Here is a 56181-nt window from a genome sequence, read left to right as displayed (position 1 = left end):
GGCCCCGGACGCGCACTACCTGCCCGCCGACAACGCGAGCACGGTGTGGTCGCTGGTGCGCAACGACGTCGCCATGGACGCCAACGGCAAGGCCAAGGCGCCCGGCACCGCGAGCGCGAGCCCGAAGCCGAGCGCCCCGTCGGGACCGCCCGCGGCGGCGCCGGCGGCCGTCCCGGTGTCGGTGGTCAACGGCACGGCGGGCACCGCGGGCAAGCCGGCGGTCGACCACCGCGCGACGGACATCGCGACGGCGCTCAAGACCGCGGGCTTCACCCAGGCCCGGCCGAGCCAGAACGCGGTCCCGAGCCCCGGCACCTCGGTCGTCTACCCGGCGGCCGACGGCGACCAGGGCAAGTCGGACGCGACGTCGGTCGCCAAGGCGCTGAAGATCCCGGTCAGCAACGTCAAGCCGTCCACCACCGCGCAGACGATCACCGTCACGGTGGGCGCGGACTGGACCAAGGGCACGGACTACAGCGCGACGCTGCCGAAGGCGGGCGGTGTGCCCGACAACGCCGACGCGGTGAACGGCGCCGACGACAGCAAGTGCATGCCGATCCAGCCCATCTACCGCTGGGCGGGCTGAGCCGGGGTGACGCGCACCATGTGCGGGGGCCCGCCGGAAGCTTCCGGCGGGCCCCCCGCACATGTGCGTACGGTGTCACGCGTCCGCGGGCGCGGCCTCCTGCGCGTCGGCCCGGACGGCGGGGCGGCGGCTCGCGATGACCCGGCGGGCCAGCGAGCGCGGGCTGGTCAGGAAGCCGTAGCCCCAGCACATGTGCATGGTGGCCAGCGCGAGCGGGATGCGCAGCCGGGCTGCCGCGGACAGGCCCTTCCCGGCCGGCAGCGAGCCGACGGTGATCGCGGCGAGGTAGCCGGCGGGCACCACGAACGCCCACGGGGTGAGCGCGGCGCCGACGACGATCCCGGCGGCGTTGGCCAGCAGCGCGGCGGGCGCGGCCAGGTAGCGCAGGTTGACCGAGCCGCGGTGGTAGCGGGTGACGACCCGGCGCCACCGCCCGTAGTCCTTGTACTGCTTGGCCAGGGTGCGCACGCTGGGCCGCGGGCGGTAGGAGACGCGCAGCTCGGGCGAGAACCAGATGAGGTGGCCGGCCTCGCGGATGCGGTAGTTCAGCTCCCAGTCCTGGGCGCGGATGAATTCCACGTTGTAGCCGTCCTGCTGCTCCAGCACCTCGCGCCGGAAGACGCCGAGGTAGACGGTGTCCGCGGGGGCGGCGGCGCCGCCGGTGTGGAAGGCGGCGTTGCCGACGCCGATCTTCGCCGTCATGGCCGCGGCGACGGCCTCCTCCCAGGCGTTCTCGCCCTCGGCGTGCATGACGCCGCCGACGTTGGCCGCGCCGGTCTCGTCGAGCAGCCGGACGGCGGTGGCGATGTAGTCGGGCGAGAGCATGCCGTGCCCGTCGACGCGCACCACCACCGGATGGCGGGAGGCCTTGATCGCGGCGTTCAGCGCGGCGGGGGTGCGCCCGGTGGGGTTGGGCACGGTGTGGACCCGCAGGTCCTCGGCGACCAGCTCCGCGGCGATGGCGTCGGTCCGGTCGGCCGACGGGCCCAGCGCGATGACGACCTCCAGCTCCCCCGGATAGTCCTGCTCCAGGATGTGCCGGACGGAGTTCCGCAGATGCCGCTCCTCGTTGAGGACCGGCATGATCACGGAGACGGCCGGGAGCGCGGGGTCGGGGGGCGTGTTCACGGCGTTCATGGCGGCAAACGTTACCGCCAACGGGGGACCCCAGCGCGTGGGGGCAAGGCTTACTGTCCTATTTATCCCTAGCCTGAACGGGTCCTGCCGTCCGTAACGCTGGGGAGGGATTCCCGTGCCGCCGACCAGCCGACACCCCACCACCGCCGTCCGGCCGCAGCCAGGGCGGGGGCACGGGCGGCGGGCGGCGCCCGGGGCACCCCGCAGGCCCGCGCCGCCGGGCGGAAGAGCCGCGCCGCGCGGGCGCCCGGCCCGGCGGCCGCCGATCCGGCTCAGCACCCGGATCGTGGGCGGCCTGGCGGTGCTGGTCATCACCGTGAGCGGAGTGGGCCATACGGTCGCCGCCTCGGTGAGCGGCGCGATCGGCCGGGTGGACGCGTTCGGCGGTATGCAGGACCGGCCGGACGGCAGCAAGGGCACGAACTTCCTGCTCGTCGGCACCGACGGGCGGGACGGCCTCGCACCGGGCCAGAAGCAGGCCTACCACCTGGGCGGGGCGCCCTGCCACTGCACGGACACGATCATGCTCGTGCACCTGTCGCAGGACCGCTCGCGGGTCGGCGTGGTGAGCATCCCGCGCGACACGTACGTCCTGCTCCCCGCCCCCGCCACCGACGCCGGGAACCGCCCGCCGCGCGACCCGGCCCGTGCGGCACGGGCCGGTACCGCCCGCGACCCCCGCCCGCCCGCCGCCCCCGCCGCGACGCACCCCGCCAAGCTCAACCAGGCCTACGCGCAGGGCGGCCCCCGCCTCACCGTGCAGACCGTGGAGCAGCTCACCGGTGTGCACGTCGACCACTACCTGGAGGTCGACTTCACGAGCTTCATGAAGACCGTGGACGTCCTCGGCGGTGTCCCGGTGTGCACCAGCAAGCCGCTCAAGGACGCCTACTCGGGGCTGAACCTGCCGGCGGGCACCACCGTCCTGAACGGCGGGCAGGCGCTCCAGTACGTGCGCTCGCGGCACACCGACCCGGCCGCCGACCTCGGGCGGATGCAGCGCCAGCAGCGTTTCGTCGCCCAGGTGGTGGGCAAGATCACCAGCGAGGGCATGCTCACCGACCCACTGAAGCTGAGCAAGGTCGTCTCCACGGTGCTCGGCTCGGTACGCGCCGACCAGGGCCTGGACACCGGCGACATGATCGGCCTCGCCCGCGCGATGAAGGGCTTCTCACCGCGCTCGTCGGAATTCGCCACCGTTCCGCTGAGCAGCAGCAGCGTCGAGGTCCCCGGCCTCGGCTCGACGGTGCGCTGGGACGCCGCGAAGGCCGGGAGGCTGTGGGCCGACATCCGCGCGGACCGGCCGCTCACCGCGCCCGGCCCGGCGCATCCCGCGACGCCCGCCGGGATTCCCGTCGCGGTGGATCCGGCGACGGTGCGGGTCGCGGTGGAGAACGGCACCGACGTACCGGGCCTCGCCGGGGACACGCAGCGGGCGCTGCACGCCACCGGCTTCGCCACCACCGGCACGCCGACGACGGCGCACACCCACGTACCGCACACGGTCATCCGCTTCGACCCGCGGTGGGGCGACCCGGCGAAGGCGCTCGCCGCGGCGCTGCCCGGCGCGCAGCTGGTGCCCGCGCCGAAGCTGGGCCCGGTGCTGCGGGTGACGCTGGGGCCGGACTTCGCGCTGGCCCGGGTGCGGCCGGTCGTCGCCCCGCCGCCGGACCCGGGGACGCGCCCGCAGGACGGCGCGCTGACCGGTGACCGGGTGGGCTGCGCGTGACGGGGCGGGACCGGGGTGGCCAGGCGGGGCCCGCCCGGCTCAGTCGTCCGGCGTGTCCGCCGCGGCGCGCTCGCGGCGCAGCTCCAGGATGGCCTCGCGGCGGGCCAGCCGGTGGGCGCGCCGGATCTGGGCCTCCTGGCAGCGGCGCCGGTCGTCCGCCGTCTCCGGCAGCACGGGCGGTACGGGGCGCGGGCGGCCCTCGACGTCCACCGCCACGAAGACCAGATACGCGCTCGCGACCTGCTTGGCGGGCCGCCCCGCCTCGTTCCAGCGCTCGGCGACGACCCGGACGCCGACCTCCATGGAGGTCTTGCCCGTCCAGTTGACCTGGGCCTTCACCTGGAGCAGGTCGCCGACCCTGACGGGTTCGAGGAAGGCCATCTCGTCCATCGCACCGGTGACGGCGGGCCCCTCGGAATGCCGCCCGGCGACCGCGCCCGCCGCGTCGTCGACGAGCTTCATCACGACACCGCCGTGCACGGTGCCCAGCAGGTTGGTGTCGTGCGCGCTCATGATGTGCGACAGCGTGATGCGGGCGGCGGACGTGGGCTTGCCGGGCAGGACCGGGAGCGGCGGTATGCCTGCGGTCTCCCCGGCACCCCGCACGGCCTGCGGCGGGGTGGGCGGCTCAGGGGTTCCGGAGCCCTCGGATGCATGGATCATGACCTCCACTGTATGTCCGTGACAAAACGGCTGCGGCTCGTGGCCGAATGCATCGGGTCTGCTACAGAACCGCCCTGGATTCAGGGTCCCGCGCCGCTGCCGGGCACACTGGCCGACATGAGTGGGATGAACGGTTGGAGCGATGACACCGAGCAGCGCCGGCGCAACGAGCCGCCGCTGCCGCCCGAACTGTCGCCGCGCCGGGCCGCCGCCGCAGGCGGGGTCCCGCCGCAGCCGACCCGCACCCCGCAGCGCGGCGACCGGCTGCCGCCGGGCGCGATCCCGCGGCCGTCGGGACCGCCCGACGGCGGCGGCTACGGCCCGCCGTCCACCGGCTCCGGCGGCCCGGGAGGCGGGCCGCGCGGCCGGCTGAGCTGGATAACCAGGCGCCGGGTCGGCTACACCGCACTCGGCCTGGTCGTGGTGCTGATCGTGGTCTCGGTGTCCACCTACTTCTGGGCCGACGGCAAGGTGCGGCGCGAGGTCGATCTGAGCAAGGTCGAGGACCGCCCGGCCGCGGGCAAGGGCACCAACTACCTGATCGTCGGTTCGGACAGCCGGGAGGGGCTGACCAAGCAGGACGAGAAGGACCTGCACACCGGCGCCGCCGAGGGCCAGCGCACCGACTCGATGATGATCCTGCACACCGGCAGCAACGGCACCACGATGCTCAGCCTGCCGCGCGACTCCTACGTGACCATCCCGGCCTTCACCGGCGAGCGCACCCACAAGCGCTACCCCGCCTCGCAGCACAAGCTCAACAAGGCCTACGCCGACGGCGGCCCCGAGCTGCTGACCCGGACGGTCGAGTACAACACCGGCATCCACATCGACCACTACGCCGAGATCGGCTTCGCGGGCTTCGTCAACCTGGTCGACGCGCTCGGCGGTGTGACGATCCACCTGGACAAGCCGCTGGTCGACAAGGCGTCGGGCGCCGACTTCCCGAAGGCCGGCGATGTGACGATGAACGGCAAGCAGGCGCTGACCTTCGTCCGCGAGCGGCACCAGGAGGCCGACCAGGACCTCGGCCGGATGCGGCACCAGCAGCAGTTCCTGTCGGCGATCGCCCACCAGGCGGCCTCGCCGTGGACGATCCTCAACCCGTTCAAGCTCTACCCGGTGATCGGCTCCGGCCTGGACACCCTCGTCGTCGACAAGGACATGAGCCTGCGGAACCTCGCGTCGATGTTCTTCGCGATGAAGGGCGTCAGCGGCGGCGACGGCCAGTCCCTGACCGTGCCGATATCCAACGCCAACTACCAGACCGCGAGCGACGGCGACGCCGTGAAGTGGGACATGACGAAGGCCAAGACCCTCTTCGGCGAGCTGAAGAACGACGACAAGGTGACCGTCACCAAGTAGCGCCCTGCAGGAAAGCCGTGACGCCGCCGTCGTGTGCACGACGGCGGCGTCACGGGGTGCCGCTGTCAGCGGCACGCACGTCCCCGGGGGGCGGGCGTCAGCTGTGCGCGGCGGGCTTGCGGCGGCGCATGAAGAAGACGGTGCCACCGCCGGCCACGACGAGCGCGGCGGCGATGCCGGCGATCATGCCGGTGTTGCTGCCGCCACCGGTCTCGGCCAGGTTGGACGTACCGCCCGCGGCCGGCTTCGGCGCGTTGGTGTCGTCGACCGCGGCGGCCGGCGCGGTGGTGGTCGCGGTCGGCGTGGCGGAGGCGCTCTCGCTCGGCGCGGGGGCGCTGGTGGACGGCGACGGGTTGCCGCCGGTGCCGCCGTTGTCGCCGGTCCCGCCGTTGTCGCCGCCGCCCTGCTCGGGCGGGGTGCAGGCCTCGGCCGGGGCCGTCACGCCGCCCTTGACGTCCTCGTCGAGGACGAGGTGCTTGCCGCTGCCGGCCTTCACGTGCACCGTGTAGGTCGTGCCCGCCTTCCAGTCGAACTGGACGTTGACGGTGTTCTCGGTGTGCCTGGCCTCGAACGTCGTGGTGGCGACCACGGTGCCGTTGTCCAGGATGGTGACCGTCGCAGGCTGCGAGTGGTCGGTGTCGGTGATGTCGAAGGAGGCCGTGCCGGTCTCCTTGTCACAGCTCGCCTTGGCGCTGAATTCGCCGATGCTGCACGCAAACGCGCTGCCTGCAACGCCCAGCGCCAGAGCGGCTGCGGCGGAGGCGACGCCAATGGATCGCACCGCTATGGCGGTGCGGCGGTTTATGGACACGTCTTCCCTTCACGGGATCGGATCACAAGCGCGGTGGAGGCCGGTCAGCTGCTGCGACGGCCCCCCGTCCGGCTGATGGCTTCCACAGCTCTACAAGTCCTCGCACGGGCTTGTCAATTGATCGCAAACCGACCATAACTCGACCCCAGACACACAAAGAGCACCCGGGTGGGGTGCTCTTCGCGCCTCTCGCGCAACGGCTGTTACAGAGTTGCTACGCGGGCAGGTTCCGCGCCATGACGATCCGCTGGACCTGGTTGGTGCCTTCGTAGATCTGCGTGATCTTCGCGTCGCGCATCATCCGCTCGACCGGGTAGTCGCGCGTGTAGCCGTATCCGCCGAGGAGCTGGACCGCGTCGGTGGTGATCGACATGGCCACGTCGGAGGCGTAGCACTTGGCGGCGGCGCCGAAGAAGGTGAGGTCCTCGTCCTTGCTGCCGGCCGAGGCGCGCTCGGAGCGGGCGGCGGCGGAGTAGGTGAGCTGGCGGGCGGCCTCCAGCTTCATCGCCATGTCGGCGAGCATGAACTGGATGCCCTGGAATTCGGCGATCGCCTTGCCGAACTGCTTGCGCTCGGCCACGTAGCCCTTGGCGTAGTCCAGGGCGCCCTGGGCGATGCCGAGGGCCTGGGCGGCGATGGTGATGCGGGTGTGGTCGAGGGTGCGCATCGCGGTCGCGAAGCCGGTGCCCTCGGCGCCGATCATGCGGTCGGCGGGGATGCGGACGTTGTCGAGGTAGACCTCGCGGGTCGGGGAGCCCTTGATGCCGAGCTTCTTCTCCGGGGCGCCGAAGGAGACGCCCTCGTCGCCCTTCTCCACCACGAAGGCGGAGATGCCCTTGGAGCGCTTGTCGGGGTCGGTCACGGCCATGACCGTGTAGAAGTCGGAGACCCCGGCGTTGGTGATCCAGCGCTTGACGCCGTTGAGGACGTAGGCGTCGCCGTCGCGCACCGCGCGGGTCTTCATGCCCGCCGCGTCCGAGCCCGCCTCGGGCTCCGACAGGGCGTAGGAGAACATGCCCTCCTTGCGGGCGAGCGCGCCGAGGTAGCGCGCCTTCAGCTCCTCGGAGCCGGACAGCTGCACGGGCAGCGAGCCGAGCTTGTTGACCGCCGGGATGAGGGACGACGACGCGCAGACCCGCGCCACCTCCTCGATCACGATGACGGTCGACAGCGCGTCGGCGCCCGCCCCGTCGTACGCCTCGGGCACATGGATCGCGTGCAGGTCGTTGGCCTCCAGGGCCTCCCTGGCCTCCTGCGGGAAGCGGCCCTGCTCGTCCACCTCGGCGGCGAAGGGCGCGATCTTCGCCTCGGCCAGCGAGCGCACGGCGTCCCGCAGCATGTCGTGCTCTTCGGAGGTCCGGAAAAGGTCGAAGTCGGAGGATCCGGCCACAGAGTCTCACTCCCCGAGTGCTAATTACCGTTAAGTAACCTGATTGATCCTACGATCCTAGGGCCGGGCTCGCAGCCCGGCGTACGTGACCTTCACGACAGCACAAGGCCACCACCGCGCCACCTACCCGTTCCCGGCTCGCGCCACTCGGGACGCGGGAGTGAGGTGCGGGCAGGAAGGCCGGTCACACCCCTCTTTCGGCCGGGGCGGTGCCGACTATGCTCGGCCCATGCCTCTCAAGCTGACCGTGATCGGCACCGGGTACCTCGGCGCCACGCACGCCGCGGCCATGGCCGAACTCGGTTTCGACGTGCTCGCGCTCGACATCGACCCGCGCAAGATCGAGCTGCTCGCGCAGGGCCGGGTGCCGATGTACGAGCCGGGTCTGGAGGACATGCTGGCCCGGCACGTGGCCGGTATCGAGGGATCCAGCGGGCGGCTGCGCTTCACCATGTCGTGGGAGGAGGTCGCCGACTTCGGCGACGTGCACTTCGTGTGCGTCAACACCCCGCAGAAGCAGGGCGAGTACGCGTGCGACATGAGCTACGTGGAGAGCGCCTTCGAGCTGCTGGCACCGCTGCTGCGGCGGCCCGCGCTGGTCGTGGGCAAGTCCACCGTGCCGGTCGGCAGCGCGGCGCGGCTCGCGGAGACGCTCACCGCGCTGGCACCGGCCGGCGAGGACGTCGAGCTGGCCTGGAACCCGGAATTCCTCCGCGAGGGCTTCGCGGTGCAGGACACCCTGCACCCGGACCGGATCGTGGTCGGGGTGCGCAGCGAGCGCGCGGAAAGCCTGCTGCGGGAGGTTTACGCGAAGCCCGTGGCAGAAGGCACGCCGTTCGTGGTCGCGGACTATCCCACCGCGGAACTGGTCAAGACCGCGGCCAACGCCTTCCTCGCCACCAAGATCTCCTTCATCAACGCGATGGCCGAGGTCAGCGAGGCGGCCGGCGGTGACGTGGCCGTACTCGCCGAGGCGATCGGCTACGACGACCGGATCGGCGCCAAGTTCCTGCGGGCCGGCATCGGCTTCGGCGGCGGCTGCCTGCCCAAGGACATCCGCGCCTTCATGGCCCGGGCCGGCGAGCTGGGCGCCGACCAGGCGCTGACCTTCCTGCGCGAGGTCGACTCGACCAACATGCGGCGCCGCACCCAGATGGTGGACATGGCCCGCGAGGCACTGGGCGGCGGCTTCCTGGGCCGCCGCGTCGCGGTGCTCGGCGCCACCTTCAAGCCGGACTCCGACGACGTACGCGATTCGCCCGCGCTCAACGTCGCCGGCCAGATCCAGCTCCAGGGCGGCCAGGTCACCGTCTACGACCCCAGGGGCATGGACAACGCCCGGCTGCACTTCCCCACCCTCGGCTACGCCCCCAGCGCGCAGGACGCGGTCCGCGGCGCGGACGCGGTGCTGCACCTGACCGAGTGGCGGGAATTCCGCGAGCTGGACCCGGCCGCGCTCGCCGAGCTGGCGCGGGGCCTCGTCGTGCTGGACGGCCGCAACACCCTGGACGCCGCGCTGTGGCGCAAGGCCGGCTGGACCTACCGGGCGATGGGCCGCCCGAACGCGTAGCTCCGCGCGGCCTTCGCGGGCTGTCGGTGGGTGCCGTCATGATGGTGCGGGTCAGTGCCGCCCGGACCCGGGCGGCAGCAACCGGTGAAAGGACCCGCCATGATCGGCCGGCTGATCTCCGTCGTCCTCGACTGCCCCGACCCCGCCGCGCTCGCCGCCTTCTACGCCGAGGTGCTCGGCGGCGAGGTGGAGGCCGAGGACGAGACGTGGATCGACCTCAAGCGCGCGGACGGCGACGACCTGTCCTTCCAGCGCGCGACGGACTTCCGGCCGCCGGCCTGGCCCGACCCGGAGCGCCCGCAGCAGTTCCACCTGGACATCCGGGTGCCGCGGGCCGAGATGGACGAGGCCGAGCGGAAGGTCCTCGCGCTCGGCGCCACCCTGCTGGAGGGCGACCTCGGCGGCTCCCGCAACTGGCGGGTCTACGCGGATCCCGCCGGGCACCCCTTCTGCCTCTGCGCGGGCTGAGCGCCGCGGGAGGGGGCGCGGGCGGCCGCCCCGTACCGCCCGCGACCGCCGGTCAGCCGTCGAGCCGGGCCAGGGTCGCCGCGGAGGGGCCGCGCAGGGCCTGGATCGCGGTCGCGGCGGATTCCGCGTCGCGCAGCACCCGCACCGCGTTGCCCCAGGTCAGCTTGGCGAGGTCGGCGTCGGACCAGCCGCGCCGCAGCAGCTCGGCGACGAGCTGCGGGTAGCCGCTGACGTCGGCCATGTCCTGCGGGGTGAAGGCGGTGCCGTCGTAGTCGCCGCCGAGGCCGATGTGGTCGACGCCGGCGACCTCGCGCATGTGGTCCAGGTGGTCGGCGACGGTCGCCGCGGTGGCCACCGGGCGCGGGTGCGCGGCCTCGAAGGCGCGCTGCACGGCCATCCCCGCGGGCGTGGTGTCCAGGTGGTGCAGGCCGTGCTCGCGCATGTTGGCGTCGGCCGCGAGCGTCCACTCGATGGCCGCGGGCAGCACGAACTTCGGCACGAACGTGGCCATGGCCACGCCGCCGTTGCCGGGCAGGGCCGCGAGGACGTCGTCGGGGATGTTGCGGACGTGGTCGCACACCGCGCGGGCCGAGGAGTGCGAGAAGAGCACCGGCGCCTCGGTGACGCGCAGCGCGGCGCGCATGGTGTCGGCGGAGACGTGGCTGAGGTCCACCAGCATGCCCAGCCGGTTCATCTCCCGGACGACCTCCTCGCCGAAGGCGGTCAGGCCCCCTGCGGCGGGCTCGTCGGTCGCCGAGTCCGCCCACGCGGTGTTGGTGTTGTGGGTGAGCGTCATGTAGCGGACCCCGAGCGCGTGGAAGGCCCGCAGGACGCCCAGCGAGTTGTCGATGCTGTGCCCGCCCTCGGCGCCCATCAGCGACGCGATACGGCCCTGCGCGCGGGCCTTCTCCAGGTCGTCGGCGGTCAGCGCGAGCGCCAGGTCCTGCGGGTACCGCTCGGCCAGCCGCCGGACGACGTCGATCTGCTCCAGCGTCGCGGTGACGGCGTCGGCGCCGGTCAGCTCGACCGACACGTACACCGACCAGAACTGCCCGCCCACGCCCCCGGCCCGCAGCCGCGGCACGTCGGTGTGCAGCAGGCCGCTCTGGTCGGCCGAGACATCCAGCCGGTCCAGGTCGTACGCGACGTGCTCGCGCAGCGCCCACGGCAGGTCGTTGTGCCCGTCGACGACGGGGTGGGCGGCGAGCAGGTCACGGGCGCGGGCGAGGTGGTCCATACCGGCACCCTATGCGGGGCGGCTGCCGGGCGGCGCGACCTGCGGCTACTGCCCGAAGCCGAAGCCGCCCGCGCCCTGCACCTTGCCGCGCAGCCGCTTGCCCTTCTCGGTGGCCTGGTCGTTCAGCGACTGCTGGAAGTCGCGCATCCGGTCCTGCAGCCCCGTGTCGTGCGCGGCCAGGATGCGGACGGCGAGCAGCCCGGCGTTGCGGGCGCCGGCCACCGAGACGGTCGCGACGGGCACACCGGCCGGCATCTGCACGATCGACATCAGCGAGTCCATGCCGTCCAGGTACTTCAGCGGCACCGGCACGCCGATGACCGGCAGCGGGGTGACGGACGCGAGCATGCCCGGCAGGTGGGCGGCGCCGCCCGCGCCCGCGATGATCGCCTTGAGCCCGCGCCCGGCGGCCTGCTCGCCGTACGCGATCATCTCGCGCGGCATGCGGTGCGCCGAGACGACGTCGACCTCGAAGGGGACGCCGAATTCGCCGAGCGCCTCGGCGGCGGCCTCCATGACCGGCCAGTCGGAGTCCGAGCCCATGACGATGCCGACCGCGGGTCCCCCGGTGCTCCGGCCGGGCGTGGCGGGCGCTTCACTCATCGATCGTCCCTCGCAGGTAGTCGGCCGCGTGCCGCGCGCGCTCGCGCACCGCGGGCAGGTCGGCGCCGTAAGCGGTGACGTGGCCCACCTTGCGGCCGGGCTTCACGTCCTTGCCGTACATGTGGATCTTCAGGCCCGGGTCGCGGGCCATGCAGTGCAGGTAGCCCGCGTACATGTCGGGGTAGTCGCCGCCCAGGACGTTGGCCATGACCGTCCAGCGGGCGCGCGGGCGCGGGTCGCCCAGCGGCAGGTCCAGCACCGCGCGCAGGTGGTTGGCGAACTGCGAGGTGGCGGCGCCGTCGATGGTCCAGTGGCCGCTGTTGTGCGGGCGCATCGCGAGCTCGTTGACGAGGATCGCCGGCTTCCCGTCCGGGCCGCGGGTCTCGAACAGCTCGACCGCGAGGTGCCCGACGACACCCAGCTCGCGCGCCACCGTCAGGGCGAGCTGCTGCGCCTGCGCCGACAGCTCCTCCGGCAGGTCGGGCGCGGGCGCGACCACGGTGTCGCACACGCCGTCCACCTGCACCGACTCCACGACCGGATAGGCCACGGCCTGCCCGTGCGGGGAGCGCACGACGTTCGCGGCCAGCTCGCGCACGAAGTCGACGCGCTCCTCGGCGAGCACCGCGACGCCCGCCTTGAAGGCGTCCGCCGCGTCGGCCTCGGAGCGCACGAACCACACGCCCTTGCCGTCGTAGCCGCCGACCACGGTCTTCAGTACCACCGGGTAGCCGCTGCCCTCGGCGGCGAAGCGCGTGACGTCCGCCGGGTCGGCGACGATGCGGTTGCGCGGGCAGGGGATGCCGATCTCGGCGAGCCGGGCGCGCATCACGCCCTTGTCGTGCGCGTGCAGCAGCGCGTCGGGGCCGGGCCGGACGACGACGCCCTCCGCCTCCAGCACCCGCAGGTGCTCGCCGGGCACGTGCTCGTGGTCGAAGGTGATCACGTCGCAGCCGCGGGCGAACGCGCGCAGGGTGTCGAGGTCGCGGTAGTCGCCCACCGTGACGTCGGAGACGACCTGCGCCGCGGAGTCCTGCGGGGTGTCGCTGAGGATCCGGAACCTGATGCCGAGCGGGATGCCCGCCTCGTGCGTCATACGGGCGAGCTGGCCGCCGCCGACCATGCCGACTACGGGGAATGTCACGATGCGTCCTGCCGTGGTGCGCGGGGGCGGATCCCCCGGGGTGGGCTCTACCAGGGTATCCGCCGTGCGACGGGCGCCCGAACGCCGGACGGCCCCCCGGTGGCCCGGGGCCGCCCGTTAGCATGAGGACACACACCCGTCACCACGACCCCCACAGACAGGGCCGAGCGATCACCATGACCGGAATCACCGCCCTGCGCGCCCAGCTGGCGCTGATGTACCGCGAGATCGTCAAGTTCGGCGCGGTGGGCGGGGCCGGCCTGCTCGTGAACTTCGGCGTGTACAACCTGCTGCGCCACCTCACCGGCCTGCAGACCGTACGCGCGAGCGTCCTCGCGACCCTGGTGTCGATCGTCTTCAACTACGTGGGGTTCCGCTACTTCACCTACCGCGACCGGGACCGCGAGGGCCGCGCCCGCGAGATGGCGCTCTTCCTCGCCTTCAGCTGCGTGGGCCTGGTGATCGAGAACGGCATCCTGTACGTGGCGACGTACGGCTTCCACTGGGACAGCACGCTGCAGAGCAACATCTTCAAGTTCCTCGGCGTGGGCCTCGCCACACTCTTCCGCTTCTGGTCCTACCGCACCTGGGTCTTCCGGGTGGCGCCCGCGAAGCGGGCGATGGCCGAGACGGTGGAGGAGGCCGAGTCGCTGCTGGCCGAGGGCACCGAGGGCGGGGCGCGCTCGGCGCGCTGACCGCGGCGGCCCCGGGCCTCGGCGGGCCTCAGCTCACGATGTCCTCGCGCGGCGGCGGGGGCTGCATCTCGCGGGCCAGGAAGAGCGCGAAGACCGGCGGGCGCTGCTGGAGCAGTTCGAGCCGCCCGCCGTCCGCCTCGGCGAGGTCGCGGGCCAGGGCGAGGCCGAGTCCGGTGGAGTTGCGGCCGCTGACCGTGCGCTCGAAGACCCGGGCGCCCAGGTCCGGCGGCACCCCGCGGCCCTCGTCGGTGACCTCGACGACGGCCTGGTTGCCGGTCACCCGGGTGCGCAGGGCGACGGTGCCGGCGCCGTGCATGAGGGAGTTCTCGATGAGGGTGGCCAGCACCTGCGCCACCGCGCCGGGCGTGCCGACCGCGCGCAGCGCCAGGGTGCCGGAGCGGACGATGGTGCGCCCCTCGCTGCGGTAGGCCGGGCGCCACTCCTCCAGCTGCTGCTTGATGACCTCGTCGAGGTCGAAGTAGACCGCCGAGCCGGTACGGGGGTCGCGGGCGTTGGTGAGCAGCCGCTGCACCACGTCGGTCAGCCGCTCGACCTGCCCGAGCGCGATCGACGCCTCCTCCTTGACCGTCTCCTGGTCGTCGGTGGCGACGATCTCCTCCAGCCGCATCGACAGCGCCGTCAGCGGTGTGCGCAGCTGGTGGGAGGCGTCGGAGGCGAGCCGCCGCTCGGCGGTGAGCATCCGCCCGATGCGCTCGGCGCTGGCGTCCAGCACGTCGGCGATACGGTCCAGCTCCGGCACCCCGTAGCGGCGGTGGCGGGGGCGCGGGTCGCCCGAGCCGAGGCGCTCGGCGGTCGCGGCCAGGTCGCTGAGCGGGCTCGCGAGCCGCCGCGCCTGCCAGCCGGCGAGCCCGACCGCGGCCAGTACGGCGAGCAGCGCGACGGCCAGTATCACCAGCACATTGCGCCAGATCTCGCGGGTCACCGTGGTGCGGGACTGCTCCACGGTGACGGACTCGCCGTGGTCGCCGCGCTGGGTGGACGCGATGGCGTCGCCGCGCGGGCGCTTGCCGAGGGTGACCGGCGGGCGGCCCGGCACCCGTACGACGGCGTAGCGGTCCGCGGCGATCTGCCGGTCCAGGCCCTTGGCGTCGATGCTCTCGCCGGCCAGGATGCGGTTCTCCACGATCCCGACCAGCCGCACCGCCTCGGACTCGACGCCGTCCCGCGCGCTGCTCTCGATGGTGCGCGTCTCCACCAGGACCAGGGACAGCCCGAAGACGGCGATGACGGCCAGCACCACGGCGAGCGTGGAGGAGATGAGACGACGGCGCACGGGTGCCGCGCGTCAGTTCTTCTCGAACCGGAAACCGACCCCGCGCACCGTGGAGATGTACCGCGGGTTCGCCGCGTCGTCGCCGAGCTTCTTGCGCAGCCAGGAGATGTGCATGTCCAGCGTCTTGGTGGACGACCACCACGTGGTGTCCCACACCTCGCGCATCAGCTGCTCGCGGGTCACCACCCGGCCGGCGTCCCGCACCAGCACCCGCAGCAGGTCGAATTCCTTCGCGGTGAGCTGGAGTTCGTCGTCGCCCATCCAGGCGCGGTGCGACTCGACGTCGATCCGCACGCCGTGCGTCGGCGCCTGCGCGGGCTCGGTCGTGCCGCGCCGCAGCAGCGCCCGGACGCGGGCCAGCAGCTCGGCGAGCCGGAAGGGCTTGGTCACGTAGTCGTCCGCGCCGGCGTCGAGCCCGACGACGGTGTCGACCTCGTCGGCGCGCGCGGTCAGGACCAGCACCGGGAAGGTGTGGCCCTCGGTACGCAGCCGCCGGCACACCTCCAGGCCGTCCATCCCGGGCAGGCCCAGGTCGAGCACCACCAGGTCGACGGCGCCGAGCAGCGCCGTCTCCAGCGCGCCGGGTCCGTCCTCGCGCACCTCGACCTCGTAGCCCTCGCGGCGCAGGGCGCGCGCGAGGGGTTCCGAGATGGATGCGTCGTCCTCGGCCAGAAGTACGCGGGTCATGGGCTTGATGGTAGTCCGCACCCCGGGGGCGCGAGGTGGTGGTACACCGGCCGCTCCGCCCGCCCCGCGCACGGCCCCCGTACCGTCCGCGCGCGGGGCGTGGCAGCGGCCCCGGAGGTGGCGAGGTCAGGCACCCAGCGGCCAGGGGCGGGCGGTGGCGCCGAGCCTGTTCCAGGCGTTGATGACGGTGATGGCCCAGATCAGTTCGGCGAGCTGGGTCTCCTCGAACTCGGCGGCGGCGCGCGCGAAGACCTCGTCGGAGACATGGCCGTCGGCGAGCCGGGTGACCGCCTCGGTCAGTTCCAGCGCGGCCCGCTCGCGCGCGGTGAAGAAGGGCGTCTCGCGCCACACCGGCAGCGCGTACAGCCGCCGCTCGCTCTCGCCGCCCTCCAGGGCGTCCTTCGTGTGCGTGTCGACGCAGTAGGCGCAGCCGTTGAGCTGCGAGGCGCGGGCCCGCACCAGCTCCAGCAGCGGGGCCTCCAGGCTGACCTTGCGGGCGGCGGCGTCCAGCGCGTTCATGGCGCGGTTGACGTGCGGGACGAGGCTGTCGACGGCGAGCCGGACGGCGGGGACGACAAGGGCGGACTCGGGGGCGGCGGCTTCGGCCGTGACGGTCTCAGTGGTCATGACCTCGACACTAGGTACCCGGGAAGGCGGGGATAAGGTCCACTTCCATGGACGAATCCTGGCCCACTCCGAGGTTTGCGCCGGTGGACGCCGCAAAGGCGCAGCCGGGCGCGGATTCCGGTACGGGCCGCGGTACGGGTGCGCCGTCCGCGGCGGGTGCGCTGTCCGTGGCGGGGGCGCCGTCCGCGGCGGGGGCGGGGGACGACCGCCCGGACCGGGACGCCGGAGAGGCCTGGGCCGCCGGGGTCGATCTGCACCTGGACCTGGCGGCGGGCGGCGGGGCGTACGGGCGGCGCGCCGCGCTGGAGCGGGCCCTGCGCGAGGCGGTGCGCGCGGGGCGGCTCGGGCCCGGGAGCCGGCTGCCGTCGAGCCGACGGCTGGCCGCGGAGACGGGGCTGTCGCGCGGCACGGTGAAGGCCGCGTACGACCAGCTCACCGCCGAGGGCTACCTGACCGCCCGGCAGGGCTCGGGCACGGTGGTGGCGTCCCGCCCGCAGGACGCGCCGGACACGCCGTCCGGGCCCTTCGCGGCGGCGCCCCGCCCGCGCCACGATCTGCGGCCGGGCAGCCCCGACGTGACCGCCTTCCCGACCGCGGGCTGGCTGCGCGCCACCCGCCGCGCCCTGGCCGCCGCGCCGTCCGCGGGCTACGACTACGGCGACCCGCGCGGGGCCGCGGAGCTGCGCACCGCGCTCGCCGGCTACCTCGGGCGGACCCGCGGGGTGGCCGCGGCCCCGGAGCGGATCGTGGTCGTCTCCGGCTATGTGCAGGGGCTCGCGCTGCTGACCCGGGTGCTGGGCGCGGTCGGCGGGCGGGCCGGCGGGCCGGTGATCGGCATGGAGGACCCGGGGCTGCCCTTCCACCGCGAGGTGGTGCGGCGCTCCGGCGGGCGGGTGGTGCCGCTGCCGGTCGACGCGTCGGGCGCGCGGCTGCCGGACGGCGCGGACGCGGACGCGCTCGACGCGGTGGTGGTCACGCCCGCGCACCAGTACCCGACGGGCGTCCCGCTGCACCCGGACCGGCGGCAGGCGCTGGCCGCGTGGGCGCGGCGGACCGGCGGCCTGGTCGTGGAGGACGACTACGACGGCGAATTCCGCTTCGACCGGCAGCCCGTGGGCGCCGTGCAGGGCACCGCGCCCGAGCAGGTGGTCTACCTGGGCACGGCGTCCAAGACGCTCGGGCCCGCCCTGCGGCTCGGCTGGATGGTGCTGCCCGCGCGTCTGGTGGAGCCGGTGGCGGAGGCCAAGCTCTACAGCGACTACCACACCGGCACGGTCGGCCAGTTGGCGCTCGCGGACATGGTCACCGGTCATTCCTACGACCGGCACGTGCGCGCCGCCCGGCTGCGCTACCGGCGCCGCCGGGATCTGCTGGTGGCCCGGCTCACGGGCGGCGGCACAGGCAGCACGGACGGCACGGCGGGCGGGGTGCGGCGGGGCGTCGAGGTACGCGGGGTCGCGGCGGGCCTGCACGCGCTGGTGAGCCTGCCGCCGGAGGGCCCCGGCGAGGCGGAGGTGCTGCGCGCGGCGGCCGCGCTGGGGCTCGCGGTCGGCGCGCTGGGCGAGCACTGGCACGCCCCGGAGGTCCCGGGCCGCCCGCAGGGCCTGGTCGTCGGCTACGGCACGCCGGGCGAGGGCGGTTACCCCGCGGCCCTGGACGCTTTGGCCCGCGCGCTGCGGGTGTGACGGCGCGGCACATTGCCACGCCGTGGCAGACGGCCGGTTCGGGGGCCGCGGCCCGGGGGACGTGGCGGCGGTGCGGACCGCGGCGCGGCGGACGGGCGCGGACCGGGAACGTAAAAAGCCCCGGGTCGTGCGGGAGGCCAGGGAGGCTGAAGGGGGCTGGGAAGCCCGGGTATTGCCGCGTCGAGGGTCAGGAGGGGGCGGCGAGTTCGGCCCAGACGGTCTTGCCGGGGCGGTCGGCGTTGCGGACGACGCCCCAGTCGAGGCACAGGCGCTGGACGATGAACATGCCGTGGCCGCCGGGGCGGCCGGCGCGGTGCGGGGTGCGCGGGGCGGGTTCGCCGGGGCCGCTGTCGACGACCTCCAGGCGCAGAGACTTGGGGCTCCGGCGCAGCAGCAGCTCCTCGGGGCCGCCGGCGTGCAGGCAGGCGTTGGTGACCAGTTCGGACACCACGAGGAGCACGTCCTCGGCGGCCGCCCTGCGGTCGCCGGTGGCGGCGGGCAGCCAGCCCCAGTCGTGCAGTGCCTGCCGGGTGAAATCCCTGGCCCGGGGGACGATCCCGCTCTCCCCGGTAAGCGGCAACCGCCGCGCGTTGTCGGGGTCCACGGTGTCCGTACCCCCGTCCCGGCCGTCTGCGCCCGTCTCCGGACCGTTGTCTTCCGCGGCGTAGGGCCGGGTCGTGCTCATCAAGGCCTCACCTCACGGATGTACGTCTGGGTCCGTCCTGTCTTCTGCCCGAAGGATCTCCCGGAACACGTCCGGGGTCCAGGAAAGCTCAGGCACCGTACGGCACCTGTCGCGCCCATCGCCCTGCGGCAGTCCCGCGCTACTCGCGGAGTGCCTGGTCCAGCGTCTCGTGCAATGTGAACACCACGTCGGCGCCGGTGATCTCCAGCACCCGGGCGACGGTCGGCCGCATCGCGGCCAGGTGCACCGCGCCGCCCTGCGCCTCGGCCCGCAGCCGCGCGCTCAGCAGCACGTTGAGCCCGGTCGAGTCGCAGAACTCCAGCTGCGAGCAGTCGACCACCAGGCGCCGGGCACCGGCGTCGATGGCCGCGTCGAGCGGCTCGCTCAGCAGGTCCGCGGTGTGGTGGTCCAGCTCGCCCGCGGGCGTGAACACCGCCGTGCGGTCGTGCTGCACGACCTCGACCCGCAATCGGCCGAGGCCTGCGGTGCCGACCGCTTCGCGGTCCATGTGTGCTCCTTCGCCCTACGTGGTGACGCGGTTGACGACCCTACGCGCTTCCCCGGTGGCACGGTAGTCGGCCGCCCGCGCGGGCGCACCACCTCCCGGCCCGGCAAGGGAAGGGTTTACGCACGATCACGTGGTATATGCGCAGAGTGCGCGGGCAGATCCGGGCAAAACGCCTGAGACGGACGTAGAACTTGCGACGCCCCGGACAACAGGCGTAGGGGTGGAGGTACGGCAGTGGCACAGCCGACCGCCGCACGCAAGGAGGAGCAGATGGCACCCCGGCTCGGCCTGGATCAGGAGAACCAAGCGCTGGAGCAAAGCGAGGGGCTTGAGGGGCTCCCGGAGATTCCCCCGTACGACGAGATCGGACCGGTCGACGCGCGCGCCCTGTCCAAGACTCTTTTCGCCCGCCTGCACGGCCTGGAAGAAGGCACGCAGGAATACGCGTACGTCCGCAACACCCTGGTCGAGCTCAACCTCGCTCTGGTCAAGTTCGCCGCGGCGCGCTTCCGCACCCGCAGCGAGCCGATGGAGGACATCATCCAGGTGGGCACGATCGGCCTGATCAAGGCGATCGACCGCTTCGAGCTGAGCCGCGGGGTGGAATTCCCGACCTTCGCCATGCCGACGATCGTCGGCGAGATCAAGCGTTTCTTCCGCGACACCAGCTGGTCGGTGCGCGTACCGCGGCGCCTCCAGGAGCTGCGGCTCGACCTCGCCAAGGCGGGCGACGAGCTGGCCCAGCGGCTCGACCGCACGCCCACCGTGCGCGAGCTGGCCGAGCGGCTGGACCTCCCGGAGGAGGAGGTCATCGAGGGCATGGCGGCGAGCAACGCCTACACGGCCAGCTCGCTGGACGCCCAGCCCGCCGAGGACGACCCGGAGGGCGCTCTCGCCGACCGGATCGGCTACGAGGACCACGATCTGGAAGGCGTCGAGTACGTCGAGTCGCTCAAGCCGCTGATCGCCGGGCTGCCGCAGCGCGACCGGGCCATCCTGGCGCTGCGCTTCGTCGGCAACCTCACGCAGGCCGAGATCGGCGACGAGCTGGGCATCTCGCAGATGCACGTGTCCCGCCTACTCACGCGCACGCTGTCACGGCTGCGCCGCGGGCTGCTCGTCGAGGAGTAGGCGGCAGGCCGCGGGAGGCGGCCGCGCAACCGGCCGGGCCGGCTGCGCGGCCGTGTCGCGTCGTGTCACGTCCTGTCGCGAGCTGAAACGTTCTGTCGCGACTCGGAACGCTCTGTCATGTCCCGTCCGCGTCCCGACGCCTCACGCGCGGAATCCCGCGCCGCCGAGCGCGGGCGAGACGTGGCGCAGCACGCCCGCCTTCCACACCGCCGCCGCCAGTGGTACCCCGGGGCGGTAGGCGAGGTGCACATGGCTGGGCGCGTCGAGCAGCAGCAGGTCGGCGCGCGCGCCGACGGCGATCCGGCCGACGTCCGTACGCCGCAGGGCGCGCGCGCCGCCGTACGTGGCCGCGTGCACCGCCTCGTCCGGCGTCATGCCCATGTCCCGCACCGCGACCGCGACGCAGAAGGGCATGGACGTGGTGAAGGACGAGCCCGGGTTGCAGTCCGTGGACAGCGCCACGGTCGCGCCCGCGTCCAGCAGCCGCCGCGCGTCCGGGTAGCGGGCGCGGGTGGAGAACTCGGCGCCCGGCAGCAGCGTGGCCACGGTGGTGTCCGCGGCGCTCGCGAGCGCGTCCACGTCGGCGTCCGTCAGGTGCGTGCAGTGGTCGGCCGAGGCCGCGCCCAGCTCCACCGCCAGCCGCACGCCGGGGCCGGGGCCCAGCTGGCCCGCGTGCACACGCGGGACCAGGCCGCGCGCGGCGCCCGCGGTGAGCACGGCGCGGGCCTGGTCGCCGTCGAAGGCGCCGCGCTCGCAGAAGACGTCGATCCAGCGGGCGTGCGGCGCGCACGCGTCCAGCATCTCGCCCGTGACCAGGGCGACGTAGCCGTCCGGGTCGGCGGCGAACTCCGGCGGGACGACGTGCGCGCCCAGATACGTCACCTCGTCGGTGTGCCGGGCGGCGACCGCGAGCGCACGGGCCTCGTCACGGGTCGTCAGGCCGTAGCCGGACTTGGTCTCCTGGGTCGTCGTGCCCTGCCGCAGCGCCTCGCCGAGGAAGCGCTCCAGGGTCGCGGCGAGTTCGGCGTCGTCGGCCGCGCGGGTCGCGGCGACGGTCGTGCGGATGCCGCCCGCGGTGTAGGGGCGACCGGCCATCCGGGCCGCGAACTCCGGGGCCCGGTCGCCCGCGAAGAGCAGGTGGGAGTGGGAGTCGACGAAGCCCGGGAGCAGGGCCCGACCGCCCGCGTCGAGGCGGTTGTCGGTGGGGGGTGCTTTGCTGGAGGGACCGAGCCAGGCGACGCGGCCGCCGTCGATCACGACCGCCGCCGGGCCGGGGAGGAGTCCGAGGGCGGCGAGCGAGCCGTCGCCCGTGGCCGCGGCGAGGGAGGGATCGTTGGTGAGCAGGCTGCCGATGCCGGTGACGAGCATGCTGGGCGCGGGGGCAGGAGCCGCCTGGTGGGCGCTGTCCGCGGGGGTGGTCGCGTGCGCCGTGCCCGCTCCCGCCGGGGTCGCCGGGCCGTCCGCGGTGCCGCTGCTCGTCATCGTGGGTGCTCTCGCCGTCGTCGGGGGCCTGCGGGGGACCCGCGCCGCGGAGGGCCGGGCCGCGGGGGCCGGGGTCAGTGGCGCAGGGCGCCGATTGCCGAGGCCAGGGCGCCGGGCACGTCCTGGACGAGCTGGTGCCGCCCGTCGCGTACGACGTGCCGGCCGCCCACCACGGTGTGCCGTACGTCGGCGGCCGTGGCCGCGAATACGGCCGTCTCGCCGGCCAGCCGGGGCGGCGGGCCCGCGGTCCGCACGGTGTCCAGCGCGACCGTCGTGAAGTCGGCGAGCGCGCCCGGCTCCAGGCGGCCCGCGTCGGGCCACCCGAGGCTCGCGTGGCCGTCGTCGGTCGCCGCGCGCAGCAGCTGGGCGGCGGTCCAGTGGCCGCGGGTGCGGGCCTGGAGGCGCTCGTTCAGCTCGACCGCGCGCGCCTCCTCGAAGAGGTCGATCACGGCGTGGCTGTCGCTGCCCAGGCTCATCCGGCAGCCGGCGCGGCGCAGTTGCGGCGCCGGGCCGATGCCGTCGGCGAGGTCCCGCTCGGTGGTGGGGCACATGCACACGGTGCCGCCGCCGGTGCCCAGCAGCGCGATGTCGCCCGCGGTCAGGTGCGTGGCGTGGACGGCGGTGGTGTTGGGGCGCCAGAAGCCGTTGTCGGCGAGCAGCCTGGCCGGGGTGCGGCCGTGCAGCGCGGTGCAGGCCTGGTTCTCCGCGGTCTGCTCGGACAGGTGGATGTGCACGGGCACGTCCGCGGTGCGCTCGGCGAAGAGCCGGTAGCCGTCGCGGTCGGAGAAGGCGCGCACGGAGTGGACCGCGGCGCCGACCTTGGCGTGGCCCTCGCCCTTGAGCCGCGACCAGCGGTCGTACCAGCGGTCGGCGGTGCCGTCGCCGAAGCGCAGTTGCACGCCCTCCAGCGGGCGGTAGCCGGTGCGGGTGAAGCCGCCGTGCAGGTAGGCGGTGTCGAGCAGGGTGATCCGGATGCCCGCCTCGCCCGCGGCAGCGATCAGCGCCTCGCCCATGGCGTTGGGGTCGGCGTACGGGGTGCCGTCCGGCTGGTGGTGCAGATAGTGGAATTCGCCGACGCAGGTGATGCCGGCGAGCGCCATCTCGGCGTAGACGGCGCGGGCGAGGGCGAAGTAGCTGTCGGGGTCGAGCGCGCCCGCGACGTCATACATGACGTCGCGCCAACTCCAGAAGGAGGTGGGCGCCGAGCGCGCTCCCGTACCGGCCGGGCCGCCAGGTGGGGTGCCGGGGCCGGGTGCCGTGCCGGGGTCCGGGCGGGCGCCGATCTGGGCGACGCCGCGCAGGGCGCGGTGGAAGGCGTGGCTGTGGGCGTTGGCCAGGCCCGGGAGGGTCAGGCCGCGCAGCGCCGTCGCGCCGGCCGGCGGGTGGTCGACCCGGTCGCGTACCTCGGCGATCCGGTCGTCGGCCACGGTCAGGAGGATGCCGGGCGCGGCGTGTGTGCCGAGCCAGGCGTTTTCCAGCCAGTACGTCACCTGCACGCGAGACCTTCCCATACGTCGGCGAGCGCGGACACTCCGGCGGCGCAGTCGTCCTCGGCGGCGTGTTCCGCCGGGGAGTGCGAGACGCCCGTGGGGTTGCGTACGAACAGCATGGCGGTCGGAAGGGCCACGGAGAGGATTCCGGCGTCGTGTCCCGCTCCGGTGGGCAGAACGGGTACCGGCGCACCCGCTCCGAGCAGGGCGGCAAGCCGGTCGCGCAGCTCGTGTGCGAAATCCACCACGGGGGTGAACGATTCACGGGTGACGCTCACCCGCACCCCGTCGCGTGCCCCGCGCTCCGCCGCCGCCTGCTCGATCGCGGCGACGACAGCGGCGAGGGTGTCCTCGTCGGGGGCGCGCGAGTCGAGCCAGCCGCGGACGAGCGAGGCGATGGCGTTGACGCCGTTCGGCTCGACGGCGACCTTGCCGAAGGTCGCGAGCGCGCCCGCCAGCCGGGCCTTCTTGCGCGCGGCGAGCACGGTCGTGGCGTACGTCAGCATCGGGTCGCGGCGGTCCTCCAGACGGGTGGTGCCCGCGTGGTTGGCCTCGCCGTGGAAGTCGAAGCGCCAGCGGCCGTGCGGCCAGATCGCCGAGGCCACCCCGACCGGCTCCCCCACCAGGTCCAGTGCCCGGCCCTGCTCGATGTGCAGCTCGACGAAGGCGCCGATGCGGGCGAGGCGTTCGGGGTCGGGCCCGATCGCGTCCGGGTCCTGCCCGGCGCGCTCCATCGCCTGCGCGAGCGTCACACCGTCCGCGCCGGTGAGCGCGCGGGCGTCGGCCGGGGCCAGTTGACCGGCCGTCAGCCGGGAGCCGACGCAGGCCAGTCCGAAGCGGGCGCCCTCCTCGTCGGTGAAGTTGACGATCCCCAGCGGGCGCCGCGGCCGGGCGCCCCGGGCGTGCAGCGCGTCGAGGGCGGCGAAGGCGGAGACCACGCCGAGCGGCCCGTCGAAGGCGCCGCCGTCCGGCACGGAGTCCAGGTGCGAGCCGGTGACGACGGCGTCGCCCGCGGCCGGGTCGCCGAGCCAGGCCCACTGGTTGCCGTTGCGGTCGGTCTCGTACGCGAGCCCGCGCGCGGCGGCCTGCGCGCGGAACCAGGCGCGGCAGTCGGTGTCGGCGGGCGTCCAGGCGTGCCGGCGGTAGCCGCCGGAGGGAGCGTGCCGGCCGATCCCGGCGAGGTCGCGCCACATGGCCTGGAAGCCGTCGCCGGTACGCGGGGCGGCTCCCGTGCCCGCGTCCGGCGCCGTGCCCCGCTCCCCCGGTCCGCCGGTCACGCGGACGCCTCGCGCATCGGGACGCGCACCCCGCGCTGCCCGGCGACGTCCTCGGCCTGCTCGTACCCGGCGTCGACATGGCGGATGACGCCCATGCCGGGGTCGTTGGTGAGCACCCGGCGGATCTTCTCGGCGGCGAGCGCCGTGCCGTCGGCCACGGTGACCTGTCCGGCGTGGATGCTGCGGCCGATGCCGACGCCGCCGCCGTGGTGGATCGACACCCAGGACGCGCCCGAGGCGACGTTGACCATGGCGTTGAGCAGCGGCCAGTCGGCGATGGCGTCGGAGCCGTCGCGCATCGCCTCGGTCTCCCGGTAGGGGGAGGCGACCGAGCCGCAGTCCAGGTGGTCGCGGCCGATCACGACCGGGGCCTTGAGGGTGCCGTCGGCGACCATCTCGTTGAAGCGCTCCCCGGCCTTGTCGCGCTCGCCGTAGCCGAGCCAGCAGATGCGGGCGGGCAGGCCCTGGAAGTGGACGCGCTCGCCGGCCAGCCGGATCCAGCGGGCCAGCGACTCGTTCTCCGGGAAGAGGTCGAGGATCGCGCGGTCGGTGGCGTGGATGTCGGCGGGGTCGCCGGACAGCGCCGCCCAGCGGAAGGGGCCCTTGCCCTCGCAGAAGAGCGGGCGGATGTAGGCGGGGACGAAGCCGGGGAAGGCGAAGGCCCGCTCGTACCCGGCGAGTTTCGCCTCGCCGCGGATCGAGTTGCCGTAGTCGAAGACCTCGGCGCCCGCGTCCTGGAAGCCGACCATGGCCTCGACGTGCCGGGCCATCGACGTACGGGCCCGCTCGGTGAATTCGGCGGGCTTCTCGGCCGCGTAGTCCGCCATGTCGGCGAGGTCCACGCCGAGCGGCAGGTACGCCAGCGGGTCGTGGGCGGAGGTCTGGTCGGTGACGATGTCCACGGGGGCGTCCATGGCCAGCAGCCGCGGCAGCACGTCGGCGGCGTTGCCGAGCAGGCCGATCGACAGCGGGCGGCGGGCGTCGCGGGCCTCGGTGGCGAGCCGCAGCGCGTGGTCGAGGTCGTCGGCGCGGACGTCGAGGTAGCGGTGGGCGATACGGCGCTCGATGGCGCGCGGGTCGCAGTCGACGCACAGGGCGACGCCGCCGTTCATGGTGACGGCGAGCGGCTGCGCGCCGCCCATGCCGCCGAGCCCCGCGGTGAGGGTGATCGTGCCGGCCAGGCTGCCGCCGAAGCGCTTGGCGGCGACCGCGGCGAACGTCTCGTAGGTGCCCTGGAGGATGCCCTGGGTGCCGATGTAGATCCACGAACCGGCCGTCATCTGCCCGTACATGGTCAGGCCGAGGGCTTCGAGGCGGCGGAACTCCTCCCAGGTGGCCCAGTCGCCGACCAGGTTGGAGTTGGCGATCAGCACGCGCGGCGCCCACTCGTGGGTCTGCATGACACCGACCGGGCGGCCGGACTGCACGAGCATCGTCTCGTCCTGCTTCAGGCCGCGCAGGGTGCGGACCATCGCGTCGAAGGACGCCCAGTCGCGCGCGGCCTTGCCGCTGCCGCCGTAGACGACCAGCCGGTCGGGGTGCTCGGCCACCTCGGGGTCGAGGTTGTTCTGCAGCATGCGCAGCGCGGCTTCCTGCTGCCAGCCCAGCGCGCTCATCTCCGTACCGCGCGGTGCGCGTACCGGCCTCGGTCCCGTCATCGGTGCGGCCTCCTCGTCGACACTGCCCACGTCACTGAATATTCACATCCTCGGGGGCTGAATAGCTCTAGTCAACAAGTCGGCGGGGCGGTGGCGGGAGCGGGCCCGGGGGTGGTGGGATGGCGCCCATGACGGACGAGGCGAAGCAGGCCGCCGAGCAGGCGGCACAGCGGCGGGGCGCAGCGCTGCGGGCGGCGGTGGCGCGCGCCCTGGTGAGCGAGGAGCAGCCGGTGGTCGGGCTGCTGGACACCGCGGGCGTCCGGCGGTCGGCGACCGCGCTGCACGCGGCCTTCGCCACCCCCGGGGTGGCCGTGCAGCACACCTTCGCGGTCAAGGCGGCGTCCCTGGTGCCGGTCCTGGGCCTGCTGCGGGAGTACGGGCTCGGCGCGGAGGTGGCCAGCCCCGGCGAGCTCGCCCTCGCCCGGGCCGCGGGCATCCCGCCGGAGATGACCGTGCTGGACTCCCCCGCCAAGAGCGCCGCCGAACTGCGCGAGGCGCTGGCCCTCGGCATCGCCGTCAACGCCGACAATCCCGAGGAACTCGCCCGCATCGACGCCCTGCTGGCCGCCGCCCCCTCCGCCTCGCCGCTGGGCCTTCGGGTCAACCCGCAGATCGGCGGCGGCAGCATCGACGCGATGAGCACGGCGACCGCCACCTCCAAGTTCGGCGTGGCGCTGCGCGACCCGGGCGCCGAGGAGTGGGTCCTGCGCAGCTACGCCGAGCGGCCCTGGCTGACCCGGCTGCACACCCACACCGGCTCCCAGGGCGTGCCGCTGCCGCTCATGGCGGCGGGCGTACGGGCCGCGTACGACCTCGCCGAGCGCATCAACGCGGCCGCCGGACGGCAGCAGGTCACGACCCTCGACATCGGCGGCGGGCTGCCCGTCGACTTCACCTCGGACGCGACCGACCCCACCTTCGGCGCCTACGCCGACCTGCTGCGCGCCGAGGTGCCCGGCCTCTTCGACGGGCGGTACGGCATCGTCACCGAGTTCGGCCGCTCGCTGCTGGCCAAGCACGGCACGGTGCTGGCCCGCGTCGAATACGCCAAGTCCGCCGGCGGGCGGCCCATCGCCGTCACGCACGCGGGGGCCCAGGTCGCCACCCGGACCGTCTTCGCGCCGGACGCGTGGCCGCTGCGCGTCCTCGCCCTCGACCCGCAGGGGCGGCCCAAGACCGGCGAACCCGTCGTCCAGGACGTCGCCGGACCCTGCTGCTTCGCGGGCGACCTGGTCGCCCGCGGCCGCGCCCTGCCGCTGCTGGCCGCGGGCGACCACGTCGCCCTGCTGGACACCGGGGCCTACTACTTCTCGACCCACTTCGCCTACAACGCGCTCCCCCGCCCCGCCGTCTGGGCCTACGCCGGCGAGCCCGGCGCCGAGCCCGGCTTCGCGCCGGTGCGCGCCGCCCAGACACTCGACGAGCTGCTCGCCGAGAGCGGCGCCGCCCTGCCGCCGCTCCAGCCCTGAGCCCGGCCCGGCCCGCCCGGCCTCAGCGGCGGCGCCCGCCACCCGCCACGGCGTCGCCCGCCCCGAGACCGGTCAGCTGGTAGGCGGCGGGGTCGCCGTCGGGCCGCACCCACAGCAGCGCCTCCCGGCCCCGCTCGATCCGGGCTATTCGCAGCGCCCGCACGAAGAGCCCCGCGCCCACCCCGGCCAGCAGCATCCCGCCCGCGCAGGGCAGCCCCGCCGACGAGCCCAGGGCGACCACGAAGGCGAGCAGCAGCCACCAGCGGCGCCGCCGCAACCAGGCCCGCGCGGTCACCTTGCGGTCCTGGAGGAAGACCGACTTCGCCGCCCGGCTCGCCGCCCGCGCCCGCGCCTCGGCCCGGCCGCCGCGGACGAAGAAGACGGCGAAGGCGGCCACGACGAACAGCGCCGCCCCGGCCATCACCCCGATCCGCCGCCCGGTGGGGCTGAACGTCACCGCCGTACCGGGCGCCGCCGCGACGACCCCCAGCCACCACAGCCACACCCCCGCGGTCCGCACCGTCACGGCCACCCGCGCCAATGTGTAGGCCCCGCGCACCACGTCACACCTCCTCTTCCGCCGGCCCGTCCGCCACGCACCGTCCGCCGCGGCCGGCCCACGGCGTCGCATGCCAGGTGGACGGGAGGTTACTTCGGGATTCTCAGATTTTCGTTAAGACGTACGTCTCCGCGGCGACCGGTCGCCGAGACCCCCCGCACCCGCGACGGCCACCCACGCTCGCGAGCAGCGCCCGCGCCCGCACCGCCCGGCGGCGGCCGCGGCTCACTCCACGAACACCCCGCGTGCCGCGGCCCGCGCGTCGAACTCCTCCAGCCGCGCCTGCGCCTGCGGCAGCTCGTCGCACATCGCCTCCAGCAGCGCCCGGCCCAGCAGCATCGGCGCGCACGCGGTGTCGAAGGCCAGGCCCGTCCCGACCGCGGCCGGCAGCAGCAGGTCGCTGTGCGCGGCGACGGGTGCGAACGCGCTGTCCGCCACGGTCACGACGGTGAGCCCCGCCCCGCGGGCGTACGCCAGCGCCTCGACGACCTCCCGCGGATGCCGCGGCAGCGCGAAGCACAGCAGCGCGCTCGCCCCCGCCCGCACGGCCGCGTCGATGCGGTCGGCGAGCAGCGTGCCGCCCTCGTCCAGCAGCCGCACGTCCGGGTGCACCTTGGTGGCGAAGTACGCGAAGCCTCCCGCCTGCGCCCCGGCCGCGCGCAGCCCCAGCACCGGCAGCGGGACCGACGCGGCCAGCAGCGCCCCGGCCCGGGCGACCGGCGCGGGATCGGCGAGCAGCGCCGCGAGATGCCGCAGGTTCTCGATCTCGGCGTGCACGGCCTGCTGGTACTCGTTGCCGCCCGCCGCCTCCTGCGCGGCGGAGGCGGCCGCCGGCACCTCCCGCAGGTGCCGCCGCAGCGCGGGGTAGCCGTCGAAGCCCAGGGCCACCGCGAAGCGCGTCACGGACGGCTGGCTGACGCCCGCGAGTTCGGCGACCTCCACGCTGGACAGGAAGGGCGCGTCCACCGCCCGCCGCACCAGGCAGTGCGCGATCCGCCGCTGGGTCGGTGTCAGCCGGTGCGCCTCGAAGAGCTTCAGCAGCCGCCCCGCGGCGCTCTCGCCGCCCGCCCCCGCTTGTCCGCCCGCGCCCGCGCCCACCGGCCCGCCCGCGCCCGGGAGGCCGCCCTCGCCCGCAGCCGTGCCCCCGCTCATGCGCCGCCGCTCATCTGCCGCCGCTCGCCGTGTCACCACTGCCCATCCCCGACCCCCTTCTCCGGCCTCCTATTCACCGATCCCTGACTTTGCATGACCGTATGCATTCCGGCAAGGCCCGCGCCCGCCCCGCCGGTCGCCCTCCGGTACCGGCACCGGCACCCGCGCCACCGCCGGCTTCTCCGTCCCTCACCCTCCTCGCACGACCGACCACCCCCCTTCTCGCTCTCCGTCACCGCCCGTTCACCGTCCGCTGTTTCAGCGTAACCGAAAGGGCCGGACAGGTGATCGACACCTGCCCGGCCCTGTGGATAACTCGGCTACCGCCGCAAAACCCGCAGCTCAGCGCCTCCTGGGCGCGTCGAGCTCCGCGTCCCGCCGACCGCCGGAGCCGCCCGGACCACCCGGTCCGCCGAGGTCCCCGGAGCCGCTCCCCGTCCCGCCGGACTGGTCCGCCCGGTCGGCGTGCCCCGGCCACCACGCGGCGTGGCCGATGAGCGCCGTGAGGCTCGGCGTGAAGAACATCGCCATCACGAAGGCGGCCATCACGATGCCGAAGGCGACCGCGAAGCCCATCTGGGTGAGGAAGGCGTTCCCGGAGAGCATCAGCGTCGCGAAGGTCGCCGCGAGGATCACGCCCGCCGCCCCGACCGTCGGACCGGCGTGCTTGAGCGCCTCGGCAGCCGCCTCACGCGGGCTGCGGCCCTCGCGGGCCTCTTCTCTGAGCCGGGCGATCATCAGGATGTTGTAGTCCGTGCCGATGGCGACGACGAACAGGTACATGATGATCGGCAGCATGAAGATCAGCCCGTCGCCCCGCCCGAACAGCAGCACCGTCGTGCCGAGGGTGGCGCCGAAGCCGAGGCCCACGGACGCGATCAGGTACCAGGGCGCGACCACGCTGCGCAGCAGCAGCCCAAGGATCACCATGATCAGGATGGCGGCCACCGGGAAGACCGTCCGGTAGTCGTGGTTGACGGCCGCGTTGATGTCCTTGAAGACCGACGACGTGCCGCCGACGAAGGCCTCCGTCCCGGGCGGCGCGTTGTCGTGCGCGACGCTCCGGATGCCGTCGACGGCGTCGATCGCCTTGTCGCTGGCGGCCTCGTACTTCAGCGTGACCGTGAAGTTGGCGGTGGTGCCCGCCTTGTTCAGGTCGCTCGCCTTGTCGAAGCTGACGGCCGCGACCCCCTCGGCCTTGCTCAGCTTGTCGCTGTAGGCGGAGAGGTCCGCGGGCAGCGGCTTGCCGTTCGTGCTGTTGAGGTAGACGTTGGTCGGCTCGGCCGCACCGGCGGAGTAGGCCTTGGCCAGGGTGTCCTGGACGACCATCGACTCCTTGCTCTTCGGGATCGAGCCGGAGGCCAGGTCGTAGGACGCCTTGTAGCCCAGCGTGCCGAGCGTCAGCAGCAGCATCACCAGGCCGGACACCAGGGCGACCATGCCGGACTTGCGCCCGACGAGCCGGCCGACCGCCGCGAAGCGGGTGCCCGTGGGTTCGTGCTGCCACTTCTGGCCGGGCCAGAACAGCACGCGGACCGGGATCAGCGAGCACACCGCGGGGAAGAGCGTCAGACCGGCGACCAGGGTGACCGCGACCAGGATGGCCAGGGCCGGGCCGAGCTGGGTGAGGAAGCCGAGCGTCGACAGCGCCAGGGCGCAGAAGGCGATGATCACCGCGCCGGCCGCGGAGGCGATGGCCTCACCGACCCTGGTGACGCTGTTGATCATCGCTTCCTTGGGTTCGTCACCCGCCCTCAGCCGTTCCCGGTAGCGGAACATCAGGAAGAGGAAGTAGTCGGTGCCGACGCCCAGCACCACCACGATGAGCAGGGCCGAGATCGAGCTGTTGGCCTGGAGCCCGAAGACCTTGGTGGCGTCGGCGATCAGCGCGTTGGAGACGGTGAAGACCACGCCGATCAGCAGCACCAGCGGCATGATCGCGATCAGTGGCGACCGGAAGATGATCGACAGCGTGACGATGATGATCAGCAGCGAGCCGAACAGCGCGACCGCGTCGGACGTCTTCCCGGCGTCCTGCTGGTCCAGGTTCTGCGCGGCCTGACCGCCCACCTGGACCTTGAGCGCGGTGCCCTTGGCCAGGTCGGTGGAGTCCTTGCGCAGCGCCTTCGCGGCGTCGGCCTGCTTGGGCTGGCCCGCCGACTTCTTGTCCATCTGGACGTAGGCGGTGGTGTACTTGCCGTCCTTGGACGTGCTTCCGTCGACGACCTTCTGGACCTGGTCGATCTTCTTGCCGCCCAGGTCCTTGGTGATCCGGGCGATGTCGGCCTGGTCGGTCTTGGTCAGCTTGCCGCCGTCCTCGCGCTGGTAGAGCACGATCGCGGCAGGGGTGAAGGCCTGGGGAAATGCCTTCTCCTGGAGGTCCATGGCCTTGATGGACTCGTAGCTGCTGGGCAGGAAGCTGCTCTCGTCACTGTTGGACGGAAGGCTCGGGGCCGTCGCGATGATCGCGACCGCCGCGATCACCCACGCGACGATGGTCCATACGGGATGGCGGACGACTGTGCGTCCGATGCGGTGGAACATGCGGTGCTGCCTCCATGGCAGGACGTATCACCGCCACCCTTCGGAGCGGGACCGGGGTATCGGCGACCCGGACGGCCCGGGGAGGCCGTCCGGTGGAACGGGCAACGTTGTCTGTCGGATGAGCTTACTTGCCGCCCGGCAAGTGGCAAGTACCGGGTGCCGGTCCGGGCGCGGCCCCGGGGCGTCCGGCCGCAGCCGGACGGAGCGCGCCCCTCCACTCGATCCGCCCCCCACGTCTACCTGGTCAGACCGGGGGCAGCAAACGCTTTTGCGGCTTGCCCATCGCGTTGCGCGGCAGCTCGGCGAGGAAGCGCACCGCCCGCGGCCGCTTGTGCACCGACAACCGCGCGGCCACGAAGTCCGTGAGTTCCGCGGCGCTCACACCGTCCGCCACCACATAGGCCACGATCTGCTGCCCCAGGTCCGGGTGCGGGGCGCCGACGACAGCCGCCTCGCGTACGGCGGGGTGGTCCAGCAGCGCGTTCTCCACTTCGCCCGCGCCGATCCGGTAGCCGCCGGACTTGATGAGGTCGGTCGAGGCGCGGCCGACGATGCGGTGCGTGCCGTCCTCGGCGACCGAGGCGATGTCGCCGGTGCGGAACCAGCCGTCGTCGGTGTACGAGGCCGCGGTCGCCTCGGGACGGCCCAGGTAGCCGTCGAAGAGCGTGGGGCCCTGCACCTGGAGCTCGCCGATCCCGTCGGCGGACTCGGCCACCCGGGTGCGGATCCCGGCGAGCGGGGTGCCGACCGCGCCGGGGACACACGGACCGTCCGCCCGCGCGCTCACCGTGATCAGCGTCTCCGTCATGCCGTAGCGCTCCACCGGTTCGTGGCCGGTCAGCGCGCGCAAGGACCGGAAGACCGGCTCCGGCAGCGGCGCGCTGCCGGAGACCAGCAGCCGCGCGCCCGCCAGCGCGCGGGCCGCTTCCTCGTCGCGCACCACACGGTGCCAGACGGTCGGCACCCCGAAGTAGAGGCTGCCGCCCGCCGCCGCGTACGCCCCCGGAACGGGCCGGCCTGTGTGCACCAGGCGGCTTCCGGTGCGCAGCGCTCCGAGCACCCCCAGCACCAGCCCGTGCACGTGGAAGAGCGGCAGTCCGTGCACCAGGGTGTCGTCCGCGGTCCATTGCCACGCCTGCGCAAGGGCGTCGAGATCCGCGGCAATGGCGCCGCGGGGGACGAGCACGCCCTTGGGCGGCCCGGTCGTCCCGGAGGTGTAGAGCACCAGGGCGGCGTCTCGGTACGGCGACGGGTCCGTGTCCGCGCGGGCCGCCGCGGCGTCGTCGGCGGGGGTGAAGTCGGCGCGTTCGGCGAAGTCGACCGGCACCACCTCGGCGCCGGAGTCGCGCAGGATGTGCTCGCTCTCGGCGGGACCGGCGTCGGGTGCCAGCGGCACGACCGGCACCCCGGCGAGCAGCCCGCCGACGACCGCGGCCACCGTCTCCAGCGACGCGGTCGCGCGGACCGCGAACGCCGGGGCCCCCGCGACCCGCCGGGCGACCGCGCCCGCCGCGCCGAGCAGCTCCTCGTACGAGCTGCTGCGCCCGTCGACGGTCACCGCGTCCGCCCGGTCCTCACCGCCGTGCAGGGCGGTCAGCAGCGGTGCGTCGGCCATGGCGGGTCCTCCTGCGGGACGGCTCGCCCCCGGCGGGTCCGGGGGCTAACCCCAGTGTGGCCCACGCAGCCCGCCGCCTACCGTGGGCACATGGACACCCGCGACCCGGAATTGACCAAGGAACTCTCCGCGACCTTGCAGGCCCGCAAGGACCTCGGAGCGGAGTACGAATCCGCGCTTGTCGACTCCTTCATCGAGAAGGTGTCGGACAGTATCGACAGCCGCGTCGAGCAGCGCGTCCGCCGTGAGCTGGCGCAGCAGCAGACGTCGTTCGCCCGCGCCGACCGCCGCCCGATCGGCCCGCCGCAGACCGGCCACGCCTTCGCGCGCTACGGGTTCGCGGGCTTCACGATGATCCTGGCCATCCCGCTGTCCGCCATCGCCGCGGTGAACGCCGGCACCGCGGGCCTGTTCATCACCTGGGCGGGCATCGTGGGCGTGAACATGGCGCAGGGCCTGGCCAGTGCGTGGGCGAGGACGAAGCCGGCGCGGGACGACGACTGACGGGCGCGGCGGGACGCGCGGGAAGGTAGTCGCGGGGACCGCCGCACCCCCGGAGCGAGTCCGGAGGGCGGGACGACGGCGGTCCCCGCGAGGGACGCGTGCCGGGTCAGGACCGGGCTGTACGCGTCCGGGTCACCATGGAGTCCGGGAGCCGCTCCGGAAGTCCTTGGCGCCGTCTGGTGCCGTCCGGGTGGGGTGGCCGCCCGCCCTTTCGACATGCACCAATGTGCCGGACGCTTGTTAAGCGCGTGCTGCGCGGACGTGTCGCGGGTGTACCAGTTCCGCGAATCCCCGCCCGCTCCGGCGGACGGAGCCGTCCCGACGGCCACCGGCCCGCCCGCCCGCCGCGGGTCAGGCGGTGCCGTGCAGGGCGAGGAAGGCCAGCAGGTCCTGGCGGCTCACAACGCCCGTCGGCTTGCCCTCGACCAGCACGATCGCCGCGTCGGCCGCCTCCAGTACGGTCATCAGGTCGCCGACCGGCTCCCCGGAGCCCACCTGCGGCAGCGGCCGGCACATGTGCTTGTCCAGCGGGTCGTCCAGGCTCGCGGCCTTGGTGAACAGCGCGTGCAGCAGGTCGCGCTCCACGACCGAGCCGACCACCTCCGCGGCCATCACGTCCGGGTGGCCCGCGCCCGGCTTGACCACGGGCATCTGCGACACGCCATACTCCCGCAGCACCTCGATGGCCTGGCCGACCGTCTCGTCGGGGTGCATGTGCACCAGTTGCGGCATGTCCCCCTCCTTGTGCGCCAGGACGTCGGCGACGCGCGCCTCGCCCTCGCCCTCGTCGAGGAAGCCGTGCGAGCTCATCCACTCGTCGCTGAAGATCTTCGAGAGGTAGCCGCGTCCGCTGTCCGGCAGCAGGACCACCACGACGTCGTCGGGGCCGAGCCGTTCGGCGACCTTCAGCGCCGCGACGACCGCCATTCCGCACGAGCCGCCGACCAGCAGCCCCTCCTCGCGGGCCAGCCGCCGGGTCATCTGGAAGGAGTCCTTGTCGGAGACGGCCACGATCTCGTCGGCCACCCCCCGGTCGTAGGCCTCGGGCCAGAAGTCCTCGCCCACGCCCTCCACCAGGTACGGCCGCCCGGAGCCGCCGCTGTAGACCGAACCCTCCGGGTCGGCGCCGACCACCTGCACCCGGCCCTCGCTGACCTCCTTGAGGTAGCGGCCGGTGCCGGAGATGGTGCCGCCGGTGCCGACGCCCGCCACGAAGTGCGTGATCCGGCCGTCGGTCTGCCGCCACAGCTCGGGCCCGGTGGACTCGTAGTGCGACAGCGGGTTGTTGGGATTGCTGTACTGGTCGGGCTTCCAGGCGTTCGGGGTCTCGCGCACCAGGCGGTCGGACACGTTGTAGTACGAGTCCGGGTGCTCGGGGTCGACGGCCGTCGGGCACACGACGACCTCGGCGCCGTACGCCCGCAGTACGTTGATCTTGTCGGTGGACACCTTGTCCGGGCAGACGAAGATGCAGCGGTAGCCCTTGCGCTGCGCCACCATGGCCAGGCCCACGCCCGTGTTGCCGGAGGTCGGCTCCACGATGGTGCCGCCCGGCTTCAGGTCGCCGCTGCGCTCGGCGGCCTCGATCATGCGCAGGGCGATGCGGTCCTTCACCGAGCCGCCGGGGTTGAAGTACTCGACCTTCGCCAGGACGGTGGCCCTGACGCCCTCGGTCACACTGCCGAGCCTCACCAGCGGGGTGTTGCCGACGAGGCTGATCATCGAGTCGTGAAACTGCACCGTAGTGTCTCCGGGTTCTCCGTCGTGGTGGAGGCCAGCCTAGGGGGCGGAACGCACCCCGCCCGGGGCGAAACGTCGAAACGGCGGAACGCCCGGGCGGCGGAGCAGGGGCGCGGCACGCACGGCGCGGACACCGTTGACGTTGCCGGAGGTGTTCCGCGGGGCAACACGTGAATGTACCGGCGAGTGGACGGGTGGTGAGCGGGCTCGATGTCGAGGGCGAGGGTGGCACGGCGGATCGCGGGCGCGGCAGCGGTCGGCGGGGGCGGGATCAGCCTGCTGGGCGGGGCGGCGGTCGGGTTGGTGCTGGCGGAGGTCAGGCTGGCCAGACGGGTGGTCGGCGGCTCGGGGGACGTACCTCCGCGGGCCGACGGCAGATACGGGTCGGCGTTCGCGCACCCCGGCGCCGAGCCGCCGCTGCGTCTGGTCCTGGTGGGCGACTCCACGGCCGCGGGGCAGGGTGTGCACCGCGCGGGCCAGACCCCGGGCGCGCTGCTCGCCTCGGGCCTGGCCGCGGTCGCCGAGCGGCCGGTGCGGCTGGTCACCGTCGCCCAGCCGGGCGCGCAGTCCGACGACCTGCCGCGCCAGGTGGAGCTGATCCTCGAATCCGGCACCGCGCCGCCCGACGTGGCGGTGATCATGATCGGCGCCAACGACGTCACCCACCGGATGCCGCCCGCGACCTCGGTGCGGCTGCTGGCGGACGCGGTGCGGCAGCTGCGCGCGGCCGGCGTCGGGGTCGTGGTCGGCACCTGCCCGGACCTCGGCTCCGTCGAACCCGTCTACCAGCCGCTGCGCTGGCTGGCGCGCCGGATGAGCCGGCAGCTGGCCGCGGCGCAGACCATCGCGGTGGTCGAGGCGGGCGGCCGTACGGTCTCGCTCGGCGACCTGCTGGGGCCGGAGTTCGAGGCGCGGCCGCGCGAGCTGTTCGGCCCGGACAACTACCACCCCTCCGCCGAGGGCTACGCGACCGCCGCGATGGCGGTGCTGCCGACGCTCTGCGCGGTGCTGGGGCTGTGGCCGCTGGCCGACGAGCGGCCGGACGCGCGGCGCGGCGAGGGCTTCCTCCCGGTGGCCCAGGCGGCGGCCGAGGCGGCCGGCACGGGCGGCACGGAGGTCACGGCGGCGCGGGACACGGCCGCGGGTCCCCGCGGGCGCTGGGCGCTCGTCAAACGGCGCCGGCGGCGGCCGCTGGAGCAGGAGCGGGAGGACGTGGCGGCGGGCGGCGGAGGTGGAAGCGCCGGGGACGCCGGGGAGGCGGAGAATGCCGCGGACCGGTCGGCGTAACCGCGGGCCCGGCGGGGTAGGGGTGGGGCGTCGACAGGTAAGCAAGCGCTCAGAAAGTAGCCCGCATCACAGCGCCCGGCGGATGACGCACAGCGCTACGCGCGGGTAACTTTCCAGTCGGCCCCCGTGTCCGGGGCGCCGTACCGGCCCGGACCGCCCCCGTCCGCGAACCACAGCCGCAGCCCGCCGAGGAGTGCCCGCGATGCCCGAAGCCGTCATCGTCTCCACCGCCCGTTCGCCCATCGGGCGCGCCTTCAAGGGATCGCTCAAGGAGCTGCGCCCCGACGACCTGGCCGCGACGATCATCCGTACCGCGCTGGACAGGATCCCGCAGCTCGATCCGCGCGACATCGACGACCTGATGCTGGGCTGCGGCCTGCCCGGCGGCGAGCAGGGCTTCAACCTGGCCCGGATCGTCGCCGTGCGGATGGGCATGGACCACCTGCCGGGCTGCACCGTCACCCGTTACTGCTCCTCGTCGCTGCAGACCACCAGGATGGCGCTGCACGCCATCAGGGCGGGCGAGGGCGACGTGTTCGTCTCGGCGGGCGTGGAGATGGTCTCGCGCTTCGCCAAGGGCAACTCCGACTCCCTGCCCGACACCATGAACCCGGTCTTCGACGAGGCGATCGCCCGCACCGCCGAGCGCGCCGGGCAGAGCGGGGCCGACTGGCACGACCCGCGCGAGGACGGGCTGCTGCCCGACGCGTACATCGCCATGGGGCAGACCGCGGAGAACCTGGCGGCGCTCAAGGGCATCACACGGCGCGAGCAGGACGAATTCGGCGTCCGCTCGCAGAACCTGGCGGAGCAGGCCCTCAAGAACGGCTTCTGGGAGCGCGAGATCACCCCCGTGACGCTCCCTGACGGCACCGTGGTGGCCGCGGACGACGGTCCGCGGGCGGGAGTGACCATGGAGGGCGTCGCGGGCCTGAAGCCGGTCTTCCGGCCCGACGGCACCGTGACAGCGGGCAACTGCTGCCCGCTCAACGACGGGGCGGCGGCGCTGGTGGTTATGTCCGACACCAAGGCGCGCGAGCTGGGCATCACCCCGCTGGCCCGGGTCGTCTCCACCGGCGTCTCGGCGCTCTCCCCCGAGATCATGGGCTACGGCCCGGTCGAGGCCTCGCGGCAGGCGCTGCGGCGCGCGGGGATGTCCGTCGGCGACATCGACCTGGTCGAGATCAACGAGGCCTTCGCCGCCCAGGTCATCCCCTCCTACCGGGATCTGGGCATCGACCTGGACCGGCTCAACGTCAACGGCGGCGCCATCGCCGTCGGCCACCCCTTCGGCATGACCGGCGCCCGCATCACCGGCACCCTCGTCAACAGCCTGCAGTTCCACGACAAGCAGTTCGGCCTGGAGACCATGTGCGTGGGCGGCGGCCAGGGCATGGCCATGGTGATCGAGCGGCTTTCGTGACGCTCCGCCACCGTCCGGCTCCGTAGCGCCGAGTTGTGACGTATGTCGCAGGCACCTTGCCCCCGGGAGGTAATTTATCCCGGGGGCATCGCGTTTACCCAGGTCAGACCGCCCCCGTCAAACCCGGACAGATCCCAGGAATCGCCCGAAGTCATGACTTTCCGCACTGCAAGGGCCAGGGGTTTACCGGCACAGTGATGTGAGGGGAAAGTTTCGTCCACCGGACAAGTGGGCAATTGCTCGGGTCGCGTCAGTCGGGAGAACGTCAGTGAGTGCCAACTTCACCGTCCTGCTGGTCGCCGCGGGTCTCGCCGTGGCGGCGGGTTCCGCCGCTCTGGTCTCCGCCCGCGGGATGCGGCGCGAGCTGGCCGCCCTGCGCCAGGACCTGGCCGGGCTCGGCGTGCCCGGGCAGCGCGACGCCGACGGCATCAGGGCGGCCGTCGCGGGCGCCCTCGCCGACGAGCGCGAGCGCGAACTGGCCGAGGCCCGCGCTTTCTGGGCCGAGCAGGAGGCCCGCGAGAGCGCGGGCGAGGCACCGCTCTTCCGCGGGATGTACGGCAGCGCCGCCGACGGGCCGCTGCCCGGCTGCGACTACGAGGTGCCGCCGGTGCTGCCCTACCTGCCGCGGCAGGCCGACTTCGCGGGCCTCGACGCGGCCGCGGAAGGCTTCCTGGAGGGAAGCAGGGAGTCCGAGGGCGCGGGCCCCGGTGACGCGCCCGACGCCGTCTTCCCCGCGCCCGGCACGATTCCGCACCCGTCGGGTCCGGACTTCGCGCCCTCGCCGGTCGTCGCCTCGCCGGACCAGACCGCCGACCGGCTCGCCGACCTGGCGGACGGCCGCATCCCGCTCTCCGACGTCCGCCCCGGCCCGCTGGGCACGCTGGACGTGTACGTCTTCGCGGACGGCACCACGCTGTGCATGACGCCGGGCCACCGGGAGACCGCGCTGCGGCTGTCGGAAGCGCTGGACCGCGGGGACGTCCCCGTACTACGCGGCGGCTCGGCAATAGCCGGGGCCTACGCACTGACCTTCGCCTTCGGCGAGGAGAGCGTCTACGTGCTCGCCGACCGCGTCGTCGCCTCGCTCTGACCCCGCCTGGCCCACGCGACGGACGGGCCCGACGCGCGCCGCCGCACGCACCCTCACCCGGCGGTCAGCCGACCGCCCGTGCCGCCTGCGCGACCTTCTCGCGCGCCTTCGCCAGCAGCGGGCTGTGCCCGGGCGGCGCCGCCACCGCGAGCAACTCCCGCCCGGCGAGGGAGAGCTGGTCACCGACCACGAAGACGCCCTCGTCCGGCATCACGTACGGCTCGCGCCCGGGGAATTCCAGCAGCTGGGCCTCGCGGTCCAGCCAGCGCGCCAGGTCCAGTCCGGCCGCAGCGGCGCCCGCCTGGAGCCGCCGCTGCGACAGCGAGCGCAGCCGCCCCGCGAGGCGTTCCACCGCGGCACCCAGCTCGTCCGGTCGTGTCTGCTCGGGCATGACCCGACATTACCGGGGTATGGAAGACGGCCTCGCACCCATGTCCGTGCCCGGCGGTTCGCCGCGCGATGGTTGCCAACGCACCACCACTCGGGCACGGTGGGGTGACCGGACCACATACCGGAGGCGCCGATGTCCCAAACGCACTTCTCCGAGGAAACCCACCGGAATCTGATCGACCGTATCCCGCACTGCACCGGCCGCGAGGTCAGCGAGTGGCTGTCCGCCCTCGACGAAGGACCCGCGCTCTTCCGCTTCGAGGAGAAGGTGAGCTGGCTGCGCGGCGAGCACGACCTCTCCTACGGCCACGCCAAGGCCCTCGTCCACGAGTACGACCTGCGACGGGCCGCCCGCAACCTGCGCTGACCCGGGTCACCGCTGCCGTTCCCCACACGCCTGCGGGCTGCCGGGAAGGGTACTTCCCGGCAGCCCGCCGCATGCGCGATGTCCCCTCAAAAGCGCAGAGGGGCGCTCAGGAGCCTCAGTCGCGCAGGATCGCGATCAGCCGCAGCAGCTCCAGATAGATCCACACCAGCGACAGCGTCAGGCCGAAGGCCGCGAGCCAGGACTCCTCGCGCGGGGCGCCGCCCCGGACGCCGTCCTCGATCTGCCTGAAGTCCAGCGACAGGAAGAACGCGCCCAGCGCCACGCCCAGCAGGCAGAAGACGATGCCGAGCGGGCCGGTGCGCAGCCCCAGCGTGTCGGAGCCGCCGAAGGCGGCGAAGAGCAGATTCACCACCATCGCGAGCACGAAGCCGATCGCGACGGCCATGCCGATCCGCTGGTAGCGCGCGGTGACGCGGACGATCCGCGCCCGGTACGCGACGAGCATGCCCGCGAAGACGGCCATCGTGCCCAGCACCGCCTGCACCGGCGCGCCCTGCCAGGCCTGGTTGTACTCCCGGCTCAGCACGCCGAGGAAGACGCCCTCGAAGGCGGCATAACCGAGGATCAGCGCGGGTACGGGCCGGCGTTTGAACGCCTGCACCATGGCCAGCACGAACGCGATCAGCGCCGCGCCCACCGCCACGCCGACCCGGTCCGGCAGCGCGACCCATCCCAGCACGGCCCCGGCCGCGACCGTGCCGAGGGTGGCAGCGGTACGCGTCACGACGTCGTCGATCGTCATCCGCCCGGTCTGCGCCGGGCCCGCGGCGGGCGCCGCGTACATCTCCTCCAGCCGCTCCGGGCTCGCCGGCCCCGGCTGGTCGTACGGGTTGCGCGGCGGCCCGGCGTACGGACCGCCCTGCCCGCCGCCGTACGGACCGCCCGGTGCGCCGCCGTAGGGGTTGCCGCCGCCGTACGCGCTGCCGCCGCGGGCACCGGCAGACTCGAAGCCCGCGTAGTCGTTCCCGCGGGTGAAGCCCCGCCGGGAGAAGACCGGGTTGCTGCTCCTCATCTCACTCCTCCAACGCCGCGTCCGCGGCTCTGCGTCAAGAGTAATGGCTTGGCAAAAAACCAGCCTTCCCGCAGATCGGCGACTCGAACACACCTGCCGCACGGGCCGCGCGCCCTTCCGATGGGTATACCCGGTGGACGGCCGGGCCCCGGCGCGGTATCACTGAAGAGTGCAGACGAACACACGTTCGAAATCCAGGGAGCAGGCCATGGCACGCCCCGACCACACCCGCGCCCTGCACGCGGCCCTGCTCGCCGCCGCCCGCGGCCTGCCCGTCTTCCCGCTCTCGCGCAGCAAGCTGCCCGCCGTCCGCTCCCCGCATCGCGACGAGCCGCGCACGGCGGCGCTGTGCCGGGGCGCCTGCGGCCGGCCGGGCCACGGGGTGCACGACGCCGGCACCGACCCGGCCCGGATACGGGCGCTCTTCGCCGTGGCGCCTTGGGCGACCGGCTACGGCGTCGCGTGCGGGCGTGCCCCGCACCACCTCGTCGGCGTGGACCTGGACGTCAAGCACGGTGCGGACGGTGTCGCCGCGCTGCGCGCGCTCGCCGTGGAGCACGGCTTCACGGTGCCCGCGACGCTCACCGTGCTCACCCCCTCCGGCGGCCGCCACCTGTGGTTCACCGCACCAGGGCCCGTCCCCAACTCGGCGGGGCGGCTGGCCCGCGGTATCGACATACGCGGCGAGGGCGGGTACGTCGTCGGCCCGGGTTCGCGCACCCTGGCCGGCCGCTATCTGCTCGACCCCGGCTCGGCCGGTGCCGCGCTCGCCCCCGCCCCCCGGGCGCTGCTGCGGCTGGCCGCCCCGCCGGCGCCGCCCGCGGAGCGGCAGCCCCGGCACGCGGCGGGGCCGCGGCATCCCGCCGAGAAGCGGGCCGCGGCGCTGGTGCGCTTCGTGCTCGACTCGCAGGAGGGCGAGCGCAACGGCCGGCTCTTCTGGGCCGCCTGCCGCGCCTACGACGCCGGTGTCGGCGACACCCTCGCACCCGCCCTGGTGACGGCGGCCGTGGCCACCGGGCTGAGCGAGCGGGAGGCCGCCGCCACGGTGGCGTCCGCGGGCCGGCTGCGCACCGCCCCGCGTTCCTGACGCGGGGCGGTGGCGTCCGGCGGCACTCGTGCGGCCGGGGCGGGACCGTCACGGTCCCCGGACCGGGGGCACGTCGGCCGGGCGGGCCGTCAGGCCAGGACGCGCTGGTGGATCGCGGTGACGGCGCTGCGGGCCGAGCTGAACGCCCCGTGCTGCCAGGCGTCCATGTAGCTGAGCCAGTCGCCCGCGAAGTGCACGCGGCCCGTCGGCTCGGTCAGCGGCTTGTAGCGCACGTGGTCGGGGCCGCCGGGGGTGCTGTGCCAGGCGGCCTCCTGGTAGGGGAACTGCCGCCAGTGGTGCGAGAAGGACGTGGCCAGCTCGCTGCGGTATTTCTCGCCGTAGATCTTCACGCCCGCCGCCACGGCGCGCGCCTCGCGCTCCTTGGGCGTGAGGGGGGCGTAGGAGTCGGCGTTGGCACCGGTGTTGTAGTAGCCGATGATCACACCGCGCTCGCCGTGGAAGCCGTAGGACGGGTGCCAGATGTGGGTGACGTCGAGGTCGGTCTCGGTGATGCCGCCGTAGATCCGGTGGTCCGTCTCCCACCAGCGCGAGCGGTACTCCAGGCCGATCTTGCCCGCCGAGGACGGTGTGATCGCCTCCAGGGCGCTCTGCACCCCGCTGCCGAGGTTGTGCGGCACCTTGGCGAGGATGTTCGGCGGCATGGCGGCGACGCAGTAGTCCGCCTCGACGGCCCGGGTCCGCCCGCCCTGGGTGTACGTCACGCGGACACCGTCGCCCTTGTCCGTCACCTGTGTGACGGCGCAGCCGGTGCGGATCTTCTGGTTGCCGATCGCCCCGGCCAGCGCGTGCGGTATGCGGTCCATACCCCCGACCGGCTGGAACATCAGCATGGCCTGGTCGAATTCGAATTCGAAGGCGAAGTAGCGCCCCACTCCGGTGGCGAAGATCTCCGAGGCGGTCGGCACATCGCCCGCGACGACGCCGGGGGTGCCGGCGGCGCCCGGCCAGACGGTGTAGCCGCGGCGGGAACTGCCGGTGTATTGCAGGTTGTTTCCGAGGTCTCCGTAGTCCTTGAGGAATTCCGTCAGCCGCTCGCGGTCGTCACCGGTCAGCGCCTGGTCGAGAGCGCCCTGGTCGGAGGCCTTGGCGAGCAGTTCCGTGACATAGCCGAAGACGTCCGCCTTGGCGGCGCGGTAGCGCATGGGCGAGGTCATGCCGGCCGACTCGTTGTAGAGGTAGGTGTCGGCGTTGACGTTGGTGAAGACCTCGATCGGGACGCCGAGTTCGCGGCAGTAGTCGAGGGTGATCATCCACTGCGCGATGCGGGCGGGTCCGGCGTTCATGTACTGCCCGTCGGAGAAGCGGGCGGTCTGCCGGTGGCCGTAGAGGTCGGTGGTGGTGTCGCCGCCGCGCACGGTGAAGTTGCGGCCGCCGGGGCGGTCGCGGGCCTCCAGGACCGTACAGCGGTAGCCGGCCTTGCCGAGTTCGTAGGCGGTGGTGAGGCCGGCTATGCCGCCCCCGAGCACGACGACCGAGGCGGCGGATCTTCCGGTGAGGCTGAAATCCCCGGTGCGCGGCGCGCGGTAGGCCGCCTCGCGGGCGGCCGCGGCCTGCGCGGTGGGCGTGAGGCCGAGCGCCCCCATGGTGGCGAGCATCGCGCCGGCGCCGCCCGTCGCGCCGACGGCACGCAGGAACGCACGTCGATTGAGCTGGGTCATCTGTCATGTCCCCTTTCGCTGCTGGCGCAGCGAACTTTCACAAGCGCGGGTTACGCGTGATCGCGCCGCGCGTGTCGCGGGGGTAAGGGGAAGCTCCGCTTCATATGCTCAGGAGCAGTTCAGCGCGGGTTCAGCAGCGCGCGCCGCCCCGGCGGTATGCGACGGCGCGGCAATGCGCGAGGGTCCGCACCCCCGGTCCCGCGGGCGGGGTCACCCGCCCGCGCGGAGGTGCGGACCCTGGGGTCCTGACGTCACTTCGCGGCGGTCAGCGCCCCGTAGAGGTCCTCCCAGGCCGCGGTGACGACCTCGGGGCCGTACTCGGCGGCCTTCTGGAGAGCGGCCTTGGAGAGCGTGCGGCGCAGTTCCTCGTCCTCGATGAGGCGGATGATGCCCGCCGCCAGCGCGTCCACGTCGAGTTCGGGGACGAGCAGGCCGTCCACGCCGTCGGAGACGAGCTCCCGCGGGCCGACCGGGCAGTTGAAACTGACCACGGGCAGACCGCAGTTCATGGCCTCCAGCAGCACCATGCCGAAGCCCTCCGACTTGGAGCTCATCGCGAAGACGGAGCCCTTGGCGAGTTCCTCGTCGAGTTTGCGCGTCGGTCCCATGAGGAAGACATGGTTGTAGAGGTGCTTGACGCGGATGATCTTGCGGAGGGCGTCGAGTTCCGGACCGTCGCCGTGGACGCGCAGCGTCCAGTCCGGGTGGGCGTCCACGACCTTCCCGAACGCGTCGATCAGCTTGTCGATGCCCTTGTTGCCGTCGAGCCGCCCGGCGCTGACGACCTGGGAGCGGGAGAAGTCCGTGCGCGGGACGTCCAGGGAGTGCAGCGCGTTCGGGATCCGCTCGACGCGGACGTCGGGAAACGCCTCGCCGTAGGCGACCCGGTCCGCCTCGGTGAGGCAGACGACCGCGTCCAGCTTCACGTAGGCGGCGTCGATGGCCTCGCGCCACTCGCCCTTGTGCGTCGACAGTCCCGCGTGCTCCTGGACGAGCCGGACCCGCGACGGATCCGTGAACTCGGCCATGACCAGGTTGATCGTGGGCCGGGTGCCGACCACGATCTCGCTCTCCAGGCCGCGCAGGAAGCGGATCATCGCACTGATGCGGCGGCGGCTGTCCCAGTTCTTGGAGATGCCGGCCGGGAACAGCTCGTGCCACGAGGTGTCCTCGGGACCGTCGTAGCCGTCCCAGTCCACGTAGGAGCCGGAGCGGTTGTCCACGAGCGCGGTCATCCGGACCCGCGGGTCCAGCGGGAAGGGCGGCTCGTCGTGGTAGCGCAGCATGGTCGCGATCTCGACGTCGTGACCGCGCTCGACCATGGCGTTGGCCTGGTTGAACACGGTACGGACGGTGCCACCGACGCCGAACGCGTTGTAGATCAGGTAGGTCAGCTTCATGTGGCGCTCCGGTCGGCGTTCTCGCGTCGGGCGCAGCGGATGGAAAGGTCGTCGGCGTCGGTGTAGTACGGCATCACCGCGACCCCCGCCCTGTACTGCTCGGGAAACTTCACGATCTGCTTCTTGCCCGGCATGTCGTCGTGGTGCCCGCCCACGCGGAGCACCAGTTTCCGGGTCCCCCGGGACGCGATCACGTGCAGGTCCCAGATCTCGCTGGGCAGCGCGTCCCAGACGGCAAGGTCGTCCATACCCACGACCGCCTCGAAGTCCGCCCCGTCGACGGCGACGGGGAAACGCAGCCGGCGCGGGGTGGGGGGCGAGGTGCGGGTCGCCGCGCGGACGATCCGGTCGGTGAACCGCTGGAAACCGGACCGGACGGGAAGCTCGGGCCGCTCACGGGAGGTGAGGAGCAACGTCCACGGCGTGTCCACGGGGCCGTCGTCGGGCACCCCGTCCACGAAGAGCGTCCCGAGAACGCGGATCTGGCCGTCGCGCGGCCAGACCCGCCTGATCTCGGCGTTGGACGCCTTCGCGGCACTGGCTTGCATGGCCACGTTCATCCTCTGTTCCTATCGTCGGCCCTGCCCCGGAGGGGAGGCGAGAGGACGGGCGGAACAGCGGCGCCAGCCGCTTCGTTCCGCCGGGCTCGCCGGGGGTGGCAGGACGGAAGTGTGTGCACCGCAAACCAGGGCTGTCAACGTCTCGGACCGAGTGCCGGCGCGCTCCGTCGCCGCGCGCCGGCGTTCCTTCCGGTCCGGGCCGCCCGCCCACAGGCTACTTGACGCGTTCCAGCCGGGCGGCCTCCGGCGACGGGGCCGGCGTCCGCTCGTCCAGCGGCACGAACGGCACGTTCCCGGCCGGCTCGCCCAGCAGGATCTGCCGTATGACGCGCTCGGACGCCAGGCCGTCGTCGTAGTCGCAGAACTTGCGGCGGAAGGTGTCCCGCAGGCTGTCGGACCGCTCGTCGCGCCACGCACCGCTGACGAAGATGTCGTGCAGCTCGTCCTGGGTGCGCGCGACATGGCCGGGCGGCTCAGCCACGAGATCGAAGTACACACCGCGGGAGATCGTGTACGCGTCCCAGTCGTTGGCGTAGATCACGATCGGCCGGTCGAGGTTGGCGTAGTCGAACATGATCGAGGAGTAGTCGGCCAGCAGGACGTCCGCGGCGAGCTGCAGCTCCTCCGAGGAGGTGTGCGAGGTCACGTCGATGACGCGGGACGACTCCTGGAGGGCCCGCAGTTCCGGTGTCTTCTCGTAGAAGTGGTGGCCGCGCATGAGCACCACGAAATCGTCACCGAGAGCGGCGGCGAGGCGGGACACGTCGAGCTGGGGGACGAAGGTCGCGGTGTAGTCCCGGTGCGTCGGCGCGTAGAGGACGGCGATCTTGTCCTGGGGAATACCGAGCCTCTCCCTGATGCGGCGCACATCGGCGGCGGTCGCGGTGAAAAGGACGTCGTTGCGCGGGTAGCCGGTCTCCAGTGCCGCGAAGGAGCACGGGAATGCCTGCTCCCAGATGTCCGCCGAGAACCTGTTGGAGGAGATGCAGTAGTCCCAGCGGTCCGAGCGCTCCAGGAGCTTCCTGAAGTTCGTGCCCTTGGCGGCCACCGGGTGGGCCAGCAGGTGGATGCCCATCCGCTTGAGCGGCGTGCCGTGCTGCGTCTGCACGTGGACGGTGCCGGGCCGCTTGACGAAACGGTCCTCGAAGTTGACGTTGTTGAAGAAGTACTTGGCCCGTGCCAGGGTCTCCCAGTATTTGTCGGTACCCGGAATTATGTAATCCGTTCCCGGCGGGAGCTTCTTCACCTCGTCCTTGGTGGCGACGACCACTCCCCTGACATGGGGGGCGATCTCCTTGGCCTTGGCATGCAGCGCGGCGGGATTGCACACGTAGCCCCGGCCCCAGTACGAGGCGTAGACGGCCAGATTCTCGTCGACGGGGTGCTTGAGGGCGGCCTCGTAATGACGGGTCACCCGCTTGCCGGCCATCTTCTTCCGGGTGGCCTTGACGGTCTTGCGGAGCTTGCGCCGGCCCTGGTTGGCGACCTTGAGCGTCTGGTAGACGGGGTAGGCACCGCGCGCGATCAGCGAATGCCGCAGGCCGGTCTCCCCGTCGGGCCGCACGTAATCAGCCGGCACATAGCGCCGGTAGTGCCGGTGCGCCAGCCCGAAGAACTCCGACCGCAATTCGTTGGGCACCCGGTTGTTCTTCGCCAGGATGGCGATGAAATGGTCGATCATCTTGGTGAAGAGCTGGGCCCGCCACTCCTCGAGGGCCGGGTCGCTGTCGATGAAGGCGAAGACCCGCTCGTACTGGTCGAAGATGTCGAAGTGCTTGCGGCTGACGGTGCGGAGGATGTTGCCCTGGCGGCGCTGCCGGTAGTGGACGACGACCTCGTCCAGGGCCGCGATCCGGTCGGCGGACATCAGGACCGGGAAGGTCCAGGGAGTGTCCTCGTAGTACCCCGGCGGGAACTGGAATCCGCGCTGCTCGACGAACTCGCGCCGGTAGACCTTGTTCCAGACCACCATGAGCAGGGTGAGGAACTCCGGCCGCTGCTTCGCGGTGAAGACCTCGGGACCCTCGGTCCGGAAGACCGCGGCCAGGCTGTTGCGGGTCACTCCGTTCCACCAGAACGTGCGCGCGTAGTCGAAGATCAGCACGTCAGGATCGGTGGTCTGCTCCAGCCGGTCGGCTATGAGTTGCAGCGAGCCGGGTGTGATCGTGTCGTCGCTGTCGAGGAAGAAGAGGTAGTCGCCACGCGCTATCTCCATTCCCGCGTTCCGCGCCAGGCCCAGGCCCACGTTCTGGGGCAGGTGCAGCGCCCGGACCCGCTCGTCGGCCTTGGCGTATTCGTCGATGATCTCACCGCAGCGATCGGGCGAGCGGTCGTTGACGGCGATTACCTCGATGTCACGGAAGGACTGCCCGAGGATCGAGTCGAGGCACTCCCGCAGGAAAGGCTGCACTTGGTAAATCGGCACAATCACGCTGATACGTGGCTTCGACACGCCTTGCTCTTCCAATCCTTCGACCCCGCCATTAGCACTGCCCGGATCCGGGTCCCGGGCCTTTCGTCATCCGCAGGCGCCTGGGGTGACAGATGAGGCATGATACACTGAACAGCAGCTGAAGCGTGAGTGACGTACTCCTGCCCGAAGCCCCGTCGGCGCGTAGTGTGTTACGTCACTCCGGTGCGATCTGCGTACAGGGATCGGCCGTTGATCGATCCGGCGCCCGCAGGGCGGGCGTTCTTCGCCCGGATCCGGCGCAGACAGCGCACACGATCATGGGAATCGGCCGGGTCCCGCGCGGCCTCGCCGCAGCGTTCCGGTTCGTTCTCCACCGGAAGAACGCGTTCCGCTTTTGACGTCGGCCCGCCCACCGCACCGGCCACCAGGGATCACCCCGGGATTTCGGCACAGGCCGACGGACAGCGAGCCGCCTCCCTCAGCATTGCCGGGGAGGCGGCGGAATTGCCGGTGTTCAGCTGTTCGAGCAGTTCAGAGCATGTTGGTGCCTGGTGCCCGGAGCCGGACTTGAACCGGCACGCCCCACCCGGGGCAGCGAGGTTTAAGCTCGCCGTGTCTGCGTTCCACCATCCGGGCCGGCGGGGCGCAGAGAAAAGCGTATCGGGGTCGGCGGATCCCAACAGGGCGCTTAACTAGTCATGTTGTCTGATTTTAGGGGCTACTGACGGTGCTTCATTGGCTTCGGCGCGACACATCGCCAGGACAGCGCAGCACTTGCAGGGCCATGGTTGCCCCGCGCAAGTGACGCGAAATCGCCCTTGGCCCGCCATGCGTCGCCTCAGGAGAGCCAATTCGAGCGGGTGCGCGGCATTTCGGCGTCGCCGTCCTCCGCGGTGCGAACCGCGAGCACCTGGTTGACGCCGATCCTGTTGCGCTCGAAGGCCACCGCCGACGCGGCCATGTACAGCTGCCACACCCTGGCCCGCCCCGGCCTGACCAGGCGCACCGCCTGCCGCCAGTTCGCCTCCAGATTCGCCACCCAGGCCCGCAGCGTGCGCCCGTAGTGCTCGCGCAGCGCCTCCACGTCGCGCACCTCGAAGCCGGCCTCCTCCAGCCGGGAGACGGTCGCACCGACGGGTGCCAGCTCGCCGTCCGGGAAGACGTAGCGGTCGATGAACTCGTCGACGTGGTAAGCCTCCTCGTCGCGCAGCGGGCGACGGGCGATCTGGTGGTTGAGCAGCCGGCCGCCCGGCCGCAGCAGCCCGTGCAGGATGCGCGCGTACTCCAGGTAGCGGCGGCTGCCGACGTGCTCGGCCATGCCGATGGAGGAGATCGCGTCGAAGGGGCTGTCGGTGACCTCGCGGTAGTCCTGCACCCGGATCTCGACCAGGTCGTCGAGTCCTGCCTCGGCGACGCGCTTGCGGGCGAACTCCGCCTGCTCCACGGAGAGTGTGATGCCCGTGGCCCGTACGCCGTAGTGCGCGGCGGCGTGCATCACCATCGAGCCCCAGCCGCAGCCGACGTCCAGCAGCCGCTGCCCCTCGCGCAGGCCCAGCTTGCGGCACACCAGGTCGAGCTTGGCGGACTGCGCCTGCTCCAAGGTGGTGTCCTCGTCCGGCCACACCGCGCACGAGTAGACCATGCTCGGGCCCAGGACCAGGGCGTAGAAGTCGTTGCCGACGTCGTAGTGGTGCGAAATGGCCGCGCGGTCGCGGCGCTTGGTGTGCGCCGGGCCCGAGCGCGGGCGCACCTCCTCGGGCGGCGGCGCCGGCGGCAGGCCCGGCCCGGTGAGCGCCAGGACGCCGCGGGCCAGCCGGTAGGTCGCCGGGTCGCGCAGCGCGTCCAGCACCTGGCGGACAGCGGCTCCCGCCGGGGCCTGCGGGTCCGGTTCCGGGCGCTCCCAGAGCAGGCCGGAGAGGCGGTCGAGCGCGTCGTGCAGATCGCCGTCGACGGTCAGCTCACCGGCCACCCAGGCGCGGGCCAGACCGAGTTCACCGGGCCGCCACAGGATGCGGCGCAACGCGCGGCGGTGGCGGAAGACGAGGGCGGGGGTGCCGGGCGGCCCGGCCTCGCTGCCGTCCCAGGCACGCACGCGCAGCGGGAACGGCCGGGAGAGGGCGTGTTCGGCGATGTCGACGATTCTCGGAGCCGCGTCAGCCATGCATCCGAGCGTACGACCGCGGCGACCAAAAATCGCCGTTCTCCCGCAAATCTATGTTGCGGATACACGCACTTGACCCGGACGGCGGTCGCTGCCCGAGAGGGAGGGCCGTCAACGGTCCCGGGAGGCGGGCGGGGCAGGGCGCGCGGAAGCGCCGTGAGGGCGCCCGCACCACGGATGGCGGGCGCCCTCACGGCGTCTGCTGTGCGCTCGGCGGCGTCCGTTCCCGGAGCCGCCGAGGGGGTTGTCAGGCCGCGCCGGCCTTCTCGGGGGCGGCAGCGGCGGCCTTCGGCTGCTCGGGCACGGCGGCGGGCGCCGGGGCCGGGCGGGCGGCCTCGTAGAACTCCTCGCGGGGGTTCTCGATGGCGCCGAGGGAGACGACCTCGCGCTTGAGGAACATCCCCAGGGTCCAGTCGGCGAAGACCCGGATCTTGCGGTTCCAGGTCGGCACGGCCATGCCGTGGTAGCCGCGGTGCATGTACCAGGCGAGGCGGCCCTTGACCTTGATCTTCGCCTTGCCGAAGACGATCATCGCGACGCCCTTGTGCAGCCCGAGACCCGCGACCGCACCCTTGTTGGCGTGCTTGTAGTCCTGCTGCGGGAAGCCGCGCATGCCGGACACCACGTTGTCGCCGAGCACCTTGGCCTGGCGCAGCGCGTGCTGCGCGTTGGGCGGGCACCAGGCGCCCTCGCCCGCGGCGAGGTCGGGGATCTGGGCGTTGTCGCCCGCGGCCCAGATGTAGTCGGTGCCGCGCACCTGGAGCGTCGGGGCGGTGTCCACGTGGCCGCGCGGGCCGAGCGGCAGGCCGAACTTCGCCAGCGCCGGGTTCGGCTTCACGCCGGCCGTCCACACGACGGTGGAGGCGTCGACCTCCAGGCCGTTGGCGAGCACCACGTGCTTGTCGACGCAGGACTTCATCGACGTGCTGAGGTAGACCTCGATACCGCGCTCCTGGAGGTGCTCCAGGCCCCACTTGCCGAGCTGCGGGCCGACCTCGGGGAGGATCTTGTCCGCGGCGTCGACGAGGATGAAGCGCATGTCCTCGCGCTTGACGTTCGGGTAGTACTTGGCGGCGTCGCGCGCCATGTCCTCGACCTCGCCGATGGTCTCCGCACCCGCGAAGCCGCCGCCGACGAAGACGAAGGTGAGCGCCTTGCGGCGGATCTCCTCGTCCGTGGTGGAGTCGGCCTTGTCGAGCTGCTCCAGCACGTGGTTGCGCAGCCCGATCGCCTCCTCGACACCCTTCATGCCGATGCCGTTCTCGGCCAGGCCCGGGATCGGGAAGGTCCGGGAGACCGCGCCGAGCGCCATCACCAGGTAGTCGAAGGGCAGCTCGTAGGACTCGCCGACGAGCGGCTCGACCGAGGCGACCTTGCGGTCCTGGTCGATGTCGACGACCCGCCCGGTCAGCACCTCGGCCCCGGGCAGCACGCGCCGCAGCGGGACGACGACGTGACGCGGGGAGATGCTGCCTGCTGCCGTCTCGGGGAGGAAGGGCTGGTACGTCATGTACGAGCGCGGGTCGACGACCGTGACGGTCGCCTCGCCGTACCGCATCTTCTTCAGGATGCGGCGCGCCGCGTACAGGCCGACATAACCGCCGCCTACTACGAGGATCCGTGGACGCTCCGTGGTGCTCATGCATCGAGTATCCAGCACCCGGCGGGGGCTACCTCGTGAGCCCCTTCACAAGGACCTGGACACCCTGTGCTACCCTGCGCGGTTTCGCGACCAGGTGTGACGCGCCCGCAGGCCCGTCCCCCGGCCCGCGCCGCCGCACCCCTGGCGCTGATCAGCACCGATCGCGCGGCGTTCACCCCGCGACCCGGCGGTTGTCACACCGCTGAAACACGCCGCTACCAACGATTCCCGGGGCTGTGGGCGTCCACGCCTTGGAAAATCGGGCCGTGGGGCGGGAACTTCATGTGAAGAGTTTCACAAAGGTTTTCCGGCGTCCTGTCCGGCAGCTTCGAAAGCGATGCCGTCGAGGATGTCGTGCTCGCTCACCACGACCTCCGCGGCGCCCGTCCGCTCCATGATCCGCAGCAGCACCAAGGCCCCCGCGGCGATCACGTCGACCCGCCCCTCGTGGATGACGGCGAGGGCCGCGCGCTCGGCGTGGGTGGACGCGAGCAGCCGCTCGGCGACCGCCCTGACCTGCGCGAGCGTGATCCGGGAGTGGTGGATCGCCGCCGAGTCGTACTCCGGGAGGCCGAGCGCGAGCGCCGCGACCGTGGTGACCGACCCGGCCAGACCGACCAGCGTGCGGGCGCGCTCCAGCGGCACCGTGCGGGACGCCTCGTCCAGGCCCGCGTCGATGTCGGCGGTCATCGCCGCGACGATCTCCGCGGACGGCGGGTCCACCGGCCGCCCGTCACGCACGACGTGACGCTCCGTCATCCGCACACAGCCCATGTCCACCGAGCGGGCCGCCTCCACATGGTCCGCGCCGAGCACGAACTCGGTCGAGCCGCCGCCGATGTCGACGACCAGATACGGCGTCAGCAGTTCGTGCCCGCCGGTCAGTTCGCGGGTGGCGCCGGTGAAGGACAGCGCCGCCTCCTGGTCGCCGGTGACGACCTCGGGCTCGACGCCCAGCAGCTCGCGCACGCCGCGCACGAAGTCGTCGCGGTTCTCCGCGTCGCGCGAGGCGGAGGTGGCCACGAAGCGGATCCGCTCGGCGGGCACCCCGTGCTCGCGGATGACGGCGGCGTATTCGCGGCAGGCCGCGAAGGTGCGCTCCAGCGCCTCGGGCGCGAGCCGGCCGGTGCGGTCGACGCCCTGGCCGAGCCGGACGATGCGCATCTGCCGGTCCAGGTCGCGCAGCGTGCCGGCGGCCGGGTCGACGTCCGCGACCAGCAGCCGGATCGAGTTGGTGCCGCAGTCGACGGCGGCGACCCGGGTCGTCGTGGGGGCGGTCATGAGGACGTCTCCTGCCGGTCGTCGTGGCCTTCCTGGCCCAGCGGCACGCACGGGCCCTTGGCCCACCACTCGGGGAGCATCGCGAGCGCCTCGTCGCCGAGCGGGTTGACGCCGGGGCCCGCGGCCAGCGAGTGGCCCACGAGCACGTGCAGGCACTTGACGCGGTCCGGCATGCCGCCCGCGCTGGGGAAGCCCTCCAGCACCTCGATCGCGTCGCGGCGGGCGATGTAGTCCTCGTGCGCGGCGCGGTAGGCCGCGGCCAGCTCCGGGTCCTCGGCCAGGCGCGCGGTCATGGTCTTCATCACGCCGTCCGCCTCCAGCGTGCCGATCGCCGAGGCGGCCCGCGGGCAGGTCAGGTAGTACAGCGTCGGGAAGGGCGTGCCGTCCTCCAGCCGCGGCTGGGTCTCGACCACGTCGGGGTTGCCGCACGGGCAGCGGTGCGCGACCGCGCGCAGGCCGCGCGGCGGGCGGCCGAGCTGCGCCTGGACGGCGGCCGCGTCCGCGGGGGTGGCGGGAGGGTGCTGTGAGGAGTTCATGTGCCGTTTCTCGTGTCGGAGCCGTGGGGAGCCGAGGGGGACCGTGGGGCCGGCGGACGTGCGCGCCGCGCGGGGCCGGGGGCGCCGGGCTGACCGGGGCTGCCGGCGGGGCGGGCCGCACGGCCTTCCCGGGCAGGCCTCAGCGGCCGGGGTCCGCCGCGGCGTCGGCATGGTCCACGCCGTCCCAGAGGTTCGCGTACCACGGCCGGTGGGCGGCTGCCGCCGCCTGCCCGCCCGCGTCGCCCGGGGTGCCCGCGCTGCGGTTGCGCCCGCCCGCCGCGCCGGCGGAGGGCGTGGGGGCGGCCACCGAGTAGCCGTCCTCGCCGGGCATCACGTAGTGCAGCTGCTTGCGGGCCTGCGTGCGGACGTACTCCGGGTCCTGCCAGCGCGCCTTCTCCTCGCGCAGCTGCTCGACCTTCTTCTTCGCCTGCTGCGCCTCGCGGCGCTGGTCGGCGATGTCGGAGCGCTGCGCGATGTACTGCCGGGTCGGGTACGCGAGGGCAATCACCAGGGCGCACAGCACGAGCGCGAGCAGCGCGGCGCGCCCGGTCAGCCGGCCCGGCCGGGCGGGTCTGCGGGCCGCCGCGGCACGGTAGACGCGCGCGTGCGCCTCCTGCCCGATGGCCTTGAGCCGGGCAGCGGTGGAGAACCGGTCCGACGCCACGCCGTCGCTCCCCTCGTACGTCCCTCGGACCCGCGAGCCTCGCACGTCCCTCGCACGGGACGGTACCGCCCCTGGGAGGAACATACTGTCCCGGCGCCCGTACGCGTGTACGTCCCCGCCGGTGGAAGGGCACCGGACGGGGACGCGGCGCGTGCGGCGCGGGTCAGCCCTTGAAGCGCGGGAAGGCGCTGCGGCCGGCGTAGACCGCGGCGTCGTCCAGGATCTCCTCGATGCGCAGCAGCTGGTTGTACTTGGCGACGCGCTCGGAGCGGGCCGGGGCGCCGGTCTTGATCTGGCCGCAGTTGGTGGCGACGGCCAGGTCGGCGATGGTGACGTCCTCGGTCTCGCCGGAGCGGTGCGACATCATGCACTTGTAGCCGCTGCGCTGGGCCAGCTCGACGGCGTCCATCGTCTCGGTGAGCGAGCCGATCTGGTTGACCTTCACCAGCAGCGCGTTGGCGGTGCCGCTGTCGATGCCCTTCTGCAGGCGCTCCGGGTTGGTGACGAACAGGTCGTCGCCCACCAGCTGCACCTTGGCGCCGAGCTTGTCGGTGATGGTCTTCCAGCCGTCCCAGTCGTCCTCGAACAGCGGGTCCTCGATGGAGACCAGCGGGTAGGCGTCGACGAGCTCCCCGTAGTAGTCGGTCATCTCGGCGGCCGAACGCGACTTGCCCTCGAACGCGTAGGAGCCGTCCTTGTAGAACTCGGACGCGGCGACGTCCAGCGCGAGCGCGATGTCCTGGCCGGGGGTGTAGCCGGCCTGCTTGATCGCCTCGATGATCAGGTCGAGCGCCTCGCGGTTGGAGCCGAGGTTCGGCGCGAAACCGCCCTCGTCGCCCAGACCCGTGGACAGGCCGCGGGTCTTGAGCACGCCCTTGAGGGTGTGGTAGACCTCGGCGCCCCAGCGCAGCGCCTCGGAGAAGGACTCCGCGCCGATCGGCGCGATCATGAACTCCTGGATGTCGACGTTGGAGTCCGCGTGCGAGCCGCCGTTGAGGATGTTCATCATCGGGACGGGCAGGACGTGCGCGTTCGGACCGCCCAGATAGCGGAAGAGCGGCAGGTCGGAGGCCTCGGAGGCGGCGTGCGCGACGGCCAGCGACACGCCGAGGATGGCGTTGGCGCCGAGCGAGGACTTGTCGGGGGTGGCGTCCAGGTCGAACATCGCCTGGTCGATCAGCCGCTGCTCGGTGGCGTCGTAGCCGACGAGCTCCGGGCCGATCTGCTCGATCACGGCGAGGACGGCCTTCTCGACGCCCTTGCCCTGGTAGCGGTTCTTGTCGCCGTCGCGGAGTTCGAGGGCCTCGAAGGCGCCGGTGGAGGCGCCGGACGGCACTGCGGCCCGGCCTGTGCTGCCGTCGTCGAGGCCGACCTCGACCTCGACGGTGGGGTTGCCTCGCGAGTCGAGGATTTCCCGGGCTACGACGACGTCGATGGACGGCACGTTGTCTCCTTCTGAGATGTCTTCTCGTTTTCCGGGACGAGCCTAACCGGCTCGCGTCCCCGGGCCGGTCGTCGGCCCGGCCCCTGAGACGGAAAACCGGCCGGGGGGGGGGGGGGGCCCCGGGGGGGGGCCCCCCCCGCCGGGGGGGGGGGGGGGTGGGGGGGCGGGGGGGGCCCCCCCCCCGCGAAGCCCGCCCGCACGGGGTGGGGCCGCGCTATT

48 protein-coding genes and 1 tRNA gene (1 of these 49 only partly in view) are annotated in these 56181 nt (G+C 73.1%); 15 read left to right on the top strand and 34 right to left on the bottom strand.

Features of this window, described 5'->3' with window-relative positions; all coding sequences use genetic code 11:
- Positions 1-586, top strand: partial view of an LCP family protein gene (locus tag ACH4SL_RS04335; protein ID WP_398441844.1) — the 3' end only. 1397 nt of this gene lie to the left of the window's left edge; only the last 586 of its 1983 coding nucleotides appear in the window; its start codon lies beyond the left edge, outside the window; the stop codon is at positions 584-586.
- A 75-nt stretch (positions 587-661) separates the two neighbouring features.
- On the opposite strand, the gene ACH4SL_RS04330 is transcribed toward ACH4SL_RS04335, so the two are convergent.
- Positions 662-1723, bottom strand: a complete 1062-nt coding sequence (locus ACH4SL_RS04330; protein WP_398441843.1) for a glycosyltransferase family 2 protein — start codon at positions 1721-1723, stop codon at positions 662-664.
- A gap of 115 nt (positions 1724-1838) precedes the next feature.
- On the opposite strand from ACH4SL_RS04330, the gene ACH4SL_RS04325 reads away from it, so the two are divergent.
- Entirely contained in the window at positions 1839-3452 is a 1614-nt protein-coding gene (locus ACH4SL_RS04325) for an LCP family protein (RefSeq protein WP_398441842.1), read from the top strand.
- A 39-nt stretch (positions 3453-3491) separates the two neighbouring features.
- Here the strand turns inward: ACH4SL_RS04325 and ACH4SL_RS04320 are convergent, their stop codons facing one another.
- Complete coding sequence (locus tag ACH4SL_RS04320) at positions 3492-3965, bottom strand: acyl-CoA thioesterase (protein ID WP_398441912.1); 474 nt, start codon at positions 3963-3965, stop codon at positions 3492-3494.
- A gap of 276 nt (positions 3966-4241) precedes the next feature.
- Between ACH4SL_RS04320 and ACH4SL_RS04315 the strand changes: the two genes are divergently transcribed.
- On the top strand, positions 4242-5480 hold the full coding sequence (locus ACH4SL_RS04315; RefSeq protein WP_398441911.1) for an LCP family protein: 1239 nt from the start codon (positions 4242-4244) through the stop codon (positions 5478-5480).
- Positions 5481-5577: 97 nt separating this feature from the next.
- On the opposite strand, the gene ACH4SL_RS04310 is transcribed toward ACH4SL_RS04315, so the two are convergent.
- Together ACH4SL_RS04310 and ACH4SL_RS04305 are read right to left on the bottom strand one after the other, a co-directional pair.
- Positions 5578-6291: an LAETG motif-containing sortase-dependent surface protein gene (locus ACH4SL_RS04310; RefSeq protein ID WP_398441841.1), complete on the bottom strand. Its 714-nt coding sequence runs from the start codon at positions 6289-6291 to the stop codon at positions 5578-5580.
- A 214-nt stretch (positions 6292-6505) separates the two neighbouring features.
- Entirely contained in the window at positions 6506-7681 is a 1176-nt protein-coding gene (locus ACH4SL_RS04305; protein WP_398441840.1) for an acyl-CoA dehydrogenase family protein, read from the bottom strand.
- Between the two features lie 229 nt (positions 7682-7910).
- Between ACH4SL_RS04305 and ACH4SL_RS04300 the strand changes: the two genes are divergently transcribed.
- Together ACH4SL_RS04300 and ACH4SL_RS04295 are read left to right on the top strand one after the other, a co-directional pair.
- Positions 7911-9251 (top strand): UDP-glucose dehydrogenase family protein, encoded by a 1341-nt coding sequence (locus ACH4SL_RS04300; RefSeq protein ID WP_398441839.1) that lies wholly within the window; start codon positions 7911-7913, stop codon positions 9249-9251.
- Between the two features lie 99 nt (positions 9252-9350).
- A complete protein-coding gene (locus ACH4SL_RS04295; protein WP_398441838.1) occupies positions 9351-9719 on the top strand; it encodes a VOC family protein in 369 nt (122 codons plus the stop codon).
- A 52-nt stretch (positions 9720-9771) separates the two neighbouring features.
- Here ACH4SL_RS04295 and ACH4SL_RS04290 read toward each other — a convergent pair whose 3' ends face one another.
- Genes ACH4SL_RS04290 through ACH4SL_RS04280 form a run of 3 tightly spaced genes read right to left on the bottom strand, consistent with a single transcriptional unit; the run spans position 9772 to position 12682 of the window.
- Positions 9772-10956, bottom strand: a complete 1185-nt coding sequence (locus ACH4SL_RS04290) for a dipeptidase (RefSeq protein WP_398441837.1) — start codon at positions 10954-10956, stop codon at positions 9772-9774.
- Positions 10957-11001: 45 nt separating this feature from the next.
- Positions 11002-11559: a 5-(carboxyamino)imidazole ribonucleotide mutase gene (purE, locus tag ACH4SL_RS04285; RefSeq protein WP_398441836.1), complete on the bottom strand. Its 558-nt coding sequence runs from the start codon at positions 11557-11559 to the stop codon at positions 11002-11004.
- Positions 11552-12682 carry a 5-(carboxyamino)imidazole ribonucleotide synthase gene (locus tag ACH4SL_RS04280; RefSeq protein ID WP_398441910.1) on the bottom strand — a complete coding sequence of 377 codons (1131 nt, stop codon included), beginning with the start codon at positions 12680-12682 and terminating at the stop codon, positions 11552-11554. The genes purE and ACH4SL_RS04280 overlap by 8 nt, the downstream gene beginning before the upstream one ends.
- Before the next feature lie 197 nt (positions 12683-12879).
- On the opposite strand from ACH4SL_RS04280, the gene ACH4SL_RS04275 reads away from it, so the two are divergent.
- A complete protein-coding gene (locus ACH4SL_RS04275) occupies positions 12880-13398 on the top strand; it encodes a GtrA family protein (RefSeq protein WP_398441835.1) in 519 nt (172 codons plus the stop codon).
- A gap of 28 nt (positions 13399-13426) precedes the next feature.
- On the opposite strand, the gene ACH4SL_RS04270 is transcribed toward ACH4SL_RS04275, so the two are convergent.
- The 3 genes from ACH4SL_RS04270 to ACH4SL_RS04260 all read right to left on the bottom strand — a co-directional run bounded on the left by ACH4SL_RS04270 (position 13427) and on the right by ACH4SL_RS04260 (position 16006).
- Positions 13427-14692 carry an ATP-binding protein gene (locus ACH4SL_RS04270; protein WP_398441834.1) on the bottom strand — a complete coding sequence of 422 codons (1266 nt, stop codon included), beginning with the start codon at positions 14690-14692 and terminating at the stop codon, positions 13427-13429.
- A gap of 12 nt (positions 14693-14704) precedes the next feature.
- Positions 14705-15379: a response regulator transcription factor gene (locus ACH4SL_RS04265; RefSeq protein ID WP_031519470.1), complete on the bottom strand. Its 675-nt coding sequence runs from the start codon at positions 15377-15379 to the stop codon at positions 14705-14707.
- 126 nt (positions 15380-15505) lie between these two features.
- Positions 15506-16006, bottom strand: a complete 501-nt coding sequence (locus ACH4SL_RS04260; RefSeq protein ID WP_398441833.1) for a carboxymuconolactone decarboxylase family protein — start codon at positions 16004-16006, stop codon at positions 15506-15508.
- 251 nt (positions 16007-16257) lie between these two features.
- Between ACH4SL_RS04260 and ACH4SL_RS04255 the strand changes: the two genes are divergently transcribed.
- Complete coding sequence (locus ACH4SL_RS04255; RefSeq protein WP_398441909.1) at positions 16258-17691, top strand: PLP-dependent aminotransferase family protein; 1434 nt, start codon at positions 16258-16260, stop codon at positions 17689-17691.
- A 187-nt stretch (positions 17692-17878) separates the two neighbouring features.
- Here ACH4SL_RS04255 and ACH4SL_RS04250 read toward each other — a convergent pair whose 3' ends face one another.
- Together ACH4SL_RS04250 and ACH4SL_RS04245 are read right to left on the bottom strand one after the other, a co-directional pair.
- Complete coding sequence (locus ACH4SL_RS04250; RefSeq protein ID WP_398441831.1) at positions 17879-18376, bottom strand: ATP-binding protein; 498 nt, start codon at positions 18374-18376, stop codon at positions 17879-17881.
- 139 nt (positions 18377-18515) lie between these two features.
- Positions 18516-18884, bottom strand: coding sequence for an STAS domain-containing protein (locus tag ACH4SL_RS04245; protein WP_398441830.1), 369 nt, complete (start codon positions 18882-18884; stop codon positions 18516-18518).
- Between the two features lie 270 nt (positions 18885-19154).
- On the opposite strand from ACH4SL_RS04245, the gene ACH4SL_RS04240 reads away from it, so the two are divergent.
- Positions 19155-20015, top strand: a complete 861-nt coding sequence (locus tag ACH4SL_RS04240; RefSeq protein ID WP_398441908.1) for an RNA polymerase sigma factor SigF — start codon at positions 19155-19157, stop codon at positions 20013-20015.
- A 141-nt stretch (positions 20016-20156) separates the two neighbouring features.
- On the opposite strand, the gene hutI is transcribed toward ACH4SL_RS04240, so the two are convergent.
- The 4 genes from hutI to hutU form a co-directional block, all read right to left on the bottom strand.
- On the bottom strand, positions 20157-21383 hold the full coding sequence (gene hutI / locus ACH4SL_RS04235; protein ID WP_398441906.1) for an imidazolonepropionase: 1227 nt from the start codon (positions 21381-21383) through the stop codon (positions 20157-20159).
- A 188-nt stretch (positions 21384-21571) separates the two neighbouring features.
- Positions 21572-23008: a formimidoylglutamate deiminase gene (locus ACH4SL_RS04230; protein ID WP_398441829.1), complete on the bottom strand. Its 1437-nt coding sequence runs from the start codon at positions 23006-23008 to the stop codon at positions 21572-21574.
- Positions 22984-24180: an allantoate amidohydrolase gene (locus ACH4SL_RS04225; protein WP_398441905.1), complete on the bottom strand. Its 1197-nt coding sequence runs from the start codon at positions 24178-24180 to the stop codon at positions 22984-22986. Before ACH4SL_RS04225 ends, ACH4SL_RS04230 begins: the two co-directional genes overlap by 25 nt.
- 80 nt (positions 24181-24260) lie before the next feature.
- A complete protein-coding gene (gene hutU / locus ACH4SL_RS04220; protein WP_398441828.1) occupies positions 24261-25922 on the bottom strand; it encodes a urocanate hydratase in 1662 nt (553 codons plus the stop codon).
- Positions 25923-26050: 128 nt separating this feature from the next.
- On the opposite strand from hutU, the gene ACH4SL_RS04215 reads away from it, so the two are divergent.
- Positions 26051-27391: a diaminopimelate decarboxylase gene (locus ACH4SL_RS04215; protein ID WP_398441827.1), complete on the top strand. Its 1341-nt coding sequence runs from the start codon at positions 26051-26053 to the stop codon at positions 27389-27391.
- Between the two features lie 22 nt (positions 27392-27413).
- Here the strand turns inward: ACH4SL_RS04215 and ACH4SL_RS04210 are convergent, their stop codons facing one another.
- The 4 genes from ACH4SL_RS04210 to ACH4SL_RS04195 all read right to left on the bottom strand — a co-directional run bounded on the left by ACH4SL_RS04210 (position 27414) and on the right by ACH4SL_RS04195 (position 33261).
- Complete coding sequence (locus ACH4SL_RS04210; RefSeq protein WP_398441826.1) at positions 27414-27953, bottom strand: hypothetical protein; 540 nt, start codon at positions 27951-27953, stop codon at positions 27414-27416.
- A 222-nt stretch (positions 27954-28175) separates the two neighbouring features.
- Positions 28176-29102 carry a MurR/RpiR family transcriptional regulator gene (locus tag ACH4SL_RS04205; protein WP_398441825.1) on the bottom strand — a complete coding sequence of 309 codons (927 nt, stop codon included), beginning with the start codon at positions 29100-29102 and terminating at the stop codon, positions 28176-28178.
- A gap of 342 nt (positions 29103-29444) precedes the next feature.
- Positions 29445-31646, bottom strand: a complete 2202-nt coding sequence (locus ACH4SL_RS04200) for an MMPL family transporter (protein ID WP_398441824.1) — start codon at positions 31644-31646, stop codon at positions 29445-29447.
- A gap of 244 nt (positions 31647-31890) precedes the next feature.
- Entirely contained in the window at positions 31891-33261 is a 1371-nt protein-coding gene (locus tag ACH4SL_RS04195) for an AMP-binding protein (RefSeq protein ID WP_398441823.1), read from the bottom strand.
- A gap of 90 nt (positions 33262-33351) precedes the next feature.
- On the opposite strand from ACH4SL_RS04195, the gene ACH4SL_RS04190 reads away from it, so the two are divergent.
- Positions 33352-33765, top strand: a complete 414-nt coding sequence (locus ACH4SL_RS04190; protein ID WP_398441822.1) for a hypothetical protein — start codon at positions 33352-33354, stop codon at positions 33763-33765.
- A 351-nt stretch (positions 33766-34116) separates the two neighbouring features.
- Here ACH4SL_RS04190 and ACH4SL_RS04185 read toward each other — a convergent pair whose 3' ends face one another.
- Entirely contained in the window at positions 34117-35505 is a 1389-nt protein-coding gene (locus ACH4SL_RS04185; protein ID WP_398441821.1) for a cystathionine beta-synthase, read from the bottom strand.
- A gap of 210 nt (positions 35506-35715) precedes the next feature.
- Between ACH4SL_RS04185 and ACH4SL_RS04180 the strand changes: the two genes are divergently transcribed.
- The 3 genes from ACH4SL_RS04180 to ACH4SL_RS04170 all read left to right on the top strand — a co-directional run bounded on the left by ACH4SL_RS04180 (position 35716) and on the right by ACH4SL_RS04170 (position 39305).
- Entirely contained in the window at positions 35716-36792 is a 1077-nt protein-coding gene (locus ACH4SL_RS04180) for an SGNH/GDSL hydrolase family protein (protein WP_398441820.1), read from the top strand.
- Positions 36793-36994: 202 nt separating this feature from the next.
- Positions 36995-38215 carry an acetyl-CoA C-acetyltransferase gene (locus tag ACH4SL_RS04175; protein WP_398441819.1) on the top strand — a complete coding sequence of 407 codons (1221 nt, stop codon included), beginning with the start codon at positions 36995-36997 and terminating at the stop codon, positions 38213-38215.
- Positions 38216-38483: 268 nt separating this feature from the next.
- A complete protein-coding gene (locus ACH4SL_RS04170; RefSeq protein ID WP_398441818.1) occupies positions 38484-39305 on the top strand; it encodes a hypothetical protein in 822 nt (273 codons plus the stop codon).
- Between the two features lie 64 nt (positions 39306-39369).
- Here the strand turns inward: ACH4SL_RS04170 and ACH4SL_RS04165 are convergent, their stop codons facing one another.
- Positions 39370-39696 (bottom strand): hypothetical protein, encoded by a 327-nt coding sequence (locus ACH4SL_RS04165; protein WP_398441817.1) that lies wholly within the window; start codon positions 39694-39696, stop codon positions 39370-39372.
- A 132-nt stretch (positions 39697-39828) separates the two neighbouring features.
- Here ACH4SL_RS04165 and ACH4SL_RS04160 point away from each other — a divergent pair, with 132 nt between their 5' ends.
- Positions 39829-40062 (top strand): DUF4287 domain-containing protein, encoded by a 234-nt coding sequence (locus ACH4SL_RS04160; protein WP_398441816.1) that lies wholly within the window; start codon positions 39829-39831, stop codon positions 40060-40062.
- 115 nt (positions 40063-40177) lie between these two features.
- Here the strand turns inward: ACH4SL_RS04160 and ACH4SL_RS04155 are convergent, their stop codons facing one another.
- Positions 40178-41095, bottom strand: coding sequence for a Bax inhibitor-1/YccA family protein (locus ACH4SL_RS04155; protein ID WP_398441815.1), 918 nt, complete (start codon positions 41093-41095; stop codon positions 40178-40180).
- 208 nt (positions 41096-41303) lie between these two features.
- Here ACH4SL_RS04155 and ACH4SL_RS04150 point away from each other — a divergent pair, with 208 nt between their 5' ends.
- A complete protein-coding gene (locus ACH4SL_RS04150; protein ID WP_398441814.1) occupies positions 41304-42182 on the top strand; it encodes a bifunctional DNA primase/polymerase in 879 nt (292 codons plus the stop codon).
- Between the two features lie 89 nt (positions 42183-42271).
- Here ACH4SL_RS04150 and ACH4SL_RS04145 read toward each other — a convergent pair whose 3' ends face one another.
- The 11 genes from ACH4SL_RS04145 to eno form a co-directional block, all read right to left on the bottom strand.
- Positions 42272-43798, bottom strand: coding sequence for a flavin monoamine oxidase family protein (locus ACH4SL_RS04145; RefSeq protein ID WP_398441904.1), 1527 nt, complete (start codon positions 43796-43798; stop codon positions 42272-42274).
- A 314-nt stretch (positions 43799-44112) separates the two neighbouring features.
- On the bottom strand, positions 44113-45261 hold the full coding sequence (locus ACH4SL_RS04140; RefSeq protein ID WP_398441813.1) for a glycosyltransferase family 4 protein: 1149 nt from the start codon (positions 45259-45261) through the stop codon (positions 44113-44115).
- The gene (locus ACH4SL_RS04135) at positions 45258-45809 is read right to left on the bottom strand and encodes a hypothetical protein (RefSeq protein ID WP_398441812.1); all 552 of its coding nucleotides are present in this window, start codon (positions 45807-45809) and stop codon (positions 45258-45260) included. Before ACH4SL_RS04135 ends, ACH4SL_RS04140 begins: the two co-directional genes overlap by 4 nt.
- A gap of 226 nt (positions 45810-46035) precedes the next feature.
- Entirely contained in the window at positions 46036-48273 is a 2238-nt protein-coding gene (locus ACH4SL_RS04130) for a CDP-glycerol glycerophosphotransferase family protein (protein ID WP_398441811.1), read from the bottom strand.
- 510 nt (positions 48274-48783) lie between these two features.
- Positions 48784-48870: transfer RNA gene (locus ACH4SL_RS04125), tRNA-Leu, on the bottom strand.
- 202 nt (positions 48871-49072) lie between these two features.
- Positions 49073-50395: a class I SAM-dependent methyltransferase gene (locus ACH4SL_RS04120; protein WP_398441810.1), complete on the bottom strand. Its 1323-nt coding sequence runs from the start codon at positions 50393-50395 to the stop codon at positions 49073-49075.
- 247 nt (positions 50396-50642) lie between these two features.
- A complete protein-coding gene (locus tag ACH4SL_RS04115; RefSeq protein ID WP_398441809.1) occupies positions 50643-52037 on the bottom strand; it encodes an NAD(P)/FAD-dependent oxidoreductase in 1395 nt (464 codons plus the stop codon).
- 294 nt (positions 52038-52331) lie between these two features.
- Entirely contained in the window at positions 52332-53318 is a 987-nt protein-coding gene (locus ACH4SL_RS04110) for an exopolyphosphatase (protein WP_398441808.1), read from the bottom strand.
- Positions 53315-53854 (bottom strand): DUF501 domain-containing protein, encoded by a 540-nt coding sequence (locus ACH4SL_RS04105; protein WP_398441807.1) that lies wholly within the window; start codon positions 53852-53854, stop codon positions 53315-53317. Before ACH4SL_RS04105 ends, ACH4SL_RS04110 begins: the two co-directional genes overlap by 4 nt.
- A 139-nt stretch (positions 53855-53993) precedes the next feature.
- Positions 53994-54518, bottom strand: coding sequence for a septum formation initiator family protein (locus ACH4SL_RS04100; RefSeq protein ID WP_398441806.1), 525 nt, complete (start codon positions 54516-54518; stop codon positions 53994-53996).
- Positions 54519-54681: 163 nt separating this feature from the next.
- A complete protein-coding gene (gene eno, locus ACH4SL_RS04095; protein ID WP_398441805.1) occupies positions 54682-55962 on the bottom strand; it encodes a phosphopyruvate hydratase in 1281 nt (426 codons plus the stop codon).
- Between the last annotated feature and the right edge of the window lie 219 nt (positions 55963-56181).

Source organism: Streptomyces sp. NPDC021020, assembly GCF_044333285.1.
Taxonomy (GTDB): domain Bacteria; phylum Actinomycetota; class Actinomycetes; order Streptomycetales; family Streptomycetaceae; genus Actinacidiphila.
Note: the sequence above shows the minus strand (reverse complement) of the source record. Positions and strands in the feature narration are given on the sequence as shown.

What these genes read in the sequence shown, in the direction of transcription:
- ACH4SL_RS04330 (WP_398441843.1), bottom strand. Translation starts at nt 1,723, where the DNA reads ATGAACGCCGTGAACACGCCCCCCGACCCCGCGCTCCCGGCCGTCTCC.
- ACH4SL_RS04320 (WP_398441912.1), bottom strand. Translation starts at nt 3,965, where the DNA reads ATGAGCGCGCACGACACCAACCTGCTGGGCACCGTGCACGGCGGTGTC.
- ACH4SL_RS04315 (WP_398441911.1), top strand. Translation starts at nt 4,242, where the DNA reads ATGAACGGTTGGAGCGATGACACCGAGCAGCGCCGGCGCAACGAGCCG.
- ACH4SL_RS04300 (WP_398441839.1), top strand. Translation starts at nt 7,911, where the DNA reads ATGCCTCTCAAGCTGACCGTGATCGGCACCGGGTACCTCGGCGCCACG.
- ACH4SL_RS04295 (WP_398441838.1), top strand. Translation starts at nt 9,351, where the DNA reads ATGATCGGCCGGCTGATCTCCGTCGTCCTCGACTGCCCCGACCCCGCC.
- ACH4SL_RS04290 (WP_398441837.1), bottom strand. Translation starts at nt 10,956, where the DNA reads ATGGACCACCTCGCCCGCGCCCGTGACCTGCTCGCCGCCCACCCCGTC.
- purE (WP_398441836.1), bottom strand. Translation starts at nt 11,559, where the DNA reads ATGAGTGAAGCGCCCGCCACGCCCGGCCGGAGCACCGGGGGACCCGCG.
- ACH4SL_RS04280 (WP_398441910.1), bottom strand. Translation starts at nt 12,682, where the DNA reads ATGGTCGGCGGCGGCCAGCTCGCCCGTATGACGCACGAGGCGGGCATC.
- ACH4SL_RS04275 (WP_398441835.1), top strand. Translation starts at nt 12,880, where the DNA reads ATGACCGGAATCACCGCCCTGCGCGCCCAGCTGGCGCTGATGTACCGC.
- ACH4SL_RS04265 (WP_031519470.1), bottom strand. Translation starts at nt 15,379, where the DNA reads ATGACCCGCGTACTTCTGGCCGAGGACGACGCATCCATCTCGGAACCC.
- ACH4SL_RS04260 (WP_398441833.1), bottom strand. Translation starts at nt 16,006, where the DNA reads ATGACCACTGAGACCGTCACGGCCGAAGCCGCCGCCCCCGAGTCCGCC.
- ACH4SL_RS04250 (WP_398441831.1), bottom strand. Translation starts at nt 18,376, where the DNA reads ATGAGCACGACCCGGCCCTACGCCGCGGAAGACAACGGTCCGGAGACG.
- ACH4SL_RS04245 (WP_398441830.1), bottom strand. Translation starts at nt 18,884, where the DNA reads ATGGACCGCGAAGCGGTCGGCACCGCAGGCCTCGGCCGATTGCGGGTC.
- ACH4SL_RS04240 (WP_398441908.1), top strand. Translation starts at nt 19,155, where the DNA reads ATGGCACCCCGGCTCGGCCTGGATCAGGAGAACCAAGCGCTGGAGCAA.
- hutI (WP_398441906.1), bottom strand. Translation starts at nt 21,383, where the DNA reads ATGCTCGTCACCGGCATCGGCAGCCTGCTCACCAACGATCCCTCCCTC.
- ACH4SL_RS04230 (WP_398441829.1), bottom strand. Translation starts at nt 23,008, where the DNA reads ATGGGAAGGTCTCGCGTGCAGGTGACGTACTGGCTGGAAAACGCCTGG.
- ACH4SL_RS04225 (WP_398441905.1), bottom strand. Translation starts at nt 24,180, where the DNA reads ATGTGGCGCGACCTCGCCGGGATCGGCCGGCACGCTCCCTCCGGCGGC.
- hutU (WP_398441828.1), bottom strand. Translation starts at nt 25,922, where the DNA reads ATGACGGGACCGAGGCCGGTACGCGCACCGCGCGGTACGGAGATGAGC.
- ACH4SL_RS04215 (WP_398441827.1), top strand. Translation starts at nt 26,051, where the DNA reads ATGACGGACGAGGCGAAGCAGGCCGCCGAGCAGGCGGCACAGCGGCGG.
- ACH4SL_RS04205 (WP_398441825.1), bottom strand. Translation starts at nt 29,102, where the DNA reads ATGAGCGGGGGCACGGCTGCGGGCGAGGGCGGCCTCCCGGGCGCGGGC.
- ACH4SL_RS04200 (WP_398441824.1), bottom strand. Translation starts at nt 31,646, where the DNA reads ATGTTCCACCGCATCGGACGCACAGTCGTCCGCCATCCCGTATGGACC.
- ACH4SL_RS04195 (WP_398441823.1), bottom strand. Translation starts at nt 33,261, where the DNA reads ATGGCCGACGCACCGCTGCTGACCGCCCTGCACGGCGGTGAGGACCGG.
- ACH4SL_RS04190 (WP_398441822.1), top strand. Translation starts at nt 33,352, where the DNA reads ATGGACACCCGCGACCCGGAATTGACCAAGGAACTCTCCGCGACCTTG.
- ACH4SL_RS04180 (WP_398441820.1), top strand. Translation starts at nt 35,716, where the DNA reads ATGTCGAGGGCGAGGGTGGCACGGCGGATCGCGGGCGCGGCAGCGGTC.
- ACH4SL_RS04175 (WP_398441819.1), top strand. Translation starts at nt 36,995, where the DNA reads ATGCCCGAAGCCGTCATCGTCTCCACCGCCCGTTCGCCCATCGGGCGC.
- ACH4SL_RS04165 (WP_398441817.1), bottom strand. Translation starts at nt 39,696, where the DNA reads ATGCCCGAGCAGACACGACCGGACGAGCTGGGTGCCGCGGTGGAACGC.
- ACH4SL_RS04160 (WP_398441816.1), top strand. Translation starts at nt 39,829, where the DNA reads ATGTCCCAAACGCACTTCTCCGAGGAAACCCACCGGAATCTGATCGAC.
- ACH4SL_RS04155 (WP_398441815.1), bottom strand. Translation starts at nt 41,095, where the DNA reads ATGAGGAGCAGCAACCCGGTCTTCTCCCGGCGGGGCTTCACCCGCGGG.
- ACH4SL_RS04150 (WP_398441814.1), top strand. Translation starts at nt 41,304, where the DNA reads ATGGCACGCCCCGACCACACCCGCGCCCTGCACGCGGCCCTGCTCGCC.
- ACH4SL_RS04145 (WP_398441904.1), bottom strand. Translation starts at nt 43,798, where the DNA reads ATGCTCGCCACCATGGGGGCGCTCGGCCTCACGCCCACCGCGCAGGCC.
- ACH4SL_RS04140 (WP_398441813.1), bottom strand. Translation starts at nt 45,261, where the DNA reads ATGAAGCTGACCTACCTGATCTACAACGCGTTCGGCGTCGGTGGCACC.
- ACH4SL_RS04135 (WP_398441812.1), bottom strand. Translation starts at nt 45,809, where the DNA reads ATGCAAGCCAGTGCCGCGAAGGCGTCCAACGCCGAGATCAGGCGGGTC.
- ACH4SL_RS04120 (WP_398441810.1), bottom strand. Translation starts at nt 50,395, where the DNA reads ATGGCTGACGCGGCTCCGAGAATCGTCGACATCGCCGAACACGCCCTC.
- ACH4SL_RS04115 (WP_398441809.1), bottom strand. Translation starts at nt 52,037, where the DNA reads ATGAGCACCACGGAGCGTCCACGGATCCTCGTAGTAGGCGGCGGTTAT.
- ACH4SL_RS04110 (WP_398441808.1), bottom strand. Translation starts at nt 53,318, where the DNA reads ATGACCGCCCCCACGACGACCCGGGTCGCCGCCGTCGACTGCGGCACC.
- ACH4SL_RS04105 (WP_398441807.1), bottom strand. Translation starts at nt 53,854, where the DNA reads ATGAACTCCTCACAGCACCCTCCCGCCACCCCCGCGGACGCGGCCGCC.